This is a genomic window from Enterovibrio norvegicus FF-33 (assembly GCF_000286835.2).
In the GTDB taxonomy this organism is placed as follows: Bacteria; Pseudomonadota; Gammaproteobacteria; order Enterobacterales; family Vibrionaceae; genus Enterovibrio; species Enterovibrio norvegicus_A.
Window position 1 is genome coordinate 1738124 of sequence record NZ_AJYD02000038.1, and the last position, 57671, is coordinate 1795794.

The following is a 57671-nucleotide window of genomic DNA, read 5'->3' on the forward strand; positions in this document are numbered from 1 at the left end:
GTCGGCCCAACCAAGCTAATTTGTGCGCCTTTCCCGTTGGTGATGAATATTCCTGCGTCAGTCACCGACAAGGTGACGCCGGTGGCGGTCTGCAAGGTAATTCCCCCCAATCCCATCGGACCGCCCGCATCGCAAATCACGATGCCGTTCTTCGCCATGGTTTGCAGCGTAATGGCGGAGATCGGCGCGGGTGCGGTTTTTGCCAACGTCGGCACATCTGCCGCAGAGCCTGCAAAGCACCCTGTCCAAATCGGATGGTCGACTTCGCCCTGTTCAAACTCAATCCAGACACCCGCGCCAATGGGCGGCACAGCGAATATGCCGGCGTTCAAACCCAACACGGGTAAACACGGCATGCACCAGCTGCCGGGTGGCATGCCTGTAACATCGGAAACGGTGGCTAGGATTCGCCCTTGCTGAGATAAATCGACGTTGTTCACCACCACGCCGCGATATTTCCCGTAAAACTTTTCGCTCATACTGGCACCCTACTGACGGTTGAAAGCAGCCCATCTCGGCTCAGTTCAAATTGCTGTTTGAGTTGGCCTTCGCTCAAGGTCGTGGTGACGGATTCCACGTAATGCAGTCCATTAAACGCATTACCTGCGCCGCGCACTGACACCAATTTTCTTGCTTCCAATAAGGAGCCATACGCCAAAACATCAAGCGAACCCGACATTTTCACCGCCCTAACGGCAGACCTTGCCGCTTTCGCTAACCCAATTAGCGCACCTTGCACCGGTGAGTATTTGGCCGTGTCGCGAATCGGTTCGCCAAGCCTCAGTGGAATTGGTCGTAACAGACCAAGGGGCGGATTGAGCGGATTAACGTCCGGCACCGGTATGGTGATGGGCATTTTTGTCTGCGGATTTTGAATAGTGACCATTGGCACTACCGCGCTTTGGGTATCAACACTGCCGGACAAGGATTCCACGTTTCGATGTGCATCTAAGTCGTCATTGATCGGGCGTTGGACCTTGCCAATGCGAATGTCCGGCCCCCAATAGGCGGTTGAAACACCCACTTGAGACGTGGGCTCGATGTAGAACACGTAGCCGACGCGTTCTGCCAACGACAAGATGTAGTTCAGATCGGTGCCTTGATGAGACGGAATGCGTTCTGTGGGGATCGGCACATCAATCAACACAGACGGAATAACTTTTGGGATCAGCCCCAAAAACGCGTATTTCGCCAAAACCAGATTAATGCGAGCGAAATCCGGCATGGCGGGATAACGCATAAAACTGAAATCGATGTAATCGAGCACACGGCTGAGATCTTCTCCCGTTAAGGTTAAACGGGATACCCCGGGTGCACTGCCGGGGCTAACGCGATGATCGGTGACGACACCGTCAATAAGCACGGATTTTTGACCGAACATATCTATCGCGATCACGGTGCGTACTAAGGGGATGGGATTGTTGGCGGACAGCAGAAATACCGTATGAAGCGGTGAGTTATTGTCAATCTCGAACACCAGTTGAAACCCTGATTTACCTTCCGTCACTGAACGCACTTCGCAAGAGACAAAGGCGTTAATCACCACTTTTGATACGGGTACAGGGGCAACAGGGCCAATGTAGAGACTCATCACCACCTCTGACATTACTGCTCTCCTTCATCGCCATGTAGGGCAATTCTGCGCCCGACGATGGTCAATAATTCGCTCGGATTCTGCACCAAGTTGGCATCGGCGATTCGCCACCAAAGGGTTGGGTCGGCGTAATACGCCGCACCGAGTAAATCCAGTCGGTCTCCTTCTCTGATCGTCATGCTTTGCACGTTTTCAATGGACGCAGGCTGCGGCAGAAATCGGCGACTGACAAACACACGCTCTGTGCCACGATCATCCGTCATCACATTCAACGGCGCACCGGCATAACGGCTGCTGGACGCAAAGTCCGCCGTTTCTTCCGTGTTGCTGAGTAAATAGTGCGTGAGATCAGTCATCAATGATTCCTTATTGGCGTCCGTTCTGTGGTGTTCTCGGTTGCTGCTTTTTGCAATCAGCAGCTGGCTAACAGGACTTAGCTATTTGTGACAGGTTTAATGACCCGCCCCGCCTGCGTTTCTAGCCCAGTGAGGTAATGCAAAAACAGTGAAGAAGCGGGATGATCAAAGCCAAGATCGTCGACCGTCAACACTTGTAAACTCACGTTGGCTTTCGCGCTTAATGGATTAAGCCGCGCGCTGAAAAACTCTTCTGTCAGAGCCAAGCTTTTGACTTTCACTGGTACGCGGCGATAAGCGCCCCAACTAAACAAGGGCAATGGCTGAACCATCGGAATAATGGTCAGCTTTCCTTCTCGGGCTCGCGCATCGTTTTGCAGCAGTTGCCGCTTCGTCGGCGAAATCAAGCTTCTCAATGCGGCGATGTAATGGCCAATGCCATAAGTCACCGCATCCTCATCGCCCCGCTCGAGCGCATCAGTGGCATCGAGAATGGCCTCAAAACTGATCGATTCGGTTGGAGGACCATTGAGTCGCATCTGCTCTGTACGAGTTTGCGACCCTGCCTGCGATTTCACTTCAAACTGCGTACTGAGCGTGGAAGGATTGATCAGCAATGGAATCGCATTGACGGGCTCGCCACTTTGCGGATCGAGCAACACAATGCCGGCTTTAACGTAGTTCGGCTGACTCGATAACATTTATCGCCCCTTTACGCTGTGTTTGTGGCTAGTCAGTTGATGCATCAATGCATCAGTGGCCCTCGCTATCGCCTTCTCTTTAGCGACCAACTGTTGCTCAGTGCTGATCGACTCCATCACTGGCCATTGTGTCGACACGGCGGTAGACATAGCGCGATAGACATCGGCATAACCCGCGTCGCTGCTGATTTCAATGTGCCGAAAGTGCACGTTAAGTTGTGTCATTTCGTTCTCCCTTTATGGCAAAGCAAGGTTGCCGGGCACTGTCCACCAAAGCGGCGGTGCGAGTGATGGGATCATACGAATACCACGATAAATCAAATAGCCAAGCCCCACGGTGGCAGCAGCACCCGCCACAGCTTGCGGCGTAACGGTATGAGGCGCTGTACGTGGCACAGTGTGTGGAACGGGTTTTACCACCGGCACAGGATTGGGAATAACAATAGGGATCGGACGAGGTCGGCGGCGCGGCTTGTTTGTACAGCGATAGTAGTAAACCCCATTTGACGTTGCCCCACCCGTTCTTGGCCAGACTGAAATATTCTGCAAGGGATTGCCAACAAATGTCATTCGCGGGAAAGCAAATGAAGACATGGAGGTCGCTGGGCCAATAATGGCCTGGTAACTGGCAATGTCTCGGTTGAGCTGGGCTTCTGCAATGGCCTGACGATTATTGAGCGGGTTGAGCCATGAAGCGGGTTTGATTTCTCCCACTTCATCGATGAAAGGCCCAGCAGGGTATTGAATCACCATATCTGGCCGTGTTGCGCCGGGAATTTGAAACCCTGGATGGCCGCCACCTAAACATGATGTCGACATCATGGTGTGCATCGCGCCACAAAATCCGCCAATCTGCATGTGGGCTTGAATACCAATTTGATTCGCGCTCAGTGCGGGGACATTGCACCCTGCGACCGTGGCTCGTTGAATAAAGGGCAATCCCGATCTCTCGCCTAGAGAGGTCGTGCTTGCACCATCCAGTGCTTTTGTTTGCGCAATAGGCCCGCTAGTTATCGGTGCTGCGGGTGTAGATGGAGAAGCGATTTGCGCTGCAGGGGGTGTTGACGCCGATCGGGGCGCGGGTGAGCTTGATCCCACATTCTGAACCGATGATTCGGGGACCAAAAGCAGCCGATGGTTTTCGTCTTCCAGCATACTGAGTTCGTCCAAGATGCCTTCAAGCTCCTCTGGATCCCAAAACTCGCCTAAGAAATCGAGTTGATGAGAAGGATCAGCCACGCCAACCGCAGACGCAGATTCTCCCGCATCTGCCTTCTGGGTCCATCGTCCAATCGAACCAGAGGGCGTCGACAGTTGAAAGGATTTACCCGCTGCGAAAGCGTCGCCACCGCGATCAGCTTCTTGTTCATAGGCATCATTCGACCCATTCAATTTGGCGAAAGACAATCCGCGACGTTGCTGAACAACGTGGGTTAATTCATGCCCGATAAGTGCGAGACCCTGTTGCGAGTCTGGGTTGTAAAAGCCTGAGCCAAAGTAAACATCTGACCCTGCGGTAAAGGCTTTTGCTTGAAGTTGACGGGCGTAACGCTGGGCAACACCTCCGGTATAAAGCTTGGCTTCCGGAAACTCTGCGCCGAATGTCTTTTCTGCTCGCTGACGTAACGCTTCAGGCAAATGCCCGTCTGGCTGTTGCGAGTTGGTGCTCATCGGTGGCTTTGTCATGCTCACACCTGAACCCGCGAACGCAGCGCTAGACTGAGCTGACATAGGCGCTTTCGCCCCACACGCTGAGCAAGGTGCGCCTTGTGTCGCGGTGTTACCACAACTGCATTTACGTTGCAGAACTGGCGATTGCCTCGACATCTGAAAGGGTGCTGGCGCAGGCTGATCTTTTACGGCATGCAGGCTTGGGTTGGCGAATTCATTCATATTCTAGGTCCCCCGCTTTAATCGGTCGATCTAGCTTTTGTAACTCGGCCGCCGCCGCTTCCATTAGCCATTGCATGGAAACACAATCGCCGTGTTGAGCAGCTAAGAACGCGCCATTCAAAGCGACATTGTGAATACTCCCGCCCGTTAAATTGAGCCTAGAAAGACGAGTGGGATTCACATCGGCTGAGAGCGGTGTTTCAGGCGGGAATGCAGTAAACCAAATGCGTTCGCGCTCTAATGGGCCAGGGAAAGGAAAGTCCACCACAAAACGCAGGCGACGCAGAAACGCTTTATCGACGGCGGATTTCAAATTGGTGGCGAGAATGGCTAAGCCACGATAGGTTTCGATACGCTGCAACAGATCATCAATACCGATATTGGCAAAGCGATCGTTACTGTTTTTCACTTCGCTGCGCTTGCCAAACAAGGCATCTGCTTCATCAAAAAACAGAATCGCTCCGCATTGTTCGGCCGCTTGAAACAACTCGCGCATTTTCTTTTCTGTATCACCGATGTATTTACTGATCACGCTGGATAAATCAATGCGGTACAAATCCAAGCCAAGTTCATTAGCAATCGCTTCAGCGGCCATGGTTTTGCCTGTGCCACTGTCACCACAAAACATGGCGCTGATCCCCATGCCGCGACTCATACGATGACGAAAACCCCATTGCTGATAAACTCGGCTGCGAAGCCCAACTTGTGCGGTGAGCTGATCCAGCATTTTGGTCTGTGCTGGCGGCAACACCAGCGTTTGCCAACTGGCTTTACAGTCGATACGCTGCGCCAATTTCGCGAGTGATGATGCAGCGCGTTGCTGACAACATGTCCAAAGCGCTTTTTCAAATCGAGGGTCAGAATGAAGGAGTGACTCTCCGCCGCCGGATTCAGCAATCAAGGTCATTTGGTTGATGTCTTGCTGACTGAGCGAAAACTGCTCCGACAATCGTGCCGGTAAACTTTCATTTGCCCCTTGAATAGCGTTTCGCCACAAACCTTCTTGCTCTTCCACCGTCGGCCTTTCAACCAAAAGCGGAAAGCTGTTGGGTGTCACACCCATGGGCATGACGCCCGCATCAATCATCACCAGCCCGCCGACACGGCCAACAAACTGCTGCAACTGTCTGAGACGCGCTGGGTCGTCAGCCCCTTCAATGAGCAACAGCAATGGCATTAACCCTGCTTCGCGTTGCCATAACCTTGCCAGCGCATCCAAATCATTGGGCTGAGTTGGCAAACTGGTGGCATGAAGGATTTGAACCGTCGCACCAAGTTGGTGTGCAAGGGCTGCAGCCATCAAGGTTTTACTGGGTTTGTCCTCACCAAAAAACTCAATCACCACTTGCTGGCGATGAGATTGATGCGGGTGCGATTGATGCAGGTTGAGTTGATGCTGATGGGATTGCTGTATGTAGGTAAGTGCAGATTGCAACCCGCGTGATTGAGAATAAGAAAGCGACGCATCACTGGCGACCGCGGGCATCGGCTCAAGCATCACCGCCAAGCGCTCGTCAAGGTAGTTGATACCACGTAAGAAATTGAGGATACGTTCATCGACAACCAGCGTGGCATCGCCATTTCCTATCGGCTGCCATTCCAAAAGTAACCAATAGCGCAGCGGACTATGAGGGGAAAAACTGCCCCAATCACAATCTTGAGAAACTGAAAATGCCAGTGTTGCTGTTGGGTGAGAACGTATTGAATTCTCTGTCACCATGGCGCATTTTGCAGCAACACGACCATCAAATGACATCGCTAGAACCAAAGCCAGTACGGCTTGATCGCCCTCATTCAAGTCGAACTGCTGCACTAACACGTTAAAGGCGGTAGGAGGATCACAGACGAAGCCTTTATTGATATCCGCCAATGTACAGTGCCCTGACTCTTCATTTCGCACCGCATCGAACGACACAAGTACCCATTCGATGAGTCGAGATATATGTGCCTGATTGGTCGCCTGCCATTGAGAAAACAGATCAACCGCGGGTCCACTACCTGACGGATTATTTCCAAATTCTGCGCGTTGTTCTTGCGCTGAGGTATTAACACGGAAGGTATCAGTCATGCTGGCACCTCTACTCTTTGCGTGGGATCATAAATGGGCGCGCGTGTTGTGAAATCCGGCGCGATGGGCGGCCTGTCTTTGAGGATGAACCAACTGTCTGCGCCATCTACCCGCAATCTCGCGGGGTAGATGCCTGCAGCCAAAGGCCCAAAGTGAAAGACCAGTGTGCTCGTAATCACGGACACCGACTCAGCCTGAGCGCCTTCGCTGCCTAACCAAAGTGTTGCTTGTTGACCGGGGTGTACATTAGGTGACACCCCGACGGTGACGATGACGGCTTGGCCATTTCGTACAACGCTATTTGGTGGCAGCGCCAATACAGGCGCGATTTGTGCTGTCAGTTCATTGGATTGTTGTGTTGCCCCATTGACATCTACGGCATAAGAGATTGAATAGATACCTGATGCCCAGTTGGCGGGGACGTTTGGCAGCGTTAAAGACTGCCCTTGCGCGGAGCCGCCAGCATTGGCAGCCACCGTGTGTTCTATGTCGAGTGAGAGATGAGAAAGCGTGAAACGTGGATTTGCGCCATCAAGTGCACGGCCTTCAACATCCAGAATATCGCCCAGCCTTGCACTTGCTTGGTGTGCAGGCGAAATAACACGGGTGAGTTGAGGCAAGGACGATAACAGGTGAGGAAATACCGTAGGACCGAGATCATCTTCGCCAATGGTCAGCACGGGGAGCGGATTTCGTGTGCCATATTCCGCTTCGATCAATACCGTGGAAACGCGATAGGCCATCGAGGGTCGATATTGACTTTGCAGAGCGCTCCAAAGGCCGGATTTTTCCGCCATTGGCATTTGATGTGGCGCAATACGAAGCGCTTCTGCTTGATCAGCAAGTCCGGTGTCAGCCAACGCTTGCAAAAGTGGCGGTAAGCCCGCGGCAATGGCTGGCGAAGGGTTCAATGCGGTTTGGATTTCTGTTCGCGTAAATCCAGGGTGTTCGTGCAGTATTTGCATCGCATAACCGAGCAATACATCGCCATGCAGATCTGCCGTGCCATAAGCACACACCAGATAATAAAGGTCGAGCGGTAATGGCGTGTTGTTGACTCGATTCCCCTCTGGATTACGTGTTGGCAGACACTGATTCGCCCACGCTGCGTTCACCTCTGTGTGATAGAGAAAAACATTTAGCGCAGGGGCATTGTTATCTTCTTGTGCCAGCATTTGATCCGGTGCCAATGCGTGAACAGGCACATTAGTGTTCACCACCGCCGCCACATCGTGATCCACCAGCCCATCATTGAGCAGATCGCGCAACAATTGGGTGACGCCTGCGATGGCAAGTGCACTACTCATCGTTCACCGTCCTGACGCTGACGTAAATAGTCAGACAATGTGAGATCGGGCTTCCAAGTGGTTGTTTGACGCTGCGCTTGCGATGGGGTTTGAGAATCCGCTTTGCTAGCAATGATCGACACTTGATCAATCGTCACATTTACCGTAATGGGTTGCGGGGAATCGGCACGATGTCGGTTGGTGACACTGCGCAGTGCAGGCTTGTCTGTTCCTGCATGACGAGGCGATTCATCACGATTCGGAAGATCATGAGCTGCAGGCTCTGCGCGAAGGCGCTGTTCCGCTAACAGATGTAAATTCGACGCTATCCTCTGTTCATCTTGTTTGTTATTCGGTATATGCCTTTCAACTGAGGCATGTTCAATTACGGGTTGCTCACTTGGCGATTGATTCGCATCCGTCTCACCCAAAATGGATGCCGCCACTTGTTGCGTGAAATCATGTCGTGTTCGAGTTGGAGTCGACGGTGTATTTAGCGGTGCATGAATAGGTGTATTCGATGAAGACGGATTGGTGGAGACCGGATGATTAAAAGCATCACTCACATCGGTATTGTTCGCTTGGCCTTTCGTCTTTGAAATACGAGAAGGATGAGAACCAACCTGTGTTTTCTCGATGTTAATGGTCACATCGTGATTACCCGTAACTTCATCTTGTCTGCTTGGAGCACGCTGTGATGCTGTTTGATTGGGCGATTCTTCCAGGTGAGTTTCCAACAACGAATTAGTGACAGTGTCACCTTCCATTCCATCACTCACCGTATTTAAATCATCGACCAAGGGTTCTGACTGAACACGATCTTGACTGACATTCGACGCAGAAGCCGACACTGACCGCGTCGCACCAGCATAATAAGAGTTCACCACCGGTTTCAGCGTCTGAAAGCCATCAATGTTTCGGCGAATGTAATGTCCTAATTGGCGACTCATACACGTATCCTTTGGATAAGATGAGGTAACAGCCTGATCTTAGTAAGTCTTTCATAAACATCGCTATTCAATCACCATCGCGATGTGTTGACGGCGGCGCGCAGGGCTCATAGCCAGAATGTCGTGGCTCGACCAACCGTAAGCAGACGCAAGAATGTGCACGTCCCACAGTTGACGCTCCACGTCGGCAGCCAACAATGCCCAAAACTGACTGACAATATCGAATTGGTGTGCAGTTTCGCCTTTGCACTCTGGGCAAGAGGCATTGAGCGAAACAATGGTAAGCGGTTCTATCGCTAACATTTGCGCTTCGAGGGTTTGATAGACACCTTCCCACGCGGAAACTGGGTCGTCCTTCTGCGTGATTGCAGTGGCGACATCGTTATAGCTTTCAGGTGCCAGCACACATTGTGCAAGCTGTGAAAGTGGAGAATGGGCAGACGCGAGCAGGTAAAGATCACCGATTGTCGGTAGACGAAATCGACAACTGAACTCGTCGTCATTCATTGACACGTAACGAGGAAGATACGCCTCTGTGTTGACTGAATCTAAATGGCAGGCCGTTTTAAGGCGGTCTGAACTTGTCGCTAAAACGTCGGAAACACGAAAAGACAACTGGGTTTTGGTATCGCATGATACGCAAGGTGACGTCACCGTGATGTTTTCACCAAACTCACAACGATAGGCAAGAAGTAGAAAGTGGTCGCGACCTGCCAGCGTCCATTCGCCAACATCTTCATCTGACGGCTTTGGAAGATAAGCGGCGAGCAAAGCCAGATTGCGATCGGGTGGCGACATATCAAGTGCCTTTTCCCAAAGCGCAACGCGATCATTGTCATTGAGTGCCGAAATCGTGACACGCATGGTGGATCACTCACTGTTCCGGATGCACAAAGCTAGGTTCTTTTGGCACTGTCACTGCATTACGCTCCCACCCTTCATTTTCAAGTTTTACCGATTGGATCATAAATGCAGAACTTGATGCATCGAGCGCCGGAATAGCCTTGTACTCTGATACCCAGCATTGGAAGAGTGTGTAACTCATGACCTTTTGCCCTGCTTCATTCAGCACGTCGAGAATGAGTGTTTTGCGAAAATCTGCCAGTGAAACTTCACCACCCAAATCTGTGCCAATTCGCCAGACTTTGTTAGCCCATTGCTCGAATTGCAGGTTTTCCGTTACACCACGTTCAAGGGTGATGGCTTCAAATTTCACTTGGCCCGGCGATTTGCGGGTATGAGAAGGGTCTCCCCCTTCGCGGTACTCCATCACTTCGACAGAACGGCTGAGACCCGATACTTTTTGCACCGCCGCGAGCACATCTCCACCGGCTTCCTTGATGATAAATTTGTAGCCGGGATAAGGCACAATACGTTGACCATTCACGTTGAGCTGAGACATGTCGCCCCCTCGCTATTTACCGAAGAACACTAAACCAATAAAACCGAACAACACGGAACCGAAAAATGATTTCCAACAGACCTGCGGGCTTTCACCAACAGGTAGAAGGATTACCCGCCGCTGTTATTCATCAATTGCAGACTCACAACCACAAATTCCGCAGGTTTTAACGGCGCGAAACCCACCAGCACATTCACCACGCCCGCATCGATGTTAGCTTGCGTAGTGGTTTCCGCATCACACTTGACACGAAACGCCTGCTCGGGTGCCGTGCCCTGAAATGCGCCTTGTCTGAACAGTCCCTGCATGAAATTACCCACCGCAATGCGAATTTCTGACCAAAGCGGTTCGTCATTAGGTTGGAAAACGGCCCACTGCAAGCCTCGGAACAAGGACTCTTCGATAAACAACGCGGTTCGCCGCACGGGAATGTAAGTCCATTCAGACGCCAATTCGTTCGCGCCACGCAAGGTTCTTGCACCCCATGCAATGTTCCCGCTGATCCCGCCGTTTCTTAGGCAATTAAGACCGATAGGGTTTAGCTGCCCAATTTCGTTATTGGTCAGGGCATGATTAAAGCCAATCACATTGCGAAGACTTGCCGTGATCCCTGCTGCTGCTGTCCAAATACCCGCTTCGGTATCTTTACGCGCGTAAAGCCCAGCAATCGTGCCACTCGGGGCGATGGTTCTGAGTCGGTTTTCATTGTTGGGGTCAGGAACCTGAACCCGAGGATAGTAAGCTGCCGTGTTACGATGACGAAGGCCTGCACCTGCGACTTCATCAAGCCAATCTATGGCCTCGTCAACACTGTTTGCATCTGCAGGTGGGTCAATCAATAAGAAGGCACGCTGCTCTTCGCAATAGCTCATGGCAGGGCTTATCACGCTGGACATATTGGCAACCGAACCCAAATCTGACGCTTCAGGTATGGCGAGAAGATTGAATAAATCCACATCTTCCAAGGCATAAAAACCCGTGCGCAATGCCCGATTCCCACGCAGTTGCGCAGCGGTAGCAGCAGTAGCAGCATCGACTCCCGCCGTCGCAACGGTCTGATGCCCAGCCGGTGCAGCGGTATTCATGGCGTATTGTTGAACATTGGCGGTGACACTGCCGACTAAGCCGATTACGGTGCCGAAATCACCGACTGACTCCGCCACGGACACCACTTGTCCTGCGCGATATTCGGCGCTGTTTCTGCCAGTGAAAACACCTATTCTTGTGCCGCGCACCACCACTTGGCATTGCGCCCAAAGCGGATCGGCGGGTCTTGTATCGCGGATCGCGTTTTGTAGCATCAATGCGGCATCAGCGATAGTCACCGGTTTGGTGGTGGCATCCACTGTCACGTCATGCGCACCCGTCCCTAAATCAACCTGCAAGGTGTTGGCATCGGCCATACCCGCATACTGCGTGGTGTCCTGAACATCGGAGTAAAATCCGGTAGGTGCCGGCATGTCGGTATTACCCGCCGTGGTAAGTTGCACCATCATTGAATCATCATTGACGACATTCAATACATAGCGAGGATGGGTCGCCAACATGGATACATTGCGGTAGGACTCGTTACGAACCGGAATTTCCAGCCCATCAACGTGGCGAATTTCTGTCACCGCGAGATTGAACAACGCGGAGGAGTCTGACGATTGATAATCAACATCGACCCGAATGTGGTTGTTCCATCCACCGGGATCTTGAACCGCATTGTCCTGAAATTGTCGTCCGGCAGAAAAAGTGAGCGAGGTTGCGCCATTCCAGCTTTGCGCTGTTAGGTTGCCGTTGGTACCACCGCCAACTCGCACCGCGATTGCTTCACCGCCGCCGTTGATATAAAACTGCGAGAGCGCATAGCTGGTTTCACTGTCCGTATGCACGCCGCCGAAATTCGTATCGAAATCGCCGACATGGAACATACGTACAGGGACATTGAGAGGGCCGCGGGAAAAGCCACCGACAAACGCAGAAATGGATGTGGCAATTCCGCTAATTGATCGGCTACCACTGGGAATTTCTTGAATATAAACGCCGGGATATGTCAGTGCTACTGGCATGGGTGACCTCCTCTACCAAGACAATGGATCCTTAATGATTGGCGTTAACTTGTGGTAGGAATGCCCTGACGCAAACCCAATGATAGAAACCTAAATTAGCGTTGTTAAACGGATGGGGAATAAGTCAGGGTTGCATACCACGACAGACACAGTATCGATCTTACGATACACAAGATCATGGTCAATATTTGACTGCGCCACTGTCTTAAAAATTGGAGCGTGCGATTTTAGAAGATCGTATAGCGGAAAAAGAACAGTCGTATTAATGACTAATTTTCAAGTGATTAGGTGAAATGTAATCGTTCTTATTTATTGATGAAATAAGGGAATAAGCAGCTATCAATACTCTCTTTATTGTCTAACTTATTAGCCTTGGTGACTTAAAGGCTAGATTCATTGATATACATATTACTGCTTATTGCCGTCCCCCTATTCTTGTATTCCCAATCAGCCTCTCAACATCTGTGACAATCATATCGACACAAAAAAAGCTGCAGAGGCAGCTTTTTTATATCGAGGATGTAAAGCGGATTACTTGCTGACGAAATCGCGAATATAATCCATTTGAACTTGCTTGGTGAACGCTCCAGGGCGGAGGGCTTGTACTTCGCGAATAATGTCATCCAGCTCCCAGCCACGCTCTAGCAGCAAGTGCGCAGCCATTAAACCCGTGCGACCTGACCCGCCCATGCAATGTAGCGCCACTTTTTCACCATTGCCGATGGCCTGATGCAAGCGAGGTTGGCACTGCTGCCAGCTTTGCACAAACACGGCTTCCGGCACTTCATCGTCTTCAATCGGCGCATGGAACCAAGCGATACCGACTTGCTCCGCGCAGTCACTCAATTCGGTCACACCTTTTTTCGCCATTTCGGCGTGGTTAATCGCCGTCACTATTACGGTCACGCCTTGTGCTTTAAGTTGCTCTAAGCTTTCCTTTAGTGGCGTGCCTTTGGTGCCAGGGCAAGGCGTTAAGATCAATGCGCCCGTTTCTACAGGCAGTTCCCATATTGGATGTGTCATTTATTTCCCTTTGATCCTTTCATCTTGCTGATTTTGGTTGCGATGCTATTTTGCCGATAAAGTATTGCAAATTAAATAGCGATAGTCGTTGATGATAACGATCAAAAGCCTCAGAATAGCGCCCCTTTCCCTACTGACTTGGCGAATGTGCCATCAGCCGTCCATTTTGGGACGTAATCTTATTGAGAATTATAAATATGGGTTTTACCTCGTTAGGTCTTTCTGCACCAATCCTTAAAGCGATACAAGAGAAGGGTTACACGACGCCTTCTCCAATTCAGGCACAGGCTATCCCTGCTGTTCTGGAAGGCAAGGATGTCATGGCTGCAGCACAAACCGGTACAGGTAAAACCGCTGGATTTGTCCTGCCAATCCTTGAAAAATTGAGCCAAGGTGAACGCGCTAAACCAAATCACACTCGCGTTCTTATCCTGACGCCAACGCGCGAACTTGCCGCGCAGATCCATGAAAACGCCGTGGTTTACAGCAAGCACTTGCGCCTTCGTTCAACGGTTGTTTTCGGTGGCGTTAAAATTAACCCACAAATGACAGCACTACGTAAAGGTACTGAGATTTTGGTGGCAACACCGGGTCGTCTTCTTGACCTGTACAGCCAAAATGCCGTGAAGTTCTCTCAGCTTGAAGTACTGGTTCTTGATGAAGCTGACCGTATGTTGGACATGGGTTTCTTCCGTGACATCAAAAAAATCCTAGATCTGCTGCCGAAAAATCGTCAGAACCTGCTGTTCTCAGCAACTTTTTCTGATGAAATTCGTCAGCTGGCAAAAGGTTTGGTCAACAATCCTGTTGAAATTTCAGTAACGCCTGCCAACTCGACGGCGCGTACTGTTGAGCAGTGTATTTTCCCTGCCGACAAGAAAAAGAAATCAGCAATGCTGACTAAGCTAATCAAAGAAGGCAACTGGCGTCAGGTGTTGGTCTTCAGCCGCACAAAACACGGTGCAAACAAGCTTTCGCATTTCCTCAATGAAGAAGGCATTACCGCTGCACCCATTCACGGTAACAAGAGCCAAGGCGCGCGTACTAAAGCACTGGCTGATTTTAAATCTGGCGAAGTGCGTGTGTTGGTTGCCACTGACATTGCTGCTCGCGGCATCGATATTCCACAGTTACCACAAGTGGTTAACTTTGACTTGCCAAACGTTGCGGAAGATTACGTTCACCGTATCGGTCGTACTGGTCGTGCTGGCGAAGTGGGTAAAGCCATCTCGTTGGTTTGTGCTGACGAAGCGGACGATCTGTTCGGCATCGAGCGTCTGATTCAACAATTGCTGCCACGCCAAGAACTGCAGGGCTTTAAGCCAAGCATTCCAGTGCCAGAATCTAAACTGGACTCTCGTCCAATCCGCGCCAAGAAACCGAAGAAGCCAAGTGCACCAACAGGTGGACGCCGCTCTTCTAGCTATAAAGGCAATGGTGACAAGGCCGTATTTGAAAATCGCAAGCCACGCCAAGGCGGACAGCAAGGTCAAAAAGCGGAAGGCACTGGCGAAGGCCAAGCACGTCGTGAAGGCGCTGACCGTAACAGCAACAGCCGCAATGGCAACAATGCAGGCCAAACGCAATCACGTGGTAAGCCACAAGGTAACAATGGTCAACGCCCACAAGGCAACAACGCAGGCAAACCCGGCGCTAACCGTCGTCGTACGCCGTCAAAAAGCGCCGCAAACGCGAGCTAATTTAGCCTGAAAGCAACGCACAAAACAGAAAGCCAGATCGTTTGATCTGGCTTTTTTTATTCGGTTTATCACCGGTTTCAGCGCAACAAAAGACCTTATTTTACTCGCATCTTGTATCAGTAGTTTCACCTTGCCCCACTACGCACTCATATCAACGCCTCCCACTAAAACTGCAATAATCTCATTATCTTACGGTCTAAAAACGCTCACTTTGTGCACATAGACAACACTCGTTCAGGTTTTTGCATATAAAACTCGTCTTTACCTTAATTTTGCAGTAAAACGTGCCGCTTTTTCATTAAGTACCTCATAGAAAAGCCCCCTCCATTTATCTGCCGTTAAGTGGCACATTGGAACAATAATGCATAATAAAAAACGACTTTCCATGCTCATCATTGCACTCCTTGCAGGGTGTAACAGCGAATCATCTATTCCCCTTCAGCCTGATGTTGACGTTGAAACACCAGCCCCAGTTCTTCCTGAAGAAGGAACTGATGGCTCTCCCGATATGGGTATGCCGGACCCAATAATTGCTGGCGAATTCTCCCTAGATGGCACCAAGGTATTTGGCGCTTCGGTCACCTGTAACGGTGAACAGGCGAATGCGTTTGAGTTCTCTCAAAACGATGCGGTTGTTTGTGAATACAACGGCACAGTACTGGCCTCTTTCAGTCATATCTTTGACGAACAACCATCGGGAACCCGCGAGGCCATTGTTCGTCATCGTCTTTCACTGAAAAGTGCGAATGAATTTGCCAATAGCCCAGACAAATTGCGTAATGCACAAGCATTGATCACTTCTGTTGCACCAATTCATGGCAATCAAATTGATTTCCCTTCGATGACAACTCAAGATGAACTCGCGTTTTCTTCGACTTACAACAATGACCTGTCTTTAGCACCCGTAGATTTCGACAAATTGCTGGAAGAAGAGCCAGCTGAAGAGAACCTTGCTGACAAACTGCCTAGCACCCACGTGCCAGATGTTGAACCCGAAGTGTCAGAAGGCACATCGACAAATCTAAATGGGAGTTTCGTTTCCGCTAACGCCGAAGAGTCCTATCAGTACAAACCAACAGAAACGATTCTGTCTAAAGCGATCATCACTGATTCGCATGGCAAGCCCGTTCAAGGTTTGTCTTACTTCAGCCGATCTTCTCGTGGAAAAACTAACGCGTCAGGTGAGTTTGAATTTGTGTGGGGCGAAACCCTCTCGTTCGGTATCGATACCTTTGAACTAGGCGGCCTTCGCGCTAACCAAACTAGGTTTACGCTGGCTGATTTAGGCGTTGAGCAACGTGGGCGCAATGCTGAAGCACTGGTTCATCGCTATGCGACTAAGCAGGGGGAAACACTCTCAATCAATGACACCGTTGAACGTGTATTCGCGCAATACCCTAACGTGATCAACGAAGCGATCTCGCTGTCTCTTAACGACAAAGACACCGAGCTTGAAGTGGGTGGTGGTCAAACCCAAACCGTCCCTGCCGAGTTTGAACATCAGTTTGAACGTGGGATTGCAAAACAAATCGATGACGCCATTTGCGGGGCAACCTGTCATTCTTCAGCATTTCGTTTTGACGCTCAACCGGACGTTCGTGTTGCTACCGACGAGTTGCAAAACATTCAAGAAGACATCAACAAGCTTTGGGGCATCAACGATGCCGTCACCCAAGGTTGGAAGCCTGTCGATAAATTCCATGTTTTCGCCGATGCAACTTGGTTTTATGGCAGCGTAGGCACCGCGCGTGGACAAGCGGCGGTGAATATTTCGAACCGCGCATTCCCTGTCATGATGGCGCGTAACGACAATAACTATTGGATTGAATTCGGTCAGCCTAAAGCCTACGACGAGCGTGACTTAGCGTACATCACCGAATCCCCTAAGGTGAAACCTGATTTAGCGGGTGCTAACACTGCCACCTATGGCCTGCCATTTGTCAGCATCGGTGAATTAGGTAAAGGCAAAATCATGGTGATGGGTAACGCCCGTTACAACTCGATCTTAGTGTGTCCAGACGGGTACTCTTGGGGCGGTAATCGTCAATGTGCCAATGGACAAGATGGCGATGACATGAAGCATTTCTTCAGCAATGTCATCCGCTATCTGACAAACCGCAACGCTGATGAGCAGATCAAAGTCGGCACCAACATTCCGCATGTGTATTTCACTCGCGCAGGCATTACCCTGGGTCATCAAGCCGACTACGTGATTGCTGATGATTTCAATGTGACCACCGAGCAAACCCAGTCATTTGATGGCATTGACCCTTTAGATACGCCGCTACTGATCATTAACGGATTCGATTACAACGGTCCAACGGGTGATTCCTATCTTCCTCCCCACACCGCCAATACCCACAGTCCTAAATTGAGCCAAGATGACACCACGGCACTGATGGAATACGTGTCTAAGGGCGGCAGCATTCTCGTCATGGAAACCTTGCGAGCGACCAATGACGCTGGCGAGTTAGGTCGCTTGCTGGATGCGGCAGGCATTGCATTTGGCATGGGTGAATCTGTTGTGCCAAACGGCAACGGCCCGAATGATGGTTATGCTGATCGCGTGCGCTCACACCGTGAATATGGCCTTTACATCATTGAACGTTACGCGGCTATTGATGGTGAAAACGGCGAGCAACCAAAACTGCCTTACAACATTGACCAAAATGGCAATGTGACTTGGGATTTTATCGAAAGCGATAAACCTGATGATAAGCCCAATCTGGAAACTGCTTATTACGTAGAGAAAGGCGAAGACGGTAAAGACGTCGCTCATAGAGCGTTTATTCGCGAAGAAGACCATTTCGTACGTGATGACAACGGTCATATTGACGTATCACATGGCGAGCCAGTTATTGATACCAAGTCACTGCGTAAAGCCATCAATGATTTACTGAGTAAATTTTCCGTCGATGGTCAGCGTACCTACCAAGCATGTACCGACTCTAGCTACCACTATGAAATCAACTGTCTTGAGTATCGTCCTGGAAATAACGTTCCGCTGACTGGCGGCATGTCTCGCCCAATCTATACCAAATTGGATTTGGGAGACAAAGAAGCACGCGCCATGATCAAAGCGGCGGACTTGGGCACCAACATTGAGCTTCTGTACCAACACGAGCGCTATTTCCGCACCAGTGGTCAACAAGGGGAACGTTTAAGCAGCGTCGATTTGAATCGACTCTACACCAACATGTCTGTTTGGCTGTGGAACGATCTGGATTATCGCTATGAAGCGAATCTCGTTGACGAATTGGGCTTCGAAAAATTCACCCAATTCCTAAACTGCTATTCAAAAGACACTGGAGCCGAGGGTACGCGTTGCCCAGAAGAGCTTGGCAACCAACTGGTTAACATGGCGATGATCTATGGCGCAGATGGCGGTGAATATGCAGGGCTAATGAACCCAAGTTACCCGCTCAACTACATGGAAAAACCTCTTACGCGTTTGATGCTGGGGCGTTCTTTCTGGGACTACGACGTGAAAGTGGATATCAGCCAGTTCCCGGGTGAGCCAGACGGAGACAATACGGGCAAAGACCTGACCTTTGATATGAGTGGAAATACCGTTGCTTACTACGCGGGCAACCGACAAGCCACTGGGCAATGGGCCGTTGCACATAAAAAAGTGACAGTCAGCGTATCCGGGAATACGTCTCCTGTTACTTTCACCATCGGTCTGCATGACGATTTGACCGGGCGCGAGAAACACGAGCTTGCACTGAAACGTCCACCCCGCATGCAACAAAGCTACTCATTGATGAGCAGCGGTGAATTTACTGTGCCTTACGGCGGTTTGATTTACGTGCAAGGTGGCAACAGTAGTGCCGTTGATATCACGTTCAACGGCACGGTCGCCGCACCTTTGTTTGACGGCAATAAGGGTGAGTGGGTGAATCCACAGCACTCCCCTGCTCCAATGGGAGATGTGGTGTCCAACAGCTTCATCTACACCGCACCCAAAGCTAACATGGTCGCAGCAAACATTGAGGGAGGAATTGCTCAGTTTTCAGCAGACCTTGATACCTTCGCAAAAGATCTCAATGACTTTTATGCGAGAGACGAAGGCATTAACGGACAACACAACCGTGCAGCGACCCACTCAGACACATCAAACAATCGCCATGCGTTTGTTAACGATGTTGCCATCAGTATTGGTGCCGCTCACTCGGGTTATCCGGTGATGAACAGCAGCTTTAATGCCGACAGCGAAAGTATACCGACAACGCCTCTGAACGATTGGTTAATTTGGCATGAAGTCGGCCACAACGCCGCTGAAGCCCCACTGACAGTGGAAGGCGCAACGGAAGTGGCCAACAACGCACTGGGTTTGTACATGCAGCAAAAGTACCTTGGAACCATGTCGCGTGTTGAGCGAGATATTCGCATCGCGCCAGATTTTATTGCTGCGGAAAACGGTCACGCTTGGGGCGCAGGCGGTGCAGGCGAGCGCCTATTGATGTTTGCACAACTGAAAGAATGGGCAGACACAGAGCTGGACATCACCCAATGGTACGAAGGCGAACTGCCAGATTTCTACAATCAAGAACTTGGCATGAATGGCTTTAACCTTTACAAATTAATGCATCGCCTCACACGTAACCAATCTGAAAATGGGATGCGTTTAGTCGGTGAGAACCAATGTTACCAATCAAACTTAGGTAAGAGTGACGCTTTGCTGCTGTGTGCATCTTATGCCGCTCAAACTGATTTAACCGCCTTCTTTGAAGCGTGGAACCCAGGTGTCGTGGCGAGTATTTTGCCTGGCGTTTCCAAACCGCAATACGCAGGAGGGGTTACTGATCAAGGTCTTGCTACAGTTCGTGCGTTAAAGCTTCCGCTTCCTACACGCAATCCACTTGCGATTGATTCGGTGACGGTGGGAGTGCCAGCGCTGTAATCATTGAAAACAAATAAAAGAAGGGAGCCATTTGGCTCCCTTCTTCGTGTGGCTCACAATGGACTTGGCCTATTGCTTTGTAATGAGTCTGTATTCCGTCAACGTCAGAATCGCACTTTCAAGCACTTCTAAGCCTTGGTTGCTGTAACCATAAAAGTTTGGCGTTACCGCGTCTCTCAGGCTTACCACCATTTCGGTAATATCATCACCTAACATCAAGCCATCCGATAACTCTGACAACAGACGTTGCTTCTGTTCGTCTAACGGCTCAAGAAACTCGCTGTACCCAGCGACAGAGCTATAAAGATTACTGAACGTTCCCGTCGTGTTCTCTTCAATGTAGTAGCTCACTGAACGAGAGAAGTTAACACGAATATCGCTCACGCTTTCATTGGAAGAAAATGCGGTTTCTAACAGTTCCTCACCACCCGCATGCTCCGCGCTATTCGGTGTATAACCTTCTTTCGGAAAAACAAGGAAAGCCGTAATTGCGCCATCACGCGTCACGGCAGAAAGCACAAAACGCTTGTCGTTATAATATTTGATGAAATCGCCAGACATCGATTTCTTAATGTAAACAGGCGCGCCAAAGGTTTCCTCAAGCACATCTTCAGACGCGCGAATATATACACGTTCCAGATTATTGTGCGAAGGAATATCCGTAAACTGAGAAAGCGTAATGTTATACACCTTATCAATTGCATCCATGGTGTCGTTAAGCCCACCTAAGGCAATGGCTACAATGGAGACAAATGTGATTGTCTTGGCCCATTTCTCTCGTACACGTTCCTTTAAGTTACTACGCTGTATTTCTTCAAGTACCTGCGTTTCATTTAGCTCGTTGGCTTCAACCACCGACATGCATTACCCCTTCAAATCTTCCAGTTTTTCTATTGCGGTTTCAATAACGTGTTCGATGAACGCTTCGATTTCATCTTGACTCACGTACTGCTTGATATCATCAGCAAAACGCACACCGATAAATACGCCAATGCCCATTAGTCCAAAGACAAAAATCCTAAACATGCTTGTTCTCCAAAGTTATTGATACATCGCGATTCGACCCTTTACCTTTCGCAGGTAATTTTTGGTTTCATCGTAAGGTAGATTTTCAAGCAGGTGGTTATACACTTCGTCCGGCGTCATGCTGTTGATCACCACTGCGGCTTTACGAATGTTGGTCGACCTGTCTTTATTGAACGCTTTTGCAACGTTGCCAGCACCGGTGTTGTAAGCCGCAATCACACAATAAAGGCGAGCTTCTTCGTTGGTAACGAACTTCAGATAGCGCTTATCCAAGATATTGAGATAGGCAGTGCCCGTCTCAACGTTAATAGGCGGAACGTAGAGGTCTGCTGCCGACATTGGAGAATCGATCTTACGGAACAATTTGTTCACGTCGTGACCCGCACTGTTCGGCACAACTTGCATCAAGCCAAAAGCAGGAACATGTGATTTCGCATCAGGGCGGAAAGAAGATTCACTGTGCATAATTGCCATGACAAGCGCAGCATCAATTTCCCAACGCTCGCTTTCTTTTTCAACCAATGGTTGAAAGGTAGATGCGCGTTTTTTTAGTGAGTTTTCTGGTAATTTTACTTTGTAACTCACCACTTTCTTGTCGGCCTTAACGCTTGAAGTTTGCACTTGCGCGACTTTGGTTTCTGCAGGTTTAACCTTGGTAGCCACTGAAGGCTGCGTCAGTTGACCTGCCGTCACAGCAACCGCTGGCACCTTAGATATTACGTCCAGTTTCGAAGATTCACCCTTGGCTAATTCGCCTATCAGGGTAACTATTTCTTCGGGCTTCACCGTTACCGCCGGCTTCGGCTCAATCTTTGCGATCTCTTCTTTCGATGAAATTTCAGCGGGTGACGTTGCAGCTACTGTTTCAACATGTTCAGTAGGTTTAATGTTGACCTTCGGTGAACTGACAACGTTTTCGGCAACAGCGATTTTTGCAACTTTGACAGATTTCGCCTCAACAGTTTCAGGAATACCCAGTTCTTTGCGTTTGGCTTTGAACTGTTCACTTATCGACGTAATTCGTGGTGCAGCAGTTTGTAGAAGGGCGATTTTTTTCTTATGTGCACGTTCATAAATAAAGGATTCTGGAATCCCCGTATTTGAACGGATCAGTCGCTCTGCTTGAACGTCAAGTTCACGCATTTGCACCTGAATTTGATCGATAATGAACTGCTTTTCAATGCCTTCTTGCACTGACGAATAATCAACATAAGCGACGTCTTCACTCGCATTTTCAAGTGACAGTGTTTGGCCATCAACGTCCAATACCTCAAGCGCTTCTCGTGCCGATGATGCGTCTTGGTCTGCATCAACTAACACTGAAATGGTCGCCGTATTATCATCATAATCAACGACTTTTTTCACTGTGTTACTGTCTGAATATTCAACCGATTTGGTTGAATCAGACACTTCACCATTACCCCATTGGTCAATCAGCAATTCACGTTCTTTGTCTAAATTCGAGGTGTATTCATCTCGCCACGCTTCGTACTCAGACAAGTAGTTATCAAGCCATTGGTAAAACTCAGCGAATTTTTCTTGTTGAGGCTGATTCACCCGTTTTACTTCTCGATCTAACTCAGCAAAAGAATCTGCAGTCGCCAATGGAGAGGCAGCATTCAATACGACAGCGATACACACTGCCAACGCCTTTATTCTATTCGTCGCCATTTTCGGTACCTAGCACCATAAAAAAGAGGTTACCTCGCGATAACCTCATAATATCGATTCTTTAATTGCACAAAGCGCTTAAAGTTGTTTCAGAGACTCAAGCGTTTTTGCCAAATCATCGGCCGCTTGCTCGTTGTTGAATTGATTCCACAACGTTGCATCTTCACCCGCAGCGTCAATAGCGCCGTTTCGGTTTGCTTTGAAGGCTTCTTTGTCCATACCAACAAGCACATACAATCCACCCGTTGGGCTCACTTGGCTGACCAGCACACGGCTGTCAGTGAGTGAACGAGACACGACTGTCTTAGTGACATTTTCAAACGTTTCCATCACAGATTCACTCACACCGTCTTCGGTGTTTGTGCTCATGGTGGACTCAACCGCTTGTTTGAACATGTTGTTCACGTCGATCTGAAACTGAGAGGCCAAAGCAACACGCGCTTCATTCGCAGCAACTTTGCGCATCACGCTCATGCCCGCTGCACTTTTCTTCGCATAACCTGTCGCAGCGATGCCGATGTCTGTCGGCATCACATCACATACCCAACCTGGTGCTTCATCTTTCGGAGAGTCAGGGAAAGTACATGCAGCAAAGTTTTGGCTTTGCTCAACGGTTGCGTTGTTAGAACAAGCTGAAAGAAGCAGTGCCAATGAGGCAGCAACTAGAGATTTCTTAATCATTAATTCATCCAGCTATTGGTCGTACACGCTATATCCCAAATCGCACACTCTTCAGGAACCAATTTAGCGGTATCACCTTTGCGCAATTTCATCGACAGTTCTTCATCGATTGCTACCCAAGAGAATGTAGGTTTAACTGAGTCGCTCAGATGATTGACAACATAACCTTCACCGACGGTATACGTCTCAACATGACCCTCGTCCGATTTGAATACTTGAGAGAAAGAGATGTCTGCACCTGGCTGAATACGCTTGTTTGACCCCATTGCAACTTTCACCATGGTGCCATGTTCACACTGGCGCATTTCCATCACTGGTGCCGAAGGCGCAAGCAGCTTTTGAAGCTCAAAGTTGTACTTCACTGATTTCGCCGCCGCTTCACTTGCCATAGAGGTATACTGCGCGTTAGAGATTGGGCACTTAGAGTTGGTGGTTTCAGAAGTAAATGTGTCGTAGCTTGCTAGCTCAATGCGCTGAACAAGGTTCATTTCTGGCAAAGACACCACTTTAGCTACTGCTTTCACTTCAGTGCGGAAATCACAGTGAGCGGGGTAAACCTTGGTTTCGCCCTCGTCATTGGTTTTTTCACGGCGCTCAGTGAAGCTGTATGAAAGATCGCTGGCTGTTACTTCGGTGATAATGGCCAGATCGGCGATTGGTACACCGGTTTTATTGTAACGACCACTTTGTTCCGCTAACTTGATTTCACCTTTCAGTTTGTTTGCCAACTTACGGTCAACAAGCTTGCTGCCAGTTTTTTCAATGGTGGCTTCAAGATCGTTACGGTAAACCGTTTGAAGACGGCCTTTCGCCGAGTCTTCAAAAGCCATGTCAACAGGCAGAACAATCACTTTAATGTCTTGCGCTTTTTTACCAGGAACCGCCGCTGTTTCGAGTTCGACTTGTGCATTTGGCAAACAGACTTCAGTCGTCAACACACAACCAGAAATTACAGATGTAAGAGCCACTGCCACTAACGATTTTTTAAACACTTTTATTACTCCAGTGTAATATTATATTTTTTGTAATCCCAAAGATGGCCAAATGCCTTTCTCTTCTATTTGCGCAGAAAAGTGACGTTCCGCACCTTCATGGGAAAATTTGAAATTTGAAACTGAATTACCAGTTGAAATTACTTCACTCGTGGACAATGTTTGTCCTTTTTTATTTTTAAGTGATAGTTCTGTTACTTTTGTGGTGATAAATGCATCACCCACTTTGTTTTTTCGATAATCCGAATTCATGGTCAAAATATGCGAGACAGATTGACTCATTTTTGTAGTCGTATTAATACCCACTGCACTGAATTTTTCTGCGACAAACGCTGCGCTTTTTTTATCATTAGCATCAGGTTTTATGTAAACAAAAATACTGGACTTTACTTGGTCCACTGTTGCGACCAATTTGGGCAGATGGATAATTTCATTTGCACCGTTCTCGTTCATCGTTGAAAGAATACCGATGCGCACATAAAGCTCTGACAATTCGTCTTCTAAATCGTTATTCTCTAACCACCACGTCAGCGTATCTTGATGTGACAGGTTCTTCAGCTGAGCCTCAGCATTGCTTTCGATTTGGCTCAGCTCGCTCTCTATCTGGCTTTTGACATTGTCACGCTTCACACGAGCCTGCACGTAATAGGCAATATCATTTTGCTCACTGCGCAGATATTCCGTACCAATTAATGTTAGTTGCGCGGACTTTGCATTGACGGTGCTCTTTACATTTTCGTAGCTAAGGGAGCTGTCGTTAATTTGTCGAAAGCGATCATCTTTGGTGAAAGAAGAATCTACCTGAGTCCATAGTTGTTCATTAATTTGGCTTAACGCGGATTTTTTCGCGAGATTTAGGCTGCGCCCTTCTCCCACCGAATAGATATAACTTGGATCGTTAACCGTCTCAACAATATACCAATCAGGAGGCGTGGTTGATTGACAGCCTGCGATAATCATAGGCAATAGCGCTGCGTAGATTTTTTTCATCATTTTTGGATACCGCCTAATCAGAGTGTTTTCTGAAAAATGCACATGAAGTTAGCGCAATAGTTAAACAACAAACCAATACGGAAAGTTGGACAACAACAAAACCAAACTCTCATTTAAAGAATATTTTTAATAAGGATTAATTCACAGAGTCAACCCCCTTCGAAATTATTGGCGGCATTATCTGGATAAAGATCTATTTTTTCAATACTAAAAGTAATGCTGACGTGAAAAAACAGGCCAAATCCTGACATTTAAATCATAAATAAAATAGACAGTCTTAAACAGAGAATAACATTCTACAACTAGGGTATATTTTAATTGGTATTTATTAGTTGGGATTATGAATTTTAATTGGAGAGACTTTCAACCCAAGAGCACTTCGAATTACTAAAGTCGCATTTAAAGAGGATCAAGGGGAAAGATTAAACATTTAAAACAGGTGATTAAAAAATGCGCCAATCTAATTGGCGCATTGTTTAATCAAAGTGACGTTCACGCTATTCACGGAACAAATTTTTGGGTAATAATTACCTCGATGCTAACGCCTTCTGCTTGGCCAGTAACCGCTGAAGCAACATTTTTTTCATGACCACTGATTTCAGATTCTTATCTAGTACTTCAAGTTCTGTTTCAGCTTTCATAAATTCACCTTGCTGAATCAACCGTTCTGCATATGTGATGCGAGCAATCAAAGGCGATAAGCTTATCGCGTAGTTTTCCAGACCAACGGCTAATGCCTGTACTTGATCTATCTTCCCTGTTCTCACAAGCAAACTCACATTAGCCGCGCGAGTCCTTGCTGTGACAAAGCGATCATTGAGTTCATCAAAGTCTGCCACAACGCCTGACTGCCAACGCTGAATAGATTCCGTCATTTGTTGTGCTTCAGGTGAATCCGGAAATAGATATTGGACACTCTCGGCAAGATCCAAACTAGAACGAAACGTATCCGAAATGTCCGCATCAGTTAGCAGTGATAACTTGTCGCTATAACGATTAAGCAACTGACTCTGATGATGCTTCAGCCCCTGCGCGCCAAACTCAGATCGAATCTGCTGCGCCTCTTCCAAAGAAATGATCTTCGGTTCAGCAAGTGCAATAGTGAGTTCCGATGTTGGAGACGGACGACTACCCTGCACATATTGCAGGCCATAAAGAACCGCAGCCCCCAACATTGCGCCAAGCACGAAAAGTAACGCACTGGCGTTTTGCTTTTTCACCTTCACTTCAACAGGTGGTGGTGATATTGCAGCGTTCGGGCGGCTGCTGTTTTCAAGCCTGTCGATGTGCTCGAATATCGTGTAACCAAGCACATCGAGATCGGCGACTTTTTCGCTGCCTCGCTGCGAGAGGTTTCGATCGATAGCTTGCAATGCACGTTCACAACGATACAAGTCGCGCAATTGGCTGAGTTGTGGCTGCATCGCACGAAGCTCTTCACCAAGACGACCCAGCATCCAACGATAAAGCTCTATACGCTTAGCTTGCGGCATGGCTTGATCCACTCGTGTATCTCGAAGCACAGCCACTTGAAGTTCTAAGCCATTAGCGAAACCCGGTAAACCTTGTGTTTTCAGTGAGGCGACGGTGTAGTAAATCGCCACCAGCAAATCTGCCCCGTCGGTTGTCGCCACTTTCTCGCACAATGTGCGCACTTTTTCCCAATCCACCGATCCCGCCAATGGGTTGAAACGGCGGTTTATCTCGTTGCGGATCTTTTGATAGTCGGCAGAGTCTTTTAGACGAGAATCATCTGCCGCTAACTTGATACCATCGATGTCAGTTAACATCCATTGCGCCATGGTTATACGTCCTTAGTCATGACGTTAGTAGAGAGTACGCGAGAGCTTAAAGCCTCTAAATATGGACGCTGTAAACGGGTTGCTGTCCGCCTCTGAGTGCAGCCTATACATCACGTTGCCACTGTCGATATTGAAACGATAATCGACACTGGTTGCTGTTGAACCGACCACTTCGGCCTGCTCTAGCAAACGGAAAAATGCCCACGGGCCGCGAATACTGATGCTTCTTGGTGACGTGTTAGCCGCAACAGGCACCAAGGTGATTTTACTCACCGCTGCTTCACGCAAGGTATTCGGCCATATAAGCCCTACATTCTTGCGCGGGCCATGGCTATATTCGACATACTGACCGTCAATGTTAATCACAGAGCGACGCTTGTTAGCACTTAGCTCAACCGGCTCAAGGGTAAATTCAACATCCAACACGCCTTTACGATTAAAGAAGGCCTGTTGAATATCACGTGCCGACTCAAGCTGGTTGAGTACGTCGTTACGAATCAACGTTTTCTCACCTTCTGCGGTATCGAAATTACCGGCATCTTCTAGGAACATTTTCAGATTGTTCTCATAGAAATCGGTCAGGATTCCGTTCGGGGCAAAGAAGGCTTCAAAATCTTCCAGCGCGACATCTTTGGTTGAAGCGGGGTTAAATGGATAACGCGACGCTAGCTTGGTTCGAAATTCGTTGTAAACATCTGTTGCCCAGCGCACTTCAAGGTAACGAATGGCTTCTTGACGAATCACATACCAGCTCTCATCCGCCAGTTTTTTCAGCATGGTGTCATAAGGCTGTGGCATGCCTGTCGAGATGCGCTCCAACACGTAAATTGGATCAGAGCTATTCAACGTCAAACGCGCTTTTGTGGCTTCTAGCGCCGCTTTACCCACGTCGGGTGAATCGTTGATAGATTTCATGTAAGCGGTCAATTGAGAAACGGCGTCCACCACTTCATCAAGGTAAATAGGCTTACCGGGTTCTGTAGTCGCTAAACCATTCAGCTCAGAAAACTGGTTATCAACCAATGCGGCAACACGATAACGCGGCGATTTAGTCAGCTCATCACGTGCTGCATCGTTTTCTGGTAACTGTGGGAACAAATCCGTGTTGTCTGTGATTTCTTCAAGCAGGCGATGCAAGGGCTGGTTGTTGCCCGTGATGCTTTCCAACACAAGCACGGCATTGTGAATATCGGGGAAGTATTTGATGTCGATGTCGTTCATTGCACGACGCCAGCTATCGGAATAATCCGCGATATATTGGCTGCGAATCTTTTCACGAAGCACGCGTTTGTCTTCATCAGAGAAATCAATCGATTCGGTTTGACCTAGAACCCAACTATCAACCAATGCGAGTTCAGACACAGAATCTGATTCTGGAATGAAATAGCTGTTGAAGCCTTTCTTGGTCAACACGCGCGGAATTTCTAAATCGCGGCTCTCTTCTGTACGCTGAGTAAACACCACATCAAACACCGGTCCGATAGCCGTCGCCAGATCAACGGGTGCGCCGAGTACTGATGTCGATGCTTGCTTAAGGTTACGATAAACACGCTGCTCAATCGGCATGCGACTCAGTTGTCTCTGCGTATTGGCAATTAGGTCATCATACGGCGAAAGAATCGCTTCTGCGTCTTCTTGCCCCGCATTACGATCGCCTTCCAGATCAGTATGCTCCATGGCGTAATCTAAGTGCTGCATTAAGCGTTCTTGGGTTTGACGATCGCCCGGATACTGCTCTTGCCATTCTGCCGCAAAGTAGTTCTGCACCATGTTCTTATAACGGCCGTCATCATCTGTCATCATGCGGAACACGCGTAATGACGTCAGCATCTGCTCATCATCTTGTGCGCCTGCAATTTCAGCCGCCGCTGTTTTCAGTAAGGCGGGCAAATAGCGGTTCTCAAGAAGGCTCAGGTAAGTACGTTCTACTTCAGGACCAATCACATGGCCTTGATATAACCCCAGGTCAGAGAAATGCTGCGGCTTATCACGGAAGAAACCGAATTCCAGCGTGGCTTGTCGAATGGTATCAAGCGGCGCAAGAATATCGACGCCGTTATCAATCACGACGTCAGACGAATAGTTGTGCTCGTATTCGTTTACCTTGGTGAGTACCGCATCCGCCTGCTCTACATTTTTCAGGTAATACTGATGCCATGAGCCAATCAGCAACACCGAAGCAATCGAGCAAGCAACGACAGACAGCATCATCACGCGACGTTTGGTTTTTGCTACACGGAAGTTATCTGAGGCTAATCCCGCTTCAGGGTAAATCACTTTACTGAACAAACGTTGCGTAAAGTAGGTGGTCGAATTATTGGCATTTTGTGCGCTATTTACAGCATGAGAAATACCGTATCGACGCGATGCGGAATCAATAAAGGCATTCGTCGGTACGCCCTGTTGGTACACCGAGGTGAAATACACACCGCGCACTAGCGCAGACGTTGAGAATTGATCACTGCCGAACGCATCGTGCAGAAATTGCTTCAATACATCATGCATACCAGCCATTTGTCGGCTGAAGCTGTAAATCGCGGTGCGATCTTCACCATCATAGGTTTGCATCAAAATACTCGGCAGCATGCCGTTGATGCGTTCGACAAAGGCACCAAAGTCTTTGTCGAACTCATTGAGCCAGCTATCCAGGTCATCGACAGAGTCGAGCGTAAAGGTAAAACCCAACACTTCTTCGCGTTCTGCCTTGCTGCAATGACGGAAAAACGGTTCAAAACCATGCAACAAATCAAGTTTGGTTAGCGACACATAAACAGGCAAACGCGTTGACAAGGTTTCCATCAGCTCGCGCAAACGGGTTCTCAGCAGGTTGGCATAAGCGCGACGCTCACTGGTGGTAGAAGTGGCAAGATTTGCTACATCTAATGCAATCACCACACCGTTCAAAGGACGGCGACTGCGCGTTTTTTCTAGCCACTTGATAAAGTGCAACCAAAGGCGGCGTTCAAGCTCACCTTCACCGTCGTTACTGGTGGCGCGTTGCGTGAGCAATTCGCCATCAGGGTCAATAAGCACTGAGTCATCGCCAATCCACCAATCAAAGGAAAAGGGATTTTCACTTTTCTTACCTGAAGCCCGCATGACCGACGAGAACACAAAGTTCTGTCCAGAGCGATTGATCAAGCTGGTTTTGCCCGCGTTCTCTGGGCCAAGCACCAAATACCATGGCAATGCATAAAGGTAATTGCGCTTATTAAGGCTTTTTTGCAGCGACGTCATGACTTGGTTAAGTTCCGATTCCTGACGCTCTTCAAAACGCTTAATCGGATCGTCTTCGAGCTGACGCTCGCGCGCTTGGTCAGCGTGGTAGCCTTTCAGTTTTCGCCACTGTAAGAATCCCCAAAGCGCAAGCCATGCTAGAGAGAAGATAACACTGGTAATCGCACGCGCAGTGATCGAGGCAAGCGGTTGGGAGTCGTTGATCGTGAGCCATGGGCCAGCCCACCAAATGGCAACGTTGAGCAACACAAAAATAGCCACCAATAATATGGGTAGTCCCGCTTTCATAGCGGGCAGCATTTTCTGTAGAAGCGATTTTAACTTGCTGAACATAATGTTTCGATCCCTGATTTTATTGTGCTTTCGCTATATTTTCGAGCCGTTGAATCAATGACGGCTCCCAGTCAACCAACGACGTTCTGGTCGTCTGTTCTAACAAAATTTGATACTGCTGTTCTGCCATGGCAGACAGTTGATGACGACGCATGACATCCGCAGATAGCATGCGCCAGTAAAATTGATCTCTTGGTTCGTTCGATTCCGCCAAACCATCGTTGAGCATGGCAAGTGCGACGGATAAGCCGCCTTCGTCTGCTAAGGTAAAGGCTTCTTTGCGTTTCGCATCCCAATCAGACGTCCCTGCCGAGCCAGTGCTTGAGGTTTCACCTTCATCGAGCCAGCGGCGAGTTTCATCGTTCACAAACGGCGCACCGCCTTTAAACCTCAGTTCGGTAACCTGAGGAAGACGACGAATGAAGGCACGGGTTTCATTGGCGATGGTGTCTGCCCATTCTGTGTTACCGAGCTTGACCGCAATGCGATAACTCAGAAAATGGCCGTCAATCCAATACGGTGCCACGGTTAGACTTTGTTCCACTTTGCGCCATAGCGCGTGGTCTGCCCCCCGATTAAGCTGCTCTTCATATTCTGAAATACGATCGAGTGATACTGGCATTAATTGGGTTTCCCCATTGGCTTCAGCTTCTGGTACTGACGTGATCGAAAACCACACGGCGAAACGGCGTAATCGCAACGAAAGCGCAATACCACCACCATCCAGTTCTGATACGAATTCAGACACTTTGAGTAGTGTTTGCTTCACTGCGCGATCGGAGCTGCCATCAATTTCTAACTTGCCAGCACTTGCAGCAGTTGCTGACGAAGAGGTAGTTGCACTCGCCCCTTCAGCAGCACTAGCCGTAGCTTGTACTACTCGCTCATTGTTAGTGAGTTTGCGTTTAACCACCGCACCAATGTCATTGACACCGTCCGTCGGTAAATCATGTTCTGTGGCTGCTTCCTCAAGTTCAGCGAGCGCTTTGGCGAGTTGCACTTTTTGATCTTCATCGAACATCGAGGCATCTATTTTGTCTGCCGATTTTTCTGTGCGTTGAATGATCTGCGAGTAGAACTTGCGGCGAGGCAGCACGCCGCGAGGACCAGGGGCCGGATGACAAGTATCCCAGTACCCTTTAATGAAATCCGCCAATACGAAAATCGACAAGGTAAAACGCTCCGGTGACGCTTGATGCTGAAGACACTGCAACAGATGCGTCAAAAGCTTGAGATCCTTGGTGGTGCCTTCCATCAATTTGAACGCACTTTGTTCCGCTTCTGCCCATTGCACTTCCGTATGGGACAACGAACCGACTTTCATCATTTGTCCTTCGACAAAATCCAACAAGGCGTCTTCCAACAGACGCTCTCCAACAGGGTTTGCGCCCTGGATAGGTTGCGTCACTCGCTGACGATACGTTTGCATATCCATAAGCATTCCCTACCAACGACACGTTTGACGCATTGGGCCAATCGTCTCTTTAAGTTCAGCCGTATCGAACGTCAAATTGCCAATTTCATCCAAATCAGAACGCACAACAGCACGAGGGCCTGACATCAACGCTTTCATGACATCAATCGCAGGCAGGCCTCGACCCGCTCGCATGATGCTCCCCGAGTCATCGCTGAGCCAACGCTGGGTAAATCCAGAATTTGCTGATGTCGTTACCAAGGCTTTTCCTGCCGCCGTTACTTCAGGTAGTACTAATTCCACACGGCTGATGCTATCGATGCAACTGAACATCAAAATGGGCATATCAGCGGTTTTTTGACCGCGATCCGGTAAAGCCGTCGCCGTCATCCACATACCCGCTTTCGGTTCTTTTGAATTGACATAGCGAAGGACAAATCCAGTGCTATCGTCATCACGCTGACTCTCGCTGGTTGTAGCTCGTAGCCACGCTTCAGGCTTCAACGCTTTGAACGTTGTTTCCGGCACTTTCATCAACGGGGTATCAAACACATTGTCAAAACAAGCTAGCCGGTCCAACCGGCCAACAATGTCGACACACACTTTTGCCTGCTCAAGAACATCCGTGACTTGAGGTTCACCCGTGTCGTGCTCATTGGCTAACACCGAAAACGGTGAAAGCAAACAAGTGAGCAGTAAGCAGCCCATGGGGAAGTGAATGGCTCGACGCATGGTTAACTTATCTCCATTTTCAAGCATTTATGGGCCAAGGTCCTTTTTGGCAATCCAAGGCTTTCTGCGGCTTTGGTTCGGTCGCCATCAAAACTAGTGAGGCGTGAGCGAATAACACTGATTTCAAAGTGTTGAACCGCCAATTTAAGGTCATCAATATTCGTGATATCAACGCCGATATAACTGTCCGTTTCGACTTCGTCATTGCTGGCTAACATTGGGCTACGTTGCTGAAATACACGCCCGCTAAAGCTATCGGCTGATATTTCTTCACCGTTCACTGTTATCGCGCAGGCATATTCCACCAAATTACGAAGCTCTCGCACATTACCGGGAAAGTCATGACGATTAAGCAGATCAAGCGCGGCATAACGCATACCCACAATGTCTACATTCGCCATCTCGTTATAGGTATGAATAAAGTGGCGACAAAGCTCTGGAATATCGTCTTTACGCTCAACCAACGCAGGGACAAAAATAGGGAATTGATTGAGGCGATAAAATAGGTCTCGACGAAATTCGTCGTTTTCTGTCTTCTGCTGCATCGCAACGTGTGTGGCAGCAACAAGGCGAAAATCCACCTCCACCTCTTTGGACCCGCCTACTGGGCGATAGCTGCGTGATTCCAAAACTCGCAGCAATTTTGCTTGCAAGGTCAACGGCATATCGCCAATTTCATCAAGAAACAGCGTGCCACCGTCCGCATCAGCAATCAGGCCAGTTTTGTTACGGTCAGCGCCCGAGAACGCGCCTTTTTGGTGACCAAACAACTCGCTTTCCAGCAAATTTTCTGGAATGGCGGCACAATTGATAGCAACGAAAGGTTTGCCTTTGCGATCCGACAATTCGTGCACGGCGCGAGCCACTAGCTCTTTACCTGTTCCCGTTTCACCGCAAATAAGGACGTTCAGCGACGACTGTGCGGCTGTCACAACCTTGTTTCGCATTTCTTCCATTGGCTGACTTTCGCCAATCAGGACACGTTTAAGTTCAAAGGCTTTCTCGCGCTGTTTTTCATCACGTCGAATGGCGGCAATCGACGAACTCAGTGCGTAAATTTGGCGATGTTCATCACCAAGGTCCGTAATCATCTGGCATTGGTTAATAAATATTTCACAGATACGCGCCCATTGAGGATCGGCCAACAAACTGCTCAATATTGTCGCAGGACCCGTCATGACCAACAGCGCGTTAATGCGCTTCACTCCAGGCGGTAACGGCATAACCAACACACTTTCCCCGCGACTTCTGTGCGACATTAGATCGACAAATGTGCGGTTTTCTAACCAGTAATTCAGCTTTGACGGATCAAGTAACATTGCAGACGCAGATTGAAAGACGTGGGCGAAGGGATGCGAAAAATCATCCACTTCCCACTGATAACGGCTTTCGTTTTCTTGCACACAGAGCTTTCTTCCCTGTTCACAAGGAAACATGACCCATACATGTGAAACACCCAACGCGGCCTCCACCTGCTGCGAGAAAGTGGCCGTAAGCTGGCCTTTTTCCCGCATCGTGGTAATGGACGCTGCGATGGAAAGCCAATCAACCATCGTCTAGATCACCTCGCTGACGAATTCACCGTCTTCAGCGGTTAAACGAACGCGTTGAACGGACTCACGGGCTGCAAGCTTATTAAGTAAAGCTAAAGAAACGGGTGGCAGCAGTTGGCCTTCAATGATGGCTTCAAGCATTCTCGCCCCATTTTCGGCGCGGGTTGCACGACGCTGAATTTCGCCGATCAAGGCATCATCGATATCCGTTTCTGCTTTATAGCGCTGCTCAAAGACTTTCACTAAACGCTGTAGCTTGCCTTTGATAATGGCTTGCAAGGTATCGCCAGTCAGCGGCAGATACGGCACCACTTCCATTCGCGCCAGCAACGCCGGTTTAAAGAAGGCGGCCAATTCTGGGTAAAGTTGCTCTTCAAGCGCTTCGGGTTGTTCTGCAAAATCAACAATGGTCTGGTAACCCAAGTTGGAAGTCAGGAAGAACACGACGTTTTGACAATCAATTACGCGCCCTTCGCCATCGGCTAATTCGCCTTTATCAAACGCTTGATAAAAAAGGTTAAGCACTTCTGGATGGGCTTTTTCCACTTCATCCAACAGCACAATCGAATACGGCATTTTACGGATAGCTTCGGTCAAGATGCCCCCTTCGCCATACCCGACATAACCAGGAGGTGAACCGATTAATCGAGACACCGTATGTTTCTCTTGGTATTCCGACATGTTGATTGTGGTGAGAAACTGTTTGCCGCCATATAGAAGCTCTGCCAGTTGCACGACGGTTTCTGTTTTACCGACGCCACTCGGGCCCACTAGCAAGAACGCACCTTTCGGGCGACCTGGACGACGCAGATCTGCACGCGCAGTCAGCAAATGGCGATGAATACATTTCAACGCCACATCTTGCCCTTTGATTTGTGCGCCTAGCAGATCGGGAAGATGGGTAATGCGGCTAAGTTCATCGGTATTCATTTGATCAACAGGTACGCCCGTCCAATCGCCGATGACTTCTGCGACTTGCTGTGCGTCAACATGTGGATGAACCAAGCGTTCATTGTGCGGAATGGCTTCAAGTTCACGATAAAGTGCTTTGAGCGAGGTGCGGATTTCTTCAATTTCGTCATCGCTCAGTGCAACTTCTGCTTCTTCTATTGAGGCTTCGTCCTGATCTTGCACTGTCACTGGCACCGCGAGAATTTGCTGACGCTTTTCTATGATTTCATGCACCAGCGTCTTTTGTGTTTGCCACGCTTCATTCAGGCTATCTTGCTCTTTATGATCGCGCACCTCATCGGCTTCCAAAGAAGCTAAGAGTTCGTTATCGACTTCATAGCCTAATTGCGCCTCACGAGTGATCATGTCAATTTGGCGCTGACGCTGAACCGTCTTGGTTTCGAGCTCAGCCAAACGGCGCGGGGGAGAGCTTAAGTTAATCGCGATACGCGCACAGGCGGTATCCAGCACATCAATGGCTTTGTCTGGTAGTTGGCGACCCGACACATAGCGATCCGAAAGTTCCGCAGCAGCAACCAAAGCATCATCACTGATCAATACTTTGTGGGCTTTCTCATACACACCATGTAAACCGCGCATAATGTCCACGGCTTGTGCGCTGGTTGGCTCATCAAGCTTCACCAGTTGGAAGCGACGACTCAGTGCAGGGTCTTTCTCGAAATATTTTTTGTACTCTTTCCATGTGGTCGCCGCGACCGTACGCAGCTCACCACGCGCTAGTGCAGGCTTTAGCAGGTTGGCAGCATCACCGCCTCCTTCCTGTGCACCTGCGCCAATCAAGGTATGCGCTTCATCAATAAACAAAATGATTGGGATAGGAGAGGTTTTCACCTCGTCAATAATGGCTTTGAGGCGCTTTTCAAACTCGCCTTTTACAGAGGCACCCGCTTGTAGTAGACCCAAATCCAAGGACATGAGATCAATGCCGAGTAGCGATTCAGGTACATTGCCATCAACGATGCGCTGCGCTAACCCTTCAACAACGGCGCTTTTACCCACACCTGCATCACCCACGACGATCGGGTTGTTTTTTCTGCGGCGACAAAGAATGTCGATCATCAGATTGATTTCGTCATCACGACACAGCACAGGGTCAAGTTCACCTTGCTTTGCCATGGCAGAGAAGTTGGTACAAAAACGCGCTAATGCGGTTTCAGCCTCGGCTGGAATGGGTGCACCACCCGATTTTGAGGATGTCTTCACCGCTGTTTCCGATGATGATTCGGTAATACGTGCAAAGTGCTTTTTCACGGTTTCGCGGTTTACCGATTCCAGTTGACGGATCACATTGAACGGCAAATAACGATCTGGGCGCATCAAGGCGGCAAGAAAAATAATGCCCGAGCGAATCTCAGTGTGCCCCATTTCAGTTGAACCAAGCATCCAAGCGTCTTGCAGCAATTCCACTAAAAGTGGCGAGAATGATGGCGTATTTTCCGGAGCAATCTCACGGCTCAAAGCATCACCCGTCAGCTGACGAATGTGGGTGTGATCAACCTCAGCACTTTTCAACAAAATGCGCACATCAGAAAGCGGATTTTCCAGCAGGGTAAATAGCAGATGCTCAGTGGTTACTTCAGGGTTCTGTCGCTCAATGCTTAGCGCACCCGCTTGCTCCAGTGCCAATTTTGATTGCTGGTTAAGTTTGCCAATGAGCGTGTGAAGTTCAATTCGAATCACGGGTTCACCTGTTATTGAAGAAGTTGACTAAGTTGTGCAAGTACGCCGGACGTTTTGCTGTTCAGTGCGAGCGAGTAACCGATAAATACCACGACCAATAACGTGGCAAAGCCCGCGAAAATCGTCCAAACCGGCATTTGCTTGCTTAAACGATATTTGGTTGAAACCACGTTGTCTGATGCACTGGTCAGTGACAGCGGTTCTTGATCATCCAATTGACGCAATAGCTGGTGCAGTTTGGTGATCACTTTTTCGTATTCTTCTCTGCCCTTTTCCATCACTTTGTAACGCCCTTCAAAGCCCAAAGTCAGGCACAGAAAAATGAACTCTAAAAGCGGCTTATAGCGCGCAGGTTCACTTTCCAAACGAGACAGAATGGTGAACACTTTTTCGCCACCCCAGGTTTCGTTATGAAAACGGGTCAGCAAAGAATGTTCAGCCCAAACACTGTCTGCCCCCCAAGGGGTGCTCATGATGGCTTCGTCGACAAAAGAACAAAGTACGTAGCGATACGCGAGGATCACGGCATGGTCATAATTCTTTTCCGTGAGCTCCACTTCGATGGCTTTAACTTCTTCCACTGCTTGTTTGTAAATAGCATCCACGTTGTGGCATTCGGACAATTTTCGCACGCGCAGTGCCATACCCAGCAACGGCGTAGCGGCATCAATCAAGGGGTTGATATTGTCGCCACGCAGTTTGAACCAGTAGTCCTGATCGGCATCAATATTCGCCGCTTCATCGAACAGTAGATGGTCGTAATGACGTTCGCGATCAGGCGTATCTATATACATTTCAGCCATGACTTAGCTCCTTATTGCCCAGAACTGCAGGTCAATATCTGGGAAGTTTCCTGCAACATGGAAAGCGAATCCGCTAGCGTTGTTCAACATGGCCCAAGCCGCGCTGGTTTTGTCCAATTGGTAATAGGTATAACCGGCGTGATAAGGCAATTGACGCGGAGCAACAGGCAACGGCGAGATCGGAATGCCGGGCAGTTGAAGCGAAATAAGCTCGCGGATTTTCTCCACCGAGGCCACCTTGGTTTGTTGTACAAACAGCTTGCGAAGCTCTTCCATCGGCATCCGTGCACGCACTGCCAAAATGAAGTCGGCATCACGAACCAGCGAAGGATCTTGAAGCGGTGCAACCATGAGGCCGTATTTGCGCTGATGCAGCTGAATAGACACGGCTCTCGGTTCGAGAACAATGCTCAGTGATTGGCGTAAACGGGTCATGACCGGACGGAATGATGACACCGGCATATCATGCTGATAGCTGCCGAACTCTGGCGCCATGCGGCTTTCATCCGTAAAGGTCGCCAACTCACCACACATGGATGATAACGCTTCGTAAAGACGCTCTGGATGCAGGCTACGTAAACGAGAAAGATGCTGAAGCTGCGGTTGCATTCGGTTGAGTGATTGCAACAACATGAAGTCAGACACGTCTGCCACACCACCTTGGCTAGGTGCACCGATACGTTGAGAAATGTTCTTGGCGCGCTCGCGCATTAGGCCTGCCATTTCACCGATAAAACGGTGCAACGCAGAAACCGCACTGACATTGATATGGCAAGGAAGAAAAGTCTCGTCCAACAACACGCTGCCATCGGGTCGCTTTTCTAGAATCCGGGCGATAGCGATTGATGCATACGCACTGCGATCTTCTTTCTCAAGCATTAATCTCAGGCTGACAGGGCTGACATCAATCGGCGCCATGTCGCCTTGATAGGTGTGGATATCTCGCACCTCTTGGCTCGTAGACACATAACGCCCAGAGCCCGCACCTTCCGGCCACGAAACTTCAGTGATCGCATCGCTTCGCAGTGGGATCGCCAAATAGACAATCTGGTTCGCCAATGAACTGTCGGCCACTTCTAGCGCTTCAGGTTGAATGTCTTCTTGAGGAATTCGGAACACGGTACCATCGGGCATAATGCCTGATGCACTGTCTAACGCGATGCGCCCAAAACTTAAGTATTCGGCGTTTAACGTCATTTCCGAAATGCCGTAAAGATAGCGACTGACCGCCGAAATCCTTTCGTCCAGCACATATTCAATATTGCGTTGTTGCTGCTGAAAATGCTGAGGCTTAATAAACAGCCCTTCGTTCCATACAACACGGTTTCTCGCTGACATCTTTATTCCACTTTATCGAGTATGACTTCGTTCTTGTCGATGTAGATAAGCAAGTGATACTTCCTGCCTACTGGGATGATTTTGATCACTTTCTTCCATTCGCTGACATCTGGGTCGGAAAACCGCACCATGGTTGATATGTAGCGAGTGTCTTCTTCAATCTCAAACTCATCGATGAACTTAAATTGCCCCGGAACCAGCGAGTAGTCTCGATGGTCGATATAGTTGCTTTTAAGCGCGGTTTTAGCTTCATCAGCCAACTGCTCATAACCCGACGACAAAAACATCGAGTCATCTTCTAGCTCAAACACCTGCACTTCTACAGGCGTTGCATCGCCACTGATATTGGGGTTTACGTTCCCAGTCGCCACCAAGCTATATGTCACTGTGGTGGGCTGATCTTGGGGTAGATCTGATCCCGCGCAACCAGCTAGTTGCAATAGGAGCAGACATGCAATCAGACGTAACATCACGTTAGACCTCCTGCTGCTTCTCTCGAAGTTTGCGGTCATAGGCTTGATCGAATACTTCCCAAAAAAGCTTCTCGAACCCTTTTTGCCTGTCCGAGGTCAGTTCGTTGTAGTAACTCTTGTACATGTTCCATGCATACGCATCCGCAGACTCGGGCGTCACTTGACCAGGACGGCGATACGCGTTAAATCGACGCATAAGCACTTCAGGTGAAAATGCACGCAGAATTTGGCCGAGCGCCTCAACGGTGGCAATCTGCACCGCTTCGTTGTGGTGACCCACATTGGTTAAACTTTCGCTGATGGCCGACGGTGCAGACAAATGCACAGCGCTGCGATCGCGGTCGAACATGGTGTCCACCGTATCTTCATAAGACAGCCCCAAACGCAATGGGTTATCTTCAATGGGCTGGAGGTTTTTGCTCATCATGCCGTAACGGCTTTCTTGCACTTGACCATGCAGGTCTAACAAACCACGAATGGCAGATTGAAGCGATGCGCCAAGCTCTTCTGACAAGGCTTGCATCTCTGCCATGTTGTTGGTGTTACCTGCTTGCGTGCCTAGGCCACGCATCAGAGGGCCAACCACTAAGTGGTTGGTGTCATCCGGCGATATACCTTCACCGTATTCACCGCTGGAATAACCAGTAAACGCTTGTTCGCTATAAACGTTGTCGGTAGCATCCTGCTTTGCGTAGTCTCGCCCGACTTCTCGTTCTAGGCGCTCAAGAGTTTTGTCATCCATAAGGGAATCCTCGTTGGTTAAAGTCTTTTTCAGGGTTATTGCTGAACTCATTTCGTATTCGCTGTCGGCATGGACGGTCTTTTCGCTGCCATGCCATTCCGTGTCCCGCGCCAGCAAATAGTCTTCACGTTCTTGATTCGCTGTCGGCTTTTCTTTCTGATCGCTCAAAGGGTCAATCCCAGCGTCATTGGCTATCTGTATGGCGTCCAATGCTGCAAGCGGATCGTCAACCACGTCATCTTCACCCATGTCGCCATCTGTATCTTTGGCATCGGAGCCAATGTCTTCGGCACGATGTTGATGAAGAAACACGTTCTCCAAACCATGCTGACCCGTGGTGATTCCTTCACCCGCTTTGGTCAGGTGAATACGTATTTGATAGGGACCAATCAACACCATGTCGTTGTCGTTTAAACGCGCCGACTTTCCCGCGCCAACAGGTATGGTTGCGCCATTCATGTAGCTCGCACCACGCACATCAAGCAGACACAGCTTGCCGTCCGTTTCGACAATCTCCGCGTGGTGTGAAAATACCCGCCCTTCACGGTCTCGAAGGTGCCAATCATCCGCAGGGCTTGCGCCCATCGACCCGCCAGCTTGTGAAAACGTGTGTGTGGCCGACAAACCTGCTTCAAGATGTTGCGTATTGGTCACGACCAACGTCGCCTGCTGTGCGGGCTCTGGGCGTTCAATTTCACTGTCGGAATACTGTTGTGACATAGGTCCCTCTATTGCCTGATTTGGATACGCACAATGCGGGGCTTGTCCGCCACGCCCGTAAACGATGACCAACCCAGTGATGCAGGTTTGGCGTGATTTAATTGCATGGGTGGCGCTTCATCTGGCTTAATACCGAGTTCTAAGTCGAATGCCATCTGCTCACGCAAAACAAATTCAACTAAGGTGATCAGCGGCAGATATTCTTTACCTGATGGCAAAAAATCACGAAACCGTGCTTGGGTTAAGCCGTTAATACAAATAACGAATTTCCCGCTTCTGTCTCCGACTTTACTGCCAATGACCGAATCCACACCGATGGAGGCATTCGCCGCCCCTAAGCGCATTTTTTGATCTTCTGGGATATCAACATGGCGCAATTCCCATTGGCGAATCGAGACATCTTCAAGATCAAAGCAGTGGGAAATAATCCCAGACACCACTTGAGGCGATCGGCTTCTTCCTGCCAATACACCGGCATAAGAAAGCATCTTGCACCAGTTGATCGGCGTGTCGCCGCGAAGGTTCTCATCGGCCAAACCTACTAACGCAAAGAGTTGCGCTGAGAAGCCATCGGAGGCGTCTTCACGAAAGCGAATGTAATAACGGTACTTTCGCCAAATCTGATAAATAAGCGTCAACAAACGGTGATTAAAGAAATCCAAAAACGGCTTTCTTAGTCCTGTTTCTTCGCTTTCTGTCAGGATGTCTTCAAGGAAAAAACCTGGAAGCGGAGATTGCGCGCCACTCATACCAAAAAACGTCGTTTCAAGGCGCAGGCGACCACCCGCAACGGCGTCAAGTGCCGTGACATCGCTCGCCGCAAAACCCAACCCGGGGTTGGCACCAAAGAGCAGTTTGCTTGATGTTGATGCTTCGTCTTCTGGGTCAAGATCGCTGATGTTATGCAGCAGCTCGACCAACTGATAAAAGTTATAACCACGGACATTTTTGGGCAGCATGCCTGCGTCATTGTCGCTCCCCATCCCGTCAGGCACATCGGGAGCAACGGAAGTCGCTAGATCAGCGGCTGTTGACCGTTCTGTAGTCCCCATGTGTACCTTTCCTGGTTATCTGCGTTAATCACGACAAGTTCGTGAAATGAATTGATGCTGGCGTAGAGTGAGAAAAATCGGCTCAACACGGTGCCAAAGATATAGAGCTCGCCTTCTGATCCAAAACACGCTTGTGACAAGGTAATTTCGGAGCGAAGACCGCGCACGGGCAACCCACGAATGAGTTTTTCAACGGGCGCAGAATTGATCTCGACAATGCCATCGAGTCGATGACGGGAAACACGCTCAGCTTGCCTGTCCACCAAGGCGCGAAAATCATAGGCGCGTAAAACAGACGACAGCGCATCTTTCGACAGCAAGGACAGGTAGTTCAAAGACAGATTCGAAATCAATGTCCACAACAATGTGCCGTCCAACATCGGACGCATTGGCGCGGTTGGTTCGGTCAAATTGCTGAAACTGGCATAGGCTGGTGACGAATCTGTTGGCACACAAATATCGCCTTTACCCAACTCCATCGGGAGTTGTCGGTTAGTACAGGTCAACGACAACGAAATGGCTTCGCTAAAATCTGTGCATTCCGTTTCGTCGCTGCGGACAAACGAAATATGGTGATCAAAACCATCATTGTGAATACTGTCTTTTACTCGTACTCGGTAATAGAGCGCCTTGCGATTACGTGCACGTTCGATCTCGTGCTGGAAGCTCTCAAAAGGCGTGTAGTTTCTGATTTGGCCGCGGATACGACCAATATTGTTTTCTTGCCACCCTTGCACCGTGTCGACGCTGAAAATTTCGTAGTGCGCCGTGTAACGACTTGAAGGCGTGATTTTGTATTCGGCACTTTTCCCATTCAGATCAATCGGATCGGCATCATGAGTGAACAAGTTAATGACAGGGGTACAGTTAAGCTCAAACGTTTCATCTTTCACGCGCACATCTGGCGGCAACGTTTTCGAAAAGCTAAAACGCAGGGTGAAACGTCTTTCCACATCAGCGGGTACGTAGCGCCCAAGATCTTTAACGTCAAAGAAGAGAAATGCTTCAGGAAATGAAAGGTATTCCTGCAGAATTCGATACCCTTCATACACATTTTTAGGGTACGGAAGAATGGCATCGTCACCATCAAACCCAACCGCCCTAAACGCACTTTTGGGTAAGGTAACCACTTTGTCACCGGCAACCACTTCCACTTTTTCGAGATAGTGACTGAGCCACAGGTACAGCATTTCAGCGCTGTAAGTTTCGCCGCCCAAAAAGAAACGAAGAGACTGCAGGCCTATTTGTCCTGCCTTCTGATCGCCCAGAATTTTCATATCAACGTCGATCAAAGACGCTTCACGCGTGTGAACAGTGCTGACTTTGTTACGTCGAAGTGGATAAATGCTCACGTCACGACAGGTGCGAAAATGACAAACGGTGCCAAAAACAGGGTTGGCATCTAACTGCGTTCCCTTCGCAATGGTTTGGCCGTACGTTAAGGCTTTTTCGTCTGGAGAAAATTGAACAATGCTAATGCTGGGTACCGGACGCAAATAGTTAGGCCACAGCATATTGATAATGGAGTGCGTCAGTTCCGGAAATTCGTCTTCGACCTTTTGGCGAAGTCTTCCCGTCAGGAAGGCAAAACCCTCAAGCAAACGCTCGACATCGGGATCGGTATTACGACTATTGAGAAAACGGGCGAGCTGCGGATACACTTCGGTAAACTCGAGTCCCTGCTCTCTGAGGAAAGCAAGCTCATCCCTGAAATATCGATTCCTTGACACCTACACTACCCTGTATTTTCGATTACTATCCAAAAGCAGGTCAATTTGTACATTACGGTGCATAGCACCTAAATTGACCGACGCATTAATCTGAAACCGCAAGTTAAGCGGTGAACCGTTATCTGGTAGAACATTGATGTCCATGCTCTGGATACGGGGTTCATACGTTTCGATACACCGACGAATCGCTCGCCGTATTTGCAACGCAAGATCGTGTGAACTCAGCGATGCATCATTAAAATCAATCAGGCCTAAATCGGGCGCACTGAGGGATTCCCCAATGCGCGCGTTTAGCAGATTCGAAACATTGTGTTTCAACGACTCGAGCACGTCGGCAGCTTCAGGGCCTTGTGTAACAGAGCGTTGCGGTGCATCAGCTTCTAGCCGTTGGAAGAAGCTGACGCCGTACGCGATGTCATCTGCATCTGGGATGGCCATCGATTACGCCTGATCCAAACGACCTACCAATGACAACTCGAAGTTTGCACCCATGTATTTGAAGTGCGGACGCACTGACAAAGACACTTGGTACCAACCTGGATTACCCTCGACATCCATCACTTCTACTTTCGCTGCGCGAAGTGGACGACGGCTGCGAACTTCTGCCGGTGGGTTTTCCTGATCTGCCACGTACTGACGAACCCAAGTGTTAAGCTCACGCTCAAGGTCTTGACGCTCTTTCCACGAACCGATCTGCTCACGTTGAAGCACTTTGATGTAGTGCGCCAAACGGTTGATGATCATCATGTAAGGCAGCTGCGTACCCAACTTGTAGTTGGTTTCTGCTTCTTTGCCTTCTTTCGTGTTCGGGAACACTTTCGGTTTTTGAATCGAGTTAGCAGAGAAGAATGCTGCGTTGTCACTGCCTTTACGCATAGTGAGTGAAATGAAGCCTTCTTCGGCCAATTCATACTCTTTGCGGTCAGTCACTAGCACTTCTGTTGGGATCTTCGCTTGCAGAGCGCCCAAAGATTCAAACAGGTGTACTGGCAAATCTTCCACTGCACCGCCACTTTGAGGACCAATAATGTTCGGACACCAACGGTATTTTGCAAAGCTCTCAGTCAAACGAGATGCCAATGCAAACGCGGTGTTACCCCAAAGGTAGCTTTCGTGTGATTCGCTAACATTTTCACGATAGTTGAATGACGTGATTGGGTTTTCGACTGGATCGTAAGGAACACGAAGCAGGAAACGTGGTGCAGTTAGACCGATATAGCGAGCATCTTCTGATTCACGCAACGCACGCCACTTGGTGTAACGAGGGCTTTCAAAAGTAGCGGCTACGTCTTTCAGGTTTGGCAGTTCTTCGAATGAATCAATGCCGAAAAACTCTGGAGAAACGGAAGACAGGAATGGCGCGTGCGCCATGGCGCCAACTGAACCAACGTATTGGAGCAATTTCATGTCTGGCGTTGATGGTGTAAACGCATAGTTACCCACCAATGCTGCCACTGGCTCACCACCAAATTGGCCATAACCGGCGGAATATACGTGCTTATAAAGGCCAGACTGGGTTGTTTCAGGTGCAAATTCGAAGTCATCTAACAGCTCTTGCTTGGTCGCATGCAGCACTTCAATTTTGATGTTTTCACGGAAATCTGTGCGATCTACCAGCAGCTTCAAACCACGCCACGCAGACTCCATTTCCTGCACAGGCTGGCTGTGTAGAACGACGTCCATTTGCGCACTGATTTTCTTGTCTAGTTCAACCAGCATTTGGTCAACGAGCGCTTTGTTTACAGGCTCTTGCTCTTTATCAGAACCGATCAGATTCTCAACAAACGCAGCAACACCTTTTTTAGCAATATCATAGCCTTCTTCGCTAGGTGCTAGTCGGGTTTGCGCCATGATTTCGTCGAGTAGACTGCCACTTTCTTTGACAGAACTCTCCAGCGTTTTCTCTTGTACGGACATTAACAAAATCCTTTTCTCTTCTGCGTTAGTTAAGCATCGGAAGCTGGTTGTTCTTCAGCGCTTACCAGATCCAATTCAGCGAGGAGCTTTTCACGCGAATCTTCAGAGGCCAAAAGCTCCTGAAGGCGACCACGAAAAGCAGGAATATTTCCAAGAGGGCCTTTCAATGCGACCAACGCTTCACGAAGCTCAACGAGCTTTTTAAGTTCGGGTACTTGATTGGCAATTGCGTCTGGCGAGAAATCGGCCAAAGACTTGAATGACAATTCAACAGGAAGTTCTTGTCCTTCTTCCTCTGTCATGACATTTGGTACAGACGTGGTTAAAGAAAGATCGCTCTCTCGCATAACCGCTGTGAAATTATTTTTATCAACAGAAACCGCCTCTCTCTCTTCAATTGAAGTGTCTTCCGGGTGACCTTTAAAGTCTCCTAAAACGACCATTTTCAACGGAAGTTCGATCTCCGATTGAGCATCACCCGTTGCAGGAACGTATTTAATATTAATACGTTCTTTAGGTGCAACACTTCCCTCTTTCGCCATCTTATTACTCTCCTTTACATTGTAGAGATGTATGCAACTCAGACGTTGCTGTATTTCGACGCGCTAACATTCATTAATGAAAATCAGCAAAATCAAAGTCATTCACAACATGTGTCATTTGTTTCAAAAATAAAAATATGCAACTAAGAAAATTATTAGAACCAGAAAAACATCACTCAAACGCAAGTCATTTGAGACGTGAAATTAAGGCAAAATTGTCATTTAAAGCAGAGAACATCAGGGGGGAGGGAGGAAAAAGATGAGACAAATCAATCAAAAACCTTGAATCACACGATCAATGCAAGACAAAAACATCAAGGTTATCGAAATAAATCGCCATCATCAGTATTTACTAGTACCACCGTAGAACTTTGCTAACCAACGTTTCAATTTTTATCGCTATCAATCTCAATGGTAACGTTCAAAACGGCCAGGGGAGACAGCATTTTTATAGTTTTATTTGTTTCATAAAGCATTCATTAAGAACACTAAGCGTAATATTAACTTCTTTATTCGTCCTTGAGAGACATCATGAGACATGTTCACGACCCACCACAAGGTATTTAGCAAAAATTTGCACAGAAAAATATTCAAACACGATCCCCGTCGATATTTTACATAGACAATACAGGAGTGTCATTTTTGATAAAATTAATACTTATAAACTGACAGATCACACATTAATATACTGACAACTTTGAATTTTAAATAAATTAGAAAAACCTAATTAATAATGCTTTTATCATCCATTAGTAATGAAAGATTAGATTATCATGAGTGGTGTGAATAGTTTGAAGTGAGGGATAAATCATAGAAGGCGTTTACTAATGTGAAACGAGTACTGTTCAATGACCCGCTATTTAAATGCAAAAACTTAACATGTTGTGATTATCAAATATCTAAACACTTTCAATGTGCTTATTCAGTGGGAATTTTTGGGGATATAGCTTTAACCAATATTTACCGTACCACCACCAATAACGACACCTCCACAACCCACAGCGTCACCTGTTCTTGCAACAGGCTTTCCGTTTGCAAATACGGTAGGAGATCCCGCTGCAATACTTCTTCCATGGGGCGGGTTTTTCGGCTTATCGTGTGGTGCAAGTGCATCACCTTGTCGAGCAAGAGGGATGCCATCGACCTTCACATCTGGCGATGCCGAGGTAACAGGTGATGGATGAAACCCATCATGATCGGTGCCGATGTTACCTAAAACGACTGCATTTCCCATGACGATTAATCCTTATAATGACACCGTGTTGAAAACAAATTCTGTTGGTTAGCAAACTAGATAATGCAAAAAGTGATCCAGTTTTTAATTGTCTTATTTTCAAAATCTTACAGTCATCGGATCACTTAATTCGAGCAAATAATTGCTCAGCAATGAGCCAATTCTTGCCCAGAGAGCAATTTCTTGCTCGATCTAATGTTTAAAAGTTGAACGCCACACCCATGCCATAAGCACTCTCTTTGAAGTTGTAATTGGAAATGGTTAGCCCGTAGCCCGTTTCGACTTTCATGTATCCGCGCAACCCTTGATAGATTGGGACATTCCAACTCAGCCGGTAGTATCCGCGCTCTAAGTCTTTAGCAAATAAGTTGCCAAAAAGTACCTTTACTTCTTGATTCTCAGTGGGACGCCATCCCAGTTCTGTTTCGCCATAGCCAAGATAATCTGTGATATTCGGGTTATAGCTCACACTGCCAAACCTAAACCATGGTTTGAATCGTATATAGCCCCAATCAAAGTTGCGCTTGATATCAACGTAAGCTCGATTCCAACTCACTTCATTGTCACCCCCTGCTCCGTTCGACTCATGTTCAGCCCCCAGCGAAAATTGCCACGGATCGATGCTCATTTGATAGAAGAGTTCTGGGTTGTAATTACTGTCGCGAAAATAGGCTGAGCTATCATAAGCCTCCCAGTTTGAGCGCTGGGTATAAGCCATATACAGCCCATCATCTTCAAACCTCAAAATCCGATACTTCACACTGAACTGGAATTGCACAAAGGTATCCTTTGCTTCGCTATCGTTAGGGTTCAACGGAGCAAACCGCGCTTGATTAACGTTGGATTCTTTGTAGTACGGCAACAAGTAGTTATCTCTGTGTGCTGAAAACACATTTTCAGATGCTTGCGCTGTTGGAGATATCAAGATCATGGGCGCGATGAGCGCCGACATAACAAGCGGGTAAATCAGTGTGTTCATCAAACCTCCCTGAAAATCGACATTCAATGTTTTATCCGCAAACAATCACGAAAAAACAGAGCAATGAAATCAACGAGAGTATAGATGGCCATTATCCGTTAAATGTCGAGATTAACCTGCTGAATCAACAATGAGTCAGCCGGAGATGTCGCGAAGTGACAAAGAGGCACTGGGGGCTGAAGATCTGTTGTCGTCATGTCTGCAATTCTTGCTTAGACCTGTTGCAACGCCGCATTATTGAAGGATTTTATTGTGACACCCCCATCGTAACAATTATCATCAATGAGACTTGGTCACCCAAGACGCTAAATGTTGTTACTAAAATGGAATTTACTTATGTTGTTTTCGGCTCGCCGATATTTTACTTTTTTATTCACGCTGTTGTTTAGCAGCTCAGTATTCGCAGATTCAATTGCTAGTTACCCAAACGGCTGGGAAGACTGGCCCGTTGTTAAAGAATCCATGAATCTCCCAGCGGATACCGTTCTCCCCCCTGACGCCTCTTTGTTTATGCAAGAATCCGTAAGAGCATATTCATGGATCAATGATGGTCAAGGCTCGCCTCTCACTATCCGCGTGAATCCCAAGAAACTTGAAGAATACAAAACCCATGGCCCTTATAGCGACGGGCCGACAGTGATTGCCGTGTCTGAAGCACAGGGAATTATCTGGGTAACAGAGCACTTTGGCGGATTAGCCCTTTATGGTAGCTACAACCGAAAAGGTGAAGACATCAGCAGCATGCACGCCTCCTTAGAGCCTGCCTTTTGTCAAAGTTGTCATGATACTTACAAAGACATATGTATAAACGGCACCTGCACGGAGCCTGTCTCTTCTCTTTATGAGTAATTTCAGTTAACCGTTCCCCTTTGATTTGGATTTTAGAGTGCTAAAAAGGTTTACGATAAATCAGCTTCTCTTTGTTTCTCATCTGATGTTGGTGCTAGTGCTTATCGCTGGGATGAGCGCCTCGCGCTATCAAAGTGAATGGGAAAGCCGAGTTAACTATGCCAACGAACGGGCCGAGCGCACGCTGACGCCTCTGGTCCGTGACTTTTCCGCCGCAGTCGCAGGCCGAAATTATGCCAACCTAATGATGCCCTCTCAAAATGAAGCACTCTTTAATATTGGAGAGTTGTTGTTTCTCGACATCCAGGGGAAATCAGATTACAGCGAAAACTCCGTCAGTGTGCGCTATTCACGAGAGCACATGACAGTGTGGCGAACGGATGTCACGCAAGATGAGATCAACGACGTCTCAGCACGAAAAAACACGCTGATGGCAGCGCTTGATAATCCCGAAAATCAAGACAAGGTGAGAAATAGAAAACTGAATTTCGTACTCAACAAAACAGTTGATGACCTAAACGCTCTGCAAAAAAGTACGCGTCTATCATCATCGTTTACGCCACGCTGGCCTCCTTCTAGCCATTCTGAAAAAGCGTTTCAGCTTCACCAAGAGGATGAGGTTCTGATCGTACAATTGCCACTGATCAACAAAAATGGCGGTCATGTTTGGGCGGTGTTTGATGCTGCTAATCTGTTCACTCTTAAGCAGCAGATATTTATCACCTTAGCCATTGAAGCCTTTGTGGCATTGTGTGTTTCTCTATTGCTGATTATCGGCGTCACACATTGGTTGGTTGCACCATTAAGTAGGCTAGCTAAACGAATAGACCACGACATCGAACACCTCGATATCTCGGATCTCGAGGAACTTCGCCGCAATGATGAGATTGGCGTGCTGGCTCGTGGTCTTCACACGCTAACCCTCAAAGCCCAAACACAAATGAAAATATTGCGGCATCAATCGGATACTGATGCGCTCACTGGGCTAGCAGGACGCCACAGCTATACGGAACATGCCGACGCTTTTTTCCAAGCAACGCGTGCCGAAAATAAGCTTTTTGGCATTGTTGTTTGTGATATTGACCATTTCAAAGCATTTAATGACACCTTCGGACATGGACGCGGTGATGTCGTGATTAAGTCCACCGCAAACGCCATTTTAAGCGCATTACGCAAAGACGACTTGTGTTTCAGAATTGGCGGCGAAGAGTTTGTCGCTCTGCTTCAAATTGAAAATGCTAGTGCGCTTGAAACGGTTGCAGAACGAATGCGCTGTAGCGTTGAAGATCTCGCTATTCCTCATGCCGCCGAAAGTGCAGTGGTCACGCTTTCTATTGGCGCATTACTCATCACGCCTTCGGCATCTGCAATGTCGTTTTCAGATGCTTTCGATGAAGCTGATTCACTGCTTTATCGCGCTAAGCGCAGCGGCCGAAACCAAATTGCCATTGGCACCCTGCAAGACCAAAAACCACCTCCAAGGAAAGAAAGTAGTGATAGAAAAACAACTGAGATTATGGATTGATACCGACATTACCATTGGCCTTCGCGATGGATTCTTACAATATAAAGATGTCGATGATGGCTATGCATTGGGCTGTCTCATGCATAGTCCAGAAGTTGAAATACTCGGTATTAGCTCAACACGTGGAAATACCGATAACATCGAGGAGTCCACTCAAACGGCGCAACACTTTGTGTCCAGCTTTGGCGCCAATAGCTACAAAGTATATAAAGGTGCGACGTCCAATTTTGTCGCTTCTGACAATACCAATGACAACAATACAGAAAAAGAAAATAAGGAATCTGATGCTGTAACCGCTCTTATTGAAAACCTAGAGCAAGGCAATTTAACGATCCTCGCTATTGGTGCGCTCACCAATATTGCCGACCTTATCAAAACCCGCCCTGACTTGGTTTCAAAAATCGATAGCATCGTATCGGTAGCAGGAAGGCAATCGACTGATGAACATTTCATTTCGGGAACATTTCAGCTCAAGCCCTTTCGTGACCTCAATTTTGAGTTCGATACTGACGCGTTCAACTATGTGCTAAAAAGTGGCGTCTCTGTCGTATTGGTACCCTTTGAAGTATGCAAGAAAATGTGGGTTGATTTTGACGACCTTGCTCGTTTACGAAAACAGGGACCCATGGGTAACCTCCTTGCTCGGCATGCTCTAGGTTGGTGGACTGAATGGGAAATTGTGTTCGGTTCCCACAAAGGGTTCAATCCATTTGATTTAGTCGCCGCCGCTTACGTTGTCAATCCGCAATGGTTCACCACTAAACCCTTATTTGCACGCACTGAGATTGCGCCAAGCGACACGGAAAAAGGAACGCAAAAACCTTATCTAATTTGCACTGATTCTCCCGTAAACGCTTACCCTGTTTCCTATTGTGTGGACATTAACGAAAAAGCGAAAAGCGATGTCCTGACGAGATTGGCCAAACAGACCATCGCACAACAGGTTTTAGGGCTCTCTCACGTCAACATTATTGTAGAAGATGTGGACGTTGCTGCTGATTATTATCAGCGAGTATTGGGCTTTGAGCGCGCGTTCGACGAAACCGGAGAAGCCATGTCATATCGCGGTATCTCTATGAAAAGCTTTGCACTAGACGCTGGGTTAGAGGAACAACCCGTCACAATCGACGTTCAGTTTGTACGCCACCCACAAGCAGGTATCTATTTAGAACTGATGCGATACCATCAACCAACGGGTAAAACACAGCTGCCCATTCAGCCTAAAACATATGATTTGGGAGGCCCGAGACATATCGCATTGGAAGTTGCTAACTGTAATGATGTCTTTCACTTCCTGAAAGAACAAGACGGCGTCACCATGATTAATACAGCTTCAGATTATAAGCCTGTTGAGTTAGATGGTTTTCCGATCACGTTTTTTTACTGGATTGATCTTTATGGCGTTCAGTGGGAAATGGAAGAAGGACGTCGAATGGGTAAGATGCTAGGCATTGTATAACCTCTAAGGTATATCTGTGATAAGCATACATAGACAAACAGCCACTGAGATACTCAGTAGCCTTTGATCTCACTTTGGTTTGCCATAGACATGTCCATTCGAAAAAAATCCGCTGATTATTCAGCGGATTTTTAGTTTAGCGACGAGAACGTTAACCAATCATCCACAAAGGGACTTGGGATTTTTTAAGCAGACTCTTAGTGACATCACCAAACATTTGTTGATGAATACGCTGATGAGCATACGCACCACAAACAATCGCATCCGCATTGAGCCTGATCGCGGTCGATAAAATCGCCGTCGGCGTTCGCATACGGCCTGACTTAAACACTTCACAGTCACATGCTATCTCATGCATGGCCAGATATTCCTGCAAATCTATTTGAGTCGGCCTTTTGTCTATCGAGCGCTCACTGGTGACGATGCTCACCTTCTCAGCACTTCTAAGAAGATGCATTGCAGATGCCACGGCTCGCGCGGCTTGAGTATCTCCGTTCCAAGCAATCATCACGTGCTTTGGCGAAAAATGCGTTTGGGTTCTCGGCATGATCAATACAGGCTTACCGCTATGCAGAATCGCCGCCTCAAAACTTACGCTGGACTTACCTCGTTTTGGCTGAGGAATGATTGTTAAATCAGACAACTTGCCTTTTTCTGCAACCACTTCGCCACGAAACCCCATCACTTCATGCCATTTTGCCGAGGTGATATGACTCATTGGATAACGGTTTACCTGAGAAATAGACAAACTTCGGCAAGTGTCTTCAAACAACTCTCGCATCATGTCCAGATCTTCACTGACATAGTCGGCCACAATTTGGTCGATACGTTTGTGAAATTCATTTGAAATGAGCTGCATTTCATTCGGCAGCAGCTGCTTTGGATCAATGTGGGCATGAAGCACATCAAGATGTGCGCGAAAGAAACTCGCTACATTGAGCGCTCCTTCCAGCCTCTCTTTCGCATTCTCATTGGATGCTAGAGGCATAATGATCGTTCGAATAGTCATGTTCACCTCCTGTTAGTAGCCGAGCGGCCAAGGTAGCTCGATATATTCCTGAAGCAGCCCCACGGGAAGTTCCAGTACCATTGCATTCGTAAGAAAGAGTAAGAATCCCACGGCTATCGCTGTCAACGCTAACGCGCGCCAAAGGCTAACACTTGCTTTTACCACCAAAAAAGAAACAAAAAACACACTGATCGAGATGACATAACCCACCAGATAACACCCGGCAACCAACGCAAACAACCAGTAGAGGTAATGCATCATGCTGGTGGAGCTTTTATCAAATACGTAACCTTGTTCGTACTCCATATCGAAATAAATGGGGTCGTTGGTAGGTTTAGTGAGAAGTTGATAAAGCACGATAGCGGAGAGCACCCACATCAAACTGCCGACCATAATGGTGAACACTCCGCCAAGGAAGCTCTGCTGTAAACCATCATAAATGGCATACAAAAAGATGAGATTCACAACACCAGCAAAAATGACCTGTGGTGTGCGATTGCATGCTTTTGCTGGGGTGGTTTCAGCTTCTGTTGAAGACGCTGAAGACGAGTCATCTTGCTTAACCGCATTCTGTTTTCGATACATAAAAAACAACGATAAGAGCGTGATGATGCCAATGATGATAACGCCCGGTCTTAGCAAGAACCCAGCGCCATCAAATTGAACCGCTTGATAGAGATACGTTTCCATGCCGCCTGCGAGGACAAATCCAATCAAAAAAGCAGGACGCGGCCAGTCAAAGCGCTTCATCAATACACCAAGGAAGCCGATAGCCAATAAAGTCACCAGATCACCAAGATCTCGGGTTGCTTGAAACGCAGCAAAGCAAATCACCATCACCATGAACGGTGCAAGCAAGCTATAGCGAATAGTGGTAAGGCGAGCGACAGTTGGCGAAATCAGCATACAGGCACCAGCCCCAAATACATTTGCCAATGCCAGAGACCAAACGATGGTATAGGTGATATCGAGATCGGTGCTCACCATGGCAGGGCCCGGCTCCAGACCCACTAGCACCATGCCGCCAAGAAAAACCGCCATACTGCCCGATCCTGGAATACCAAACAGCAATGTCGGTACTAGCCCGCCCCCTTCTTTGGCATTATTGGCTGACTCAGGTGCAATCACACCCCGAACATCACCATGGCCAAATTGCGGATTGTCCTTTGTTGTTTGTACTGCATGACCGTAGGCAATCCAGTCTACAACGCTGCCACCCAGTCCTGGCAACGCACCAATGATACAACCAATCACGCTGCAACGAAGCGCAAGCCATTTGTTGTTCACAAAGTCCCGAATACCCTCTGACCAACCACTACCAAGATTGCTGGCATTGGCGATTGGCTTGTTTTGGCGCAGTAAGTCGATGATTTCTGGCAAGGCAAATATGCCTAAACCCACCACCACGAGCGGAATACCATCCATCAGGTAGAAATTATCAAAAGCCATGCGATATTCACCCGTAGCAGGTGCACTGCCAAGGCTACCTAACACGACGCCAAAGCCACAAGCAGACAGGCCCTTAACGAAACTTTTACCCGCCAATGCGCCTACCATACTGAGGCCAAGAATAGTGAGCATAAACAATTCAGCGGAGCCAAACGCCAAAATCACAGGGCGCGCGATCAAAACAAATACCGTTAAGATCAATGCCCCGAACAAGCCCCCGAATAGAGACGAAGTGAACGCCGCCGATAAAGCACGCGCAGCCTGTCCACGCTTTGCCATCGGGAACCCGTCTAACACTGTCGCCTGAGACCCACTTGAACCGGGAATCCCCATCAGTACAGAGGTAAATGTGTCAGAAGTCGGGATCACGGCCACCAATCCAATCAGCATTGCGAGCGCTGAAACGGGCTCCATCCCATACAAAAACGGAAGGAGAAGAGACAAACCTGCGATGCCGCCTAAGCCGGGAAATATACCAATGCCCAGCCCCAAAATGACGCCGCCAAGCATATAAGTGATGTGTTGCAGACTGAGTATCGTCTGCAAGGAATCGAGTAATTCGCTGAACATAGACAATGCCTTTAGGAAGGAAATGAAGTTCAGTGCAAGCATTCGCCTGCACTAAGCTTCAAAAAATGCGTTAGAACTTGGTGTTATATTTTTCAGTTAGCCAAGCGCGAACCCATTCGCGGTCTGCTTCACTAAGAGACAAAGCCGTTTTCAATGCCGCTTGTGCACTTTCACCGGTGAGCTGTGGGTAATCACCCAGCACGTTGTCAGACTTCTGTTTAAAATCAGGCTGATTGACCATCGCCGTTGCGGAGTTACGCCATGTGGAGAGAATGCCTGCAGACACGTCTTTTGGAAGAAAGATCATTTTCTGCGCAGCGAAGCCAGCGGCGAAAAATGCTTTCCAAACCTCAAAACCTTGGTTAGTCGCAGCATCAGGGTTTGCCATTGCATAAACTTCCGCGAAGTGTGGAAGGTCTGGGAAGTTAGGATCCCGCTGTAATTTTCCGTCAGCGCCTAATACGCCAAAGCTGAATAGCGGAATCGCAGTCCCTTCATCGACAAGTGGTGTCACCTTTTTGATGAAAGAAGAGGTGGTTTGGGAATCAATATTCACTTCACCGCGTTCAAACGCTAAACGACCAGCGCCGCGACCTTTCATGCCAAAGATAGCCTTGACGTCCAAGTTCAATAAGTTCATAGCAAGAAGGGGGACCAAATCAATCGACGTAGCGCCTTGGCTTGCATACTTAAACGACACGTGATCTTTCTTGGCCAGTAAATCCTGAACGTTTTTAATCCCAGTGGATGGTGAAACATACATAACACCGCCAGTCGGAGAGGCCAATACGATGCTCCAGTCGTTGTACTCATACTTCACACGACTGTCATTGAGCAGATATGGGTACTGAGTAGACGCAGAACTCGCGAAAATATTCAGTCCGTTAGCGCGCGCTTTTTGTGCAAAACGATTAGCACCTTTTGTCGAGCCGCCACCCGGAATGTTCTTGACGACAACAACCGGATTACCCGGCAATGCGGCAGTGAGCAACGGCGCATAAAAGCGTGCCCATGTGTCCGTGCCGCCTCCCTCTTTATAAGGCACCGTGAATTCAACACGTTTACCTTTGAAAGACACGTCCTCTGCAATCGCCGTGGAGGGCATTGCCACCAATGCGCTCATCCCTAAAATCGCCGCGTTGAACGAGCGACGTACCGTTGCCATTTTTGAGTTTGGTTGCTTATGAATAAACATCATTCCACCTTCGTTTGCGTCCAATGCCATTTTCATAACGGCTAAAAATCATTCATTAGTGTTGGTTTCATTGGTTACGCTATTGGGTGAAACTGTCACCACGCTGACATACCACATATTGATAACAAAAACGTTACATTAGGCGTATTCAGTAGGCCGTATTCAATGGTTCATGCTCAAGACAAGTGAAGCTTGAGGCCAAAAAAAACCACCTCAGAAGGTGATTAAACGTCGCTCACAAGACGAATCAGTGTGATGACGAAATATCGAAAACAAGGGGAAAATTCGATAAGGCACAAGATCAGTAGTAGGCATCGCCTTTAAACAATGGTCTTGCTGTTCGTACAAGTGCGGCTTGCCTGATCTGTGGCTCTTCGTCGTTAGCTTCAATCACCACACTCACCGCGATTTTTCCTGCCGGATGTTCGATTTCTATCTGGTTCGACTTTAGGTTTCGTGCGGCTTCATAAGCGACAGTGCCCGGTAGCATGGTCGAGACCGCCACACAAATAGCACCTGTCACTGCATGGCTGGTGTGACAATTATGGGGAACAAAATAACGCGATGTAATGTTTCCGCCATTAGCGGGCGGCGCGACAAGGGATACTTTGGGAATGACGCTGTTACTGACATCCCCTAGCCCCATTCTCTCGCCGGCTTCTCGGCGAATGGATTCCAGTTTTTGCAGAAATTCGGCGTCGGCATCAAGCTCAGTTTTAGTTTCATAACCGGTTTTTCCCATCCCCTTCGCGGGAATATGAACCATGGGCACAGACGCATCAATACAGCTCACAGTGACGCCTTGAATATCATCTTTAAAACGCCCAGTCGGGAACAGTTTTCCCGTTTTGGCACCTCCGACATTCAGAAAATTGAGTAGAATTGGCGACCCCGTTTCAGGCACGCCATCAATTTTTATGTTTCCTTCCAGCTTCACTTTTCCATTGGGTGTTTCAGCGGTAACTTCAATAATCGTATTGGTATTAATGTTACGGACTCGGATGGTGGTTTCGGGGTCTTGCAATGTAATCAGACCCTTTTCATCACCAAAGATCAGAATGCCCGAGAG

The 57671-nt window shown here is 48.3% G+C and carries 45 protein-coding genes (2 of these 45 running past the window's edge); 5 read left to right on the top strand and 40 right to left on the bottom strand.

Annotated elements, in window-relative coordinates; translation table 11 throughout:
- The 13 genes from A1OO_RS16000 to A1OO_RS16060 form a co-directional block, all read right to left on the bottom strand.
- On the bottom strand, window positions 1–479 hold the 5' portion of the coding sequence (locus A1OO_RS16000; protein ID WP_017003639.1) for a phage baseplate assembly protein V. 37 nt of this gene lie to the left of the window's left edge; 479 of the gene's 516 nt are visible here — the first part of the coding sequence; it begins with the start codon at window positions 477–479; its stop codon lies off the left edge, out of view.
- Window positions 476–1606: a hypothetical protein gene (locus A1OO_RS16005; RefSeq protein WP_017003640.1), complete on the bottom strand. Its 1131-nt coding sequence runs from the start codon at window positions 1604–1606 to the stop codon at window positions 476–478. Before A1OO_RS16005 ends, A1OO_RS16000 begins: the two co-directional genes overlap by 4 nt.
- On the bottom strand, window positions 1606–1950 hold the full coding sequence (locus A1OO_RS16010; RefSeq protein WP_016958821.1) for a hypothetical protein: 345 nt from the start codon (window positions 1948–1950) through the stop codon (window positions 1606–1608). Before A1OO_RS16010 ends, A1OO_RS16005 begins: the two co-directional genes overlap by 1 nt.
- Before the next feature lie 77 nt (window positions 1951–2027).
- Complete coding sequence (locus A1OO_RS16015) at window positions 2028–2651, bottom strand: hypothetical protein (RefSeq protein ID WP_017003641.1); 624 nt, start codon at window positions 2649–2651, stop codon at window positions 2028–2030.
- Window positions 2652–2876, bottom strand: a complete 225-nt coding sequence (locus A1OO_RS16020; RefSeq protein ID WP_017003643.1) for a hypothetical protein — start codon at window positions 2874–2876, stop codon at window positions 2652–2654.
- 12 nt (window positions 2877–2888) lie between these two features.
- On the bottom strand, window positions 2889–4544 hold the full coding sequence (locus tag A1OO_RS16025) for an eCIS core domain-containing protein (RefSeq protein WP_026023900.1): 1656 nt from the start codon (window positions 4542–4544) through the stop codon (window positions 2889–2891).
- On the bottom strand, window positions 4537–6612 hold the full coding sequence (locus A1OO_RS16030; RefSeq protein ID WP_017003645.1) for an ATP-binding protein: 2076 nt from the start codon (window positions 6610–6612) through the stop codon (window positions 4537–4539). Before A1OO_RS16030 ends, A1OO_RS16025 begins: the two co-directional genes overlap by 8 nt.
- Window positions 6609–7919, bottom strand: a complete 1311-nt coding sequence (locus A1OO_RS16035) for a DUF4255 domain-containing protein (protein WP_017003647.1) — start codon at window positions 7917–7919, stop codon at window positions 6609–6611. The genes A1OO_RS16030 and A1OO_RS16035 overlap by 4 nt, the downstream gene beginning before the upstream one ends.
- Entirely contained in the window at window positions 7916–8848 is a 933-nt protein-coding gene (locus A1OO_RS16040; protein WP_017003649.1) for a hypothetical protein, read from the bottom strand. The genes A1OO_RS16035 and A1OO_RS16040 overlap by 4 nt, the downstream gene beginning before the upstream one ends.
- 63 nt (window positions 8849–8911) lie before the next feature.
- Window positions 8912–9712, bottom strand: coding sequence for a hypothetical protein (locus tag A1OO_RS16045; protein ID WP_017003651.1), 801 nt, complete (start codon window positions 9710–9712; stop codon window positions 8912–8914).
- A 10-nt stretch (window positions 9713–9722) separates the two neighbouring features.
- Window positions 9723–10250, bottom strand: a complete 528-nt coding sequence (locus A1OO_RS16050) for a phage tail protein (protein WP_016958829.1) — start codon at window positions 10248–10250, stop codon at window positions 9723–9725.
- Between the two features lie 110 nt (window positions 10251–10360).
- Window positions 10361–12304 (bottom strand): phage tail sheath family protein, encoded by a 1944-nt coding sequence (locus A1OO_RS16055; protein WP_017003653.1) that lies wholly within the window; start codon window positions 12302–12304, stop codon window positions 10361–10363.
- 531 nt (window positions 12305–12835) lie between these two features.
- Window positions 12836–13327: a cyclin-dependent kinase inhibitor 3 family protein gene (locus A1OO_RS16060; RefSeq protein ID WP_016958831.1), complete on the bottom strand. Its 492-nt coding sequence runs from the start codon at window positions 13325–13327 to the stop codon at window positions 12836–12838.
- Window positions 13328–13524: 197 nt separating this feature from the next.
- Between A1OO_RS16060 and A1OO_RS16065 the strand changes: the two genes are divergently transcribed.
- Together A1OO_RS16065 and A1OO_RS16070 are read left to right on the top strand one after the other, a co-directional pair.
- Window positions 13525–15027, top strand: a complete 1503-nt coding sequence (locus A1OO_RS16065) for a DEAD/DEAH box helicase (protein WP_017003655.1) — start codon at window positions 13525–13527, stop codon at window positions 15025–15027.
- Between the two features lie 361 nt (window positions 15028–15388).
- Entirely contained in the window at window positions 15389–19930 is a 4542-nt protein-coding gene (locus tag A1OO_RS16070; protein ID WP_017003657.1) for an SslE/AcfD family lipoprotein zinc metalloprotease, read from the top strand.
- A gap of 69 nt (window positions 19931–19999) precedes the next feature.
- Here A1OO_RS16070 and A1OO_RS16075 read toward each other — a convergent pair whose 3' ends face one another.
- The 23 genes from A1OO_RS16075 to A1OO_RS16180 form a co-directional block, all read right to left on the bottom strand.
- On the bottom strand, window positions 20000–20791 hold the full coding sequence (locus A1OO_RS16075) for an ETEC_3214 domain-containing protein (protein WP_016958834.1): 792 nt from the start codon (window positions 20789–20791) through the stop codon (window positions 20000–20002).
- 3 nt (window positions 20792–20794) lie between these two features.
- Entirely contained in the window at window positions 20795–20956 is a 162-nt protein-coding gene (locus A1OO_RS23610; protein ID WP_017003660.1) for a hypothetical protein, read from the bottom strand.
- A 15-nt stretch (window positions 20957–20971) separates the two neighbouring features.
- On the bottom strand, window positions 20972–22627 hold the full coding sequence (locus A1OO_RS16080; protein ID WP_241819152.1) for a transglycosylase SLT domain-containing protein: 1656 nt from the start codon (window positions 22625–22627) through the stop codon (window positions 20972–20974).
- A 78-nt stretch (window positions 22628–22705) separates the two neighbouring features.
- Window positions 22706–23305, bottom strand: a complete 600-nt coding sequence (locus tag A1OO_RS16085) for an LPP20 family lipoprotein (protein ID WP_026023901.1) — start codon at window positions 23303–23305, stop codon at window positions 22706–22708.
- Between the two features lie 2 nt (window positions 23306–23307).
- Complete coding sequence (locus tag A1OO_RS16090; RefSeq protein WP_017003665.1) at window positions 23308–24300, bottom strand: hypothetical protein; 993 nt, start codon at window positions 24298–24300, stop codon at window positions 23308–23310.
- Between the two features lie 21 nt (window positions 24301–24321).
- The gene (locus tag A1OO_RS16095) at window positions 24322–25293 is read right to left on the bottom strand and encodes an LPP20 family lipoprotein (RefSeq protein WP_017003667.1); all 972 of its coding nucleotides are present in this window, start codon (window positions 25291–25293) and stop codon (window positions 24322–24324) included.
- A 527-nt stretch (window positions 25294–25820) separates the two neighbouring features.
- A complete protein-coding gene (locus tag A1OO_RS16100) occupies window positions 25821–27095 on the bottom strand; it encodes a type VI secretion system ImpA family N-terminal domain-containing protein (RefSeq protein WP_017003669.1) in 1275 nt (424 codons plus the stop codon).
- 24 nt (window positions 27096–27119) lie between these two features.
- Window positions 27120–30665, bottom strand: coding sequence for a type VI secretion system membrane subunit TssM (gene tssM, locus A1OO_RS16105; protein ID WP_017003671.1), 3546 nt, complete (start codon window positions 30663–30665; stop codon window positions 27120–27122).
- Between the two features lie 19 nt (window positions 30666–30684).
- Entirely contained in the window at window positions 30685–32100 is a 1416-nt protein-coding gene (gene tssA, locus A1OO_RS16110; RefSeq protein ID WP_017003672.1) for a type VI secretion system protein TssA, read from the bottom strand.
- Between the two features lie 9 nt (window positions 32101–32109).
- Complete coding sequence (vasI, locus tag A1OO_RS16115) at window positions 32110–32838, bottom strand: type VI secretion system-associated protein VasI (protein ID WP_017003673.1); 729 nt, start codon at window positions 32836–32838, stop codon at window positions 32110–32112.
- A complete protein-coding gene (locus tag A1OO_RS16120; RefSeq protein WP_017003674.1) occupies window positions 32814–34364 on the bottom strand; it encodes a sigma-54 interaction domain-containing protein in 1551 nt (516 codons plus the stop codon). Before A1OO_RS16120 ends, vasI begins: the two co-directional genes overlap by 25 nt.
- A gap of 3 nt (window positions 34365–34367) precedes the next feature.
- Window positions 34368–37016, bottom strand: coding sequence for a type VI secretion system ATPase TssH (tssH, locus tag A1OO_RS16125; protein ID WP_017003675.1), 2649 nt, complete (start codon window positions 37014–37016; stop codon window positions 34368–34370).
- 11 nt (window positions 37017–37027) lie between these two features.
- Window positions 37028–37804: a type IVB secretion system protein IcmH/DotU gene (gene icmH, locus A1OO_RS16130; RefSeq protein WP_394209283.1), complete on the bottom strand. Its 777-nt coding sequence runs from the start codon at window positions 37802–37804 to the stop codon at window positions 37028–37030.
- Window positions 37805–37822: 18 nt separating this feature from the next.
- The gene (tssK, locus tag A1OO_RS16135) at window positions 37823–39157 is read right to left on the bottom strand and encodes a type VI secretion system baseplate subunit TssK (RefSeq protein ID WP_016958847.1); all 1335 of its coding nucleotides are present in this window, start codon (window positions 39155–39157) and stop codon (window positions 37823–37825) included.
- Between the two features lie 2 nt (window positions 39158–39159).
- Window positions 39160–39627 carry a type VI secretion system lipoprotein TssJ gene (tssJ, locus tag A1OO_RS16140; RefSeq protein ID WP_017003677.1) on the bottom strand — a complete coding sequence of 156 codons (468 nt, stop codon included), beginning with the start codon at window positions 39625–39627 and terminating at the stop codon, window positions 39160–39162.
- A 4-nt stretch (window positions 39628–39631) separates the two neighbouring features.
- A complete protein-coding gene (tagH, locus tag A1OO_RS16145; protein WP_016958849.1) occupies window positions 39632–41092 on the bottom strand; it encodes a type VI secretion system-associated FHA domain protein TagH in 1461 nt (486 codons plus the stop codon).
- A gap of 8 nt (window positions 41093–41100) precedes the next feature.
- Complete coding sequence (tssG, locus tag A1OO_RS16150; protein WP_017003678.1) at window positions 41101–42144, bottom strand: type VI secretion system baseplate subunit TssG; 1044 nt, start codon at window positions 42142–42144, stop codon at window positions 41101–41103.
- On the bottom strand, window positions 42108–43874 hold the full coding sequence (gene tssF / locus A1OO_RS16155; protein WP_026023904.1) for a type VI secretion system baseplate subunit TssF: 1767 nt from the start codon (window positions 43872–43874) through the stop codon (window positions 42108–42110). Before tssF ends, tssG begins: the two co-directional genes overlap by 37 nt.
- A complete protein-coding gene (tssE, locus tag A1OO_RS16160) occupies window positions 43875–44312 on the bottom strand; it encodes a type VI secretion system baseplate subunit TssE (protein ID WP_016958852.1) in 438 nt (145 codons plus the stop codon).
- A gap of 3 nt (window positions 44313–44315) precedes the next feature.
- On the bottom strand, window positions 44316–45791 hold the full coding sequence (gene tssC, locus A1OO_RS16165; protein WP_016958853.1) for a type VI secretion system contractile sheath large subunit: 1476 nt from the start codon (window positions 45789–45791) through the stop codon (window positions 44316–44318).
- A 29-nt stretch (window positions 45792–45820) separates the two neighbouring features.
- On the bottom strand, window positions 45821–46333 hold the full coding sequence (gene tssB, locus A1OO_RS16170) for a type VI secretion system contractile sheath small subunit (RefSeq protein WP_016958854.1): 513 nt from the start codon (window positions 46331–46333) through the stop codon (window positions 45821–45823).
- Window positions 46334–47282: 949 nt separating this feature from the next.
- Complete coding sequence (locus A1OO_RS16175; RefSeq protein WP_016958855.1) at window positions 47283–47567, bottom strand: type VI secretion system PAAR protein; 285 nt, start codon at window positions 47565–47567, stop codon at window positions 47283–47285.
- A gap of 199 nt (window positions 47568–47766) precedes the next feature.
- Window positions 47767–48546: a phospholipase A gene (locus A1OO_RS16180; RefSeq protein ID WP_017003681.1), complete on the bottom strand. Its 780-nt coding sequence runs from the start codon at window positions 48544–48546 to the stop codon at window positions 47767–47769.
- A gap of 336 nt (window positions 48547–48882) precedes the next feature.
- Here A1OO_RS16180 and A1OO_RS16185 point away from each other — a divergent pair, with 336 nt between their 5' ends.
- The 3 genes from A1OO_RS16185 to A1OO_RS16195 are packed head-to-tail and all read left to right on the top strand — an operon-like array spanning window position 48883 to window position 52379.
- Window positions 48883–49395, top strand: a complete 513-nt coding sequence (locus A1OO_RS16185; protein WP_017003682.1) for a hypothetical protein — start codon at window positions 48883–48885, stop codon at window positions 49393–49395.
- Between the two features lie 37 nt (window positions 49396–49432).
- Complete coding sequence (locus A1OO_RS16190; protein ID WP_026023905.1) at window positions 49433–50920, top strand: GGDEF domain-containing protein; 1488 nt, start codon at window positions 49433–49435, stop codon at window positions 50918–50920.
- Complete coding sequence (locus A1OO_RS16195) at window positions 50889–52379, top strand: nucleoside hydrolase (RefSeq protein ID WP_017003684.1); 1491 nt, start codon at window positions 50889–50891, stop codon at window positions 52377–52379. The genes A1OO_RS16190 and A1OO_RS16195 overlap by 32 nt, the downstream gene beginning before the upstream one ends.
- A 151-nt stretch (window positions 52380–52530) precedes the next feature.
- Here the strand turns inward: A1OO_RS16195 and A1OO_RS16200 are convergent, their stop codons facing one another.
- The 4 genes from A1OO_RS16200 to A1OO_RS16215 form a co-directional block, all read right to left on the bottom strand.
- Entirely contained in the window at window positions 52531–53388 is an 858-nt protein-coding gene (locus A1OO_RS16200; RefSeq protein WP_017003685.1) for a universal stress protein, read from the bottom strand.
- A 12-nt stretch (window positions 53389–53400) separates the two neighbouring features.
- Window positions 53401–55407: a tripartite tricarboxylate transporter permease gene (locus A1OO_RS16205; protein WP_017003686.1), complete on the bottom strand. Its 2007-nt coding sequence runs from the start codon at window positions 55405–55407 to the stop codon at window positions 53401–53403.
- A 70-nt stretch (window positions 55408–55477) separates the two neighbouring features.
- Complete coding sequence (locus A1OO_RS16210; protein ID WP_026023906.1) at window positions 55478–56605, bottom strand: Bug family tripartite tricarboxylate transporter substrate binding protein; 1128 nt, start codon at window positions 56603–56605, stop codon at window positions 55478–55480.
- A 298-nt stretch (window positions 56606–56903) separates the two neighbouring features.
- On the bottom strand, window positions 56904–57671 hold the 3' portion of the coding sequence (locus A1OO_RS16215) for a 4-oxalomesaconate tautomerase (protein WP_139128077.1). Its footprint extends 297 nt past the window's final position; the window shows 768 of its 1065 coding nt (coding positions 298–1065); its start codon lies beyond the right edge, outside the window — the gene reads right to left on this strand; it ends in the stop codon at window positions 56904–56906.

What these genes read in the sequence shown, in the direction of transcription:
- A1OO_RS16005 (WP_017003640.1), bottom strand. Translation starts at nt 1,606, where the DNA reads ATGTCAGAGGTGGTGATGAGTCTCTACATTGGCCCTGTTGCCCCTGTA.
- A1OO_RS16010 (WP_016958821.1), bottom strand. Translation starts at nt 1,950, where the DNA reads ATGACTGATCTCACGCACTATTTACTCAGCAACACGGAAGAAACGGCG.
- A1OO_RS16015 (WP_017003641.1), bottom strand. Translation starts at nt 2,651, where the DNA reads ATGTTATCGAGTCAGCCGAACTACGTTAAAGCCGGCATTGTGTTGCTC.
- A1OO_RS16020 (WP_017003643.1), bottom strand. Translation starts at nt 2,876, where the DNA reads ATGACACAACTTAACGTGCACTTTCGGCACATTGAAATCAGCAGCGAC.
- A1OO_RS16025 (WP_026023900.1), bottom strand. Translation starts at nt 4,544, where the DNA reads ATGAATGAATTCGCCAACCCAAGCCTGCATGCCGTAAAAGATCAGCCT.
- A1OO_RS16030 (WP_017003645.1), bottom strand. Translation starts at nt 6,612, where the DNA reads ATGACTGATACCTTCCGTGTTAATACCTCAGCGCAAGAACAACGCGCA.
- A1OO_RS16035 (WP_017003647.1), bottom strand. Translation starts at nt 7,919, where the DNA reads ATGAGTAGTGCACTTGCCATCGCAGGCGTCACCCAATTGTTGCGCGAT.
- A1OO_RS16040 (WP_017003649.1), bottom strand. Translation starts at nt 8,848, where the DNA reads ATGAGTCGCCAATTAGGACATTACATTCGCCGAAACATTGATGGCTTT.
- A1OO_RS16045 (WP_017003651.1), bottom strand. Translation starts at nt 9,712, where the DNA reads ATGCGTGTCACGATTTCGGCACTCAATGACAATGATCGCGTTGCGCTT.
- A1OO_RS16050 (WP_016958829.1), bottom strand. Translation starts at nt 10,250, where the DNA reads ATGTCTCAGCTCAACGTGAATGGTCAACGTATTGTGCCTTATCCCGGC.
- A1OO_RS16055 (WP_017003653.1), bottom strand. Translation starts at nt 12,304, where the DNA reads ATGCCAGTAGCACTGACATATCCCGGCGTTTATATTCAAGAAATTCCC.
- A1OO_RS16060 (WP_016958831.1), bottom strand. Translation starts at nt 13,327, where the DNA reads ATGACACATCCAATATGGGAACTGCCTGTAGAAACGGGCGCATTGATC.
- A1OO_RS16065 (WP_017003655.1), top strand. Translation starts at nt 13,525, where the DNA reads ATGGGTTTTACCTCGTTAGGTCTTTCTGCACCAATCCTTAAAGCGATA.
- A1OO_RS16070 (WP_017003657.1), top strand. Translation starts at nt 15,389, where the DNA reads ATGCATAATAAAAAACGACTTTCCATGCTCATCATTGCACTCCTTGCA.
- A1OO_RS16075 (WP_016958834.1), bottom strand. Translation starts at nt 20,791, where the DNA reads ATGTCGGTGGTTGAAGCCAACGAGCTAAATGAAACGCAGGTACTTGAA.
- A1OO_RS23610 (WP_017003660.1), bottom strand. Translation starts at nt 20,956, where the DNA reads ATGTTTAGGATTTTTGTCTTTGGACTAATGGGCATTGGCGTATTTATC.
- A1OO_RS16080 (WP_241819152.1), bottom strand. Translation starts at nt 22,627, where the DNA reads ATGGCGACGAATAGAATAAAGGCGTTGGCAGTGTGTATCGCTGTCGTA.
- A1OO_RS16095 (WP_017003667.1), bottom strand. Translation starts at nt 25,293, where the DNA reads ATGATGAAAAAAATCTACGCAGCGCTATTGCCTATGATTATCGCAGGC.
- A1OO_RS16100 (WP_017003669.1), bottom strand. Translation starts at nt 27,095, where the DNA reads ATGGCGCAATGGATGTTAACTGACATCGATGGTATCAAGTTAGCGGCA.
- tssM (WP_017003671.1), bottom strand. Translation starts at nt 30,665, where the DNA reads ATGTTCAGCAAGTTAAAATCGCTTCTACAGAAAATGCTGCCCGCTATG.
- tssA (WP_017003672.1), bottom strand. Translation starts at nt 32,100, where the DNA reads ATGGATATGCAAACGTATCGTCAGCGAGTGACGCAACCTATCCAGGGC.
- vasI (WP_017003673.1), bottom strand. Translation starts at nt 32,838, where the DNA reads ATGCTTGAAAATGGAGATAAGTTAACCATGCGTCGAGCCATTCACTTC.
- A1OO_RS16120 (WP_017003674.1), bottom strand. Translation starts at nt 34,364, where the DNA reads ATGGTTGATTGGCTTTCCATCGCAGCGTCCATTACCACGATGCGGGAA.
- tssK (WP_016958847.1), bottom strand. Translation starts at nt 39,157, where the DNA reads ATGTCAGCGAGAAACCGTGTTGTATGGAACGAAGGGCTGTTTATTAAG.
- tssJ (WP_017003677.1), bottom strand. Translation starts at nt 39,627, where the DNA reads ATGTTACGTCTGATTGCATGTCTGCTCCTATTGCAACTAGCTGGTTGC.
- tagH (WP_016958849.1), bottom strand. Translation starts at nt 41,092, where the DNA reads ATGTCACAACAGTATTCCGACAGTGAAATTGAACGCCCAGAGCCCGCA.
- tssG (WP_017003678.1), bottom strand. Translation starts at nt 42,144, where the DNA reads ATGGGGACTACAGAACGGTCAACAGCCGCTGATCTAGCGACTTCCGTT.
- tssE (WP_016958852.1), bottom strand. Translation starts at nt 44,312, where the DNA reads ATGGCCATCCCAGATGCAGATGACATCGCGTACGGCGTCAGCTTCTTC.
- tssC (WP_016958853.1), bottom strand. Translation starts at nt 45,791, where the DNA reads ATGTCCGTACAAGAGAAAACGCTGGAGAGTTCTGTCAAAGAAAGTGGC.
- tssB (WP_016958854.1), bottom strand. Translation starts at nt 46,333, where the DNA reads ATGGCGAAAGAGGGAAGTGTTGCACCTAAAGAACGTATTAATATTAAA.
- A1OO_RS16175 (WP_016958855.1), bottom strand. Translation starts at nt 47,567, where the DNA reads ATGGGAAATGCAGTCGTTTTAGGTAACATCGGCACCGATCATGATGGG.
- A1OO_RS16180 (WP_017003681.1), bottom strand. Translation starts at nt 48,546, where the DNA reads ATGAACACACTGATTTACCCGCTTGTTATGTCGGCGCTCATCGCGCCC.
- A1OO_RS16185 (WP_017003682.1), top strand. Translation starts at nt 48,883, where the DNA reads ATGTTGTTTTCGGCTCGCCGATATTTTACTTTTTTATTCACGCTGTTG.
- A1OO_RS16200 (WP_017003685.1), bottom strand. Translation starts at nt 53,388, where the DNA reads ATGACTATTCGAACGATCATTATGCCTCTAGCATCCAATGAGAATGCG.
- A1OO_RS16205 (WP_017003686.1), bottom strand. Translation starts at nt 55,407, where the DNA reads ATGTTCAGCGAATTACTCGATTCCTTGCAGACGATACTCAGTCTGCAA.
- A1OO_RS16210 (WP_026023906.1), bottom strand. Translation starts at nt 56,605, where the DNA reads ATGATGTTTATTCATAAGCAACCAAACTCAAAAATGGCAACGGTACGT.